The organism is Burkholderia alba, assembly GCF_034721475.1.
In the GTDB taxonomy this organism is placed as follows: domain Bacteria; phylum Pseudomonadota; class Gammaproteobacteria; order Burkholderiales; family Burkholderiaceae; genus Burkholderia; species Burkholderia alba.
On sequence record NZ_JAWJWL010000033.1, the window covers coordinates 1 to 55,984 of the forward strand.

A 55,984-nucleotide genomic window follows, 5' to 3' on the forward strand; every position below is an offset into this window, starting at 1 on the left:
CTGCGCGAAGGCGTGCGCTTAGTTCATGAGCGTGAGGTACAACGTTCGACGTCGGATGTCGCTACGCAGTCCGGCTTATGCGACGCCAATGCCGGGCGCGGAAATTTCGCTGAAACCTCGTCCGACCAGTTCGACCAATCACAAGCCAACGACTTCAAACGATAAAGGCTCATATGTTTGCGCGAGTTTCTCCGTACCCGGCGCTAACTCCCGTCTGCCGTGCGGCCGGTCACGCCGTTCCCGATGAGTCTCGCTGACCCGGGCGGTTGTCAAGAGCGTAGCGTACGCGCAGCCGGGAATGTACTTTTCCTCGCGTCTGATGAGCCTGGAAATCGTAGGGGTAGGACTAGATTTCGTCAATCAACGTTAAACAAGTGAGAGGTATTGTCATGTCATCAACAAAATTCCGAGTGATGTCAGCCAGAAAGTCCTCTTCGATCATTGCCAAATCACCGGTGATACGTCACATCAAGGCATCTGATCATTACCATCCGCTGCATTTCTCTCAGAAAATAGTCGATAATCACATTCTGAAAATCCAATTGATCGGCGAGGCCGTGCTGCTGGCGATCAAACGCAGCGAATTCGACGAATCCGTTTTTCGGTACATACTTGACAGTGGATTAACGCGCCCCACCGATCGTGCACTGTTTGATTTGGACTGAGGTCGATAGGGTCCTGAATGACAGGTTGACTTCATCTCGATTGATTGTAAGCGCGCAATTCAGCACACGTAATGAGGGGCGGCATGCAATCGACAGACGAGCATAGCCGCACCGCGGCGGTCGAGATCGACCGGCGATGTCGGTGGCGTGGAGTTCGGTGTGAGCGCCGAGCTAGCGATCGGCACTCGTTCAGCGCGTCAGCTCACGCTCGCCGCGGCTTGCCGCTTAGCGTAGTTGAACGGCAGCAGATCGCTGATGTCGGTGTCTGGTGCGCGTTGCGGCAATTCCGTCAGTACGTGGAGCAGATACGCATACGGTTCGACCCCGCAGGCGCGGCACGTCAGGACCAGGCTGTAGACCATCGCACTTGCTTTCGCGCCGGCAACGGTGTCGCAATGCAGCCACGACTTTCTTCCGGTACAGAACGGTCGGATGTCTCGCTCGATGACGTTGTTGTCGATGGGGGCGCGACCATCCATCACGTAGCGGCTCAGGTACAGCCATTGGTTTCGGCAGTAGCTGATCGCCTTGCCAAGCAGGCTTTCAGGCAGCACCTTCGGCGCCAGCTCGTCGAGCCATGCCTTGAAGGCATTGAGCAGCGGCACGCTGTGCTGCTGCCACAGCCGATACATGTAGTCGGACGCGCGTTTCGCCATCGGGCAGTTTGCCCTTGGCAAGAGCCTCGACCTGGTACAACGCTTGGAAGTACTCGAGCGCCTTGGCGACGCGCAGGCTGGGCTTGTTCTTTTGTCCCTTGAGGACGTCGGTAAACGCCCGTCGCGCGTGCGCCATGCATCCGAAGTGCGTCGCCTTCTGGAGCGTGCGCCACGCGGCATAGCCGTCGGACATCAACATACCGGCGTAATCGCCAAGGAACGCCTTCGGATATTCCTGACCGCGCCCTGGCTGGTACTCGAACAGCACGACCGGCTCAGCGCAATCCTCGGCGCTGCGGAAGCACCACATATAGCTTTTGCTCTGCGCGGCCTTGCCGGGTTCCTTGAACACCTGGACCGTCGTTTCGTCACCGTGGATCAGAGACTGCGACAGCAGCATTTTATGCAGCGCGTCGTACAGCCTGCCGTAGTGAAGCTCGCTGGGCCGGATGATCCAGTTCGCCAGCGTACCGCGACTGACTGGGACGTTCGAGCGTGCCAGCACATCCGCCATCCGATACAGCGGCGTGCCGTCGACGTACTTCCCGGTCGTGACGGTGGCAATCATCGACGCGCTTGCGTGGCTCCCCGGCAGTGGCTGTACTGGCATGGGCATGGGCGCAAGCACGATCGGCATGGGTTTCGCAATGCTGGCACGCGTATTTGAAGCGGGCGTTCTGGAGAACTGTGACCTTGACTGCGTAGTGCAGTTGCTCGCTGACGGTACCTTGAACATCTCTGCTTTCCTTCCTTTGGGTCGAGTTTATACGCGACCTGCTGGAAGGCGAAATTTCAGGGGAAGCTCAACTGATGGGGCAGCCGTTAAATTACTGCATCTAAATTTCTACTGATCTTGGCTATTAATGTCGTCTTGAATAGTCGGTCCGTTACAGTAACCGCCGATGGCATTGTCAGTCCCCGCAGCAGATTCCGAGATTCCACTTTCAGGAAAGACTTGCGGATGGTCAACAGGGAAGTAATTGCACATCACGACGACGTATATATCATGGGCAGGTTCCGTCATTGCAGGTTTCGCTGTCGATGATGCTGCCTGCGCTGTTACGACCTGAGCTCCCAACCAACAAAGAACCATAGTTGATACCACCAGACGATTAGTCATTTTTACCTCCCATCGCTTACCAATGCAGTTTACGGAATGCTCTGTACGATACTCTGCTCAGATTCATTGCCACTTTCGGCTGTGCCAACTTCCACTGTCCCGCCGACCGAATAGGCTCTGACTTCCGCGTTCGCGCCACCCTCTGGAGATCCATCATCCACAGCGGTTAAGCTTCCAGGCTCAACATGAAACGGATGTATCGTGCCTCCAGAGGTCTCGAAGTTCCCTACCATTTTCCCGTTGTCACCAACGCCCAGAACCTCACCGTGGATCGCGCCGGATGGCAAGGTTATCTCCGATGCGTTAGCACTAGATGGGTTCCATATTGCCGGCTCGCTGAAACCGGCCTGCGCACCCTGTCCAAGAAAATTTACTGCTACCAAACCACTATCGTTCACATACGCTCCGACTGATCTTTGTGCGGTTACGCCATTAATAGTCGCGAGCACCGAGGGGCCGGTACCACCCGTGCCCCACAGCACCACACGACGCGAATCATCACCATACAGACAGTTGCCCAAGATCTGACCGGTTAGATTGATCTGTTGTGCGACGCAATAACTTGCCCCACTTGGTACAGGAAGCGTGGTGTATGCCGACGACACATTCGTCCACAACACCGCGCTCGTTTTGCCATTCGCAGCAGGACAGGACCCTACCACCGAGGGCGTCCCCGCGTTGTTGATATAGATCGCAACACAATTGGTCTGCTGGGCGAGTAGCGGCACGGCCAAAGCGTTGGCAACCCCAAAACCTGCGGCCCAGTAAACCGGTGTGACATTCTTGTTGGCGTCAATGCTACTTCCAACCACCGTACCCTGTGCGCTAACACTGGTTACTTCTGTTCTGACGCCAGCCCCTACTCCGAGCAAGCCCCCCAGCGGCGTTAACTGTAAGGGAGAACCCGGAGAAATAGATGACCAGACGACACCTTGCTTCACAAGATTGGCATCCTGACACCAGCCTGCAACGGTCTCACGCCCTAACTGAGCGTTGTTAATCATCTGTGCGTGACAAGGTGCACCTCCCGGCGTGCTTGATAAAGGCGACAACTGTGTCGCGCTCCCCGAAAGCACCACATATGCAATCGATGCGTCGGCTACCTTGCAGTTTTCAACGACGGTACCGGCATCATTGACGTCTGCTGCCACGCATTGACTCGCTGCAGAGGGATTGTCGTCAGTCCACGCAGAAGCTGATTGCATTTCGCATGCCATGCCTATCACAGTTGCTACCCCTATCACCATCCCGCGAACTGAAACCATGTTTCACTCCGTATAAAAATTGAAGAGTAAGAGTCATGCTCATGGGGCTGCTTCACAACCACTCGACTCTTACTTACGCTACACCATACTAGACAATATTAGGCAACCAGCAATGTTTACAGTTCGCAATATTGCTAACGGCACTGTCAGACGAACCCATCGGATTCAGTGTGCAAGTGATCTCTTCAACTTGACCTGAGTAACCGCGTTGAATGTCAACCTGTGGAGCGGCCCCACGCATCTGAGGACACGAGGGCGTTGTCACCGACGTCCCCCCGCCCTTGAGTAGCGCAACGCTTTAGAGTCCAATCACGTAGTTAGGAGATTGGACATGAAGAAACGATTCACCGAAGAGCAGATCATTGGCTTCCTGCGCGAGGCGGAGGCAGGCTTGCCGGTCAAGGAGCTGTGCCGTCAGCATGGATTTTCCGAAGCAAGCTACTACCTGTGGCGAAGCAAGTTCGGCGGGATGAGCGTGTCCGACGCAAAACGGTTGAAGGTCGACCGCTTTGATGTCTCTTTTGCCACAGGGGGCGCTTCGATGTGAAGCTATTTGCGCCAAGCAAAGCCGTGGGATTCGTAAAAGTCGGTGCCCCGGTTGAATTGCGGTACGAGGCGTTTCCCTACCAGAAATTCGGCGAATACAAAGGCACGGTTTCGCAGATCGCACACACCGCGCTAGGCCCAGAGCAGTTGCAAGCGTTCACGCAAGCGAGTGACCCTGACCGATCCGAGAGTTTCTACCAGATCACCGTCGCACTCGATTCGCAAACCGTCAGCGCGTATGGAGAGCCGGTCCCATTGCAAGACGGCATGCGTGTCGAAGGAGACATATTGCTCGACACACGCAAGCTATACGAGTGGGTTCTTGAGCCCCTTTATACGCTGACGCGGCGATCTTGAATAAAGCGATTTGCTTGTCGGTATACCTAGGGTTTCTCGCGCCACCCTTCATTCCAAAGTCAGCCATGTCTCGTCAACTTCAGTTCGGCTTTCGCCGTAGGCTCGATGTGCAACTGCAAACCGAGGCGGCGGAATGCGGGTTGGCATGCATGAGCATGATCGCGAGCTTTCACGGATACCGACAGCAATTCCGCGCAGGACATCGGTTCGTCAGCTCTAGCCTGACGAGCCTCGAGACTTCGCCGGCGCCACTGCGCAACCATATTGGCGTTCAAGCCATAAGATCGAGCAACCTCAGCGATTGAGCGATTCGGGTCGTTCGCTTCGGTCGCCACGCTCTCCCGAAATTCCTGCGTGTAATTCCTTGATCCCGGTTGCTGGCCTTTGGCCTTCGGTTCCATTAATCTGATTCCCATCAAAATTTGATGGGAATCAGATTGCCGCACCCATCCATTCAGCGAAAGACGGTACTGATCGCGCGCTTACTCGCAAGCAGCTCGCGACGCAGTTCGAAACTTGGCGACTTTTCACTGGCATGACCCAAGATCCGTCTTTCGCAGCCTGAGCGACCGGCTGAACACTACGGCTTTATCCCGCCTGCGCCAACGTGACAATGCCCACGCGAGATGTGCCAGCGGTGCTTACTACAATGACGAATCGAAACCCATCCACCACATACGGGTACGGCTTACTTCCCTTCCGATGCAGAAAACATTGGATTGCCATTGACGGACGTCGAGGCCGGAACCTCTTCCTGCAGCACGTCCCAATGCTCCATCACCTTGCCGTTCTTCACACGGAAAATATCCACGCCAACCATCGGTTTCGGCCCCCAGCCAACGTAACGCCCGTGGACCATCACGAGATCACCTTCGGCCACGACCATGCCCGGCTGGTATGAGAAATCCTTGGGTAGTTTCGGGATCAGCGCTTTGATTGCATCTGGGCCATTCGGAATAGTCGGATTGTGCTGGACGTAATTTGGATCGAAAATTTTGTCAACCACACCGGGATCCCGGTCGATGAATGCACTCGTCAACGCTTGCAGTGCAATCTGCTTGTTGGATTCCATGGAACGCTCCGTAGATTTTGGTTAGTGAACGTCCGGCATGTTCGATTGTTGGGCAAACGACATGACCGGTGTGGAGAAGATGCTAGCGAACAGCGCGGCGATAAGCGGTTTCATGACGACATTCCGGTGGATCACGTGGAAGAGACGATCTTGATGCCTCGCAGAGATTTGGCGACCGTCGCTCCACCCCAGAGCGAACCGGGATTGGCTCTATCACCGTAAAGCGTCATCATCCGGTCGAACAGTTCGCGTACGGTCGTCGTCTCGCTGTTGATGCGGATGAAATCCCGGAAGTAGGCGCGCGTCTCGCCGACAATTCCCGGATGATCTTCGAGCCCAGAACGTTTGTGGCCGGCCACCACGAAGCGCGGTTTCAACGCTTCGATCTTGTCCAGCGCGGCAATCCAGTCAGGCCAGGATTCAGGAGTACCTTCTGCCATGAAGGGGTGGACGCCGTTGTAAGCCACATCGCCGGCCACGACCAAGCCGATAGACGGGACGTGCAGGCTCGTGGACAACGCTGTGTCAGTATAGCCCGTGTCAATTGCGATTAGTTCATGGCCTTCCAGTTCAAACATATTGCCGGCGAGCGGTTCGGCCGCTTCACGTACTTTAGGCACCTGTCCGGGAAAGCGTGAAATCCAGAACTCGTCGACGAAGGGCGAACTCATTTCCGGATCATGTGCTGCACCACCGCCGGCCTTGCAATAGCCCGTGCGTGCGGGAATCGAGCCTTGATCATGTGCCGAAAAAATGATCGCCGTGGCCGTGAGTCAGGTAGATCGTGGTCAGGTTCTTTCCGCTGGAAACGATCCAATCGATCAGCGACTGTGTAGCGTCGACGGTAAGAGGCGTATCAATTAATACGGCATCTCGCTCACCGTAGACGAGCGTCGAGGAATTTGGAACGTAGGCAAGAGATTCATGCCCTGGAGGCAATTGACGGTTGAGGCCCGGCCGTGTGGTGACAAAAACTGACCACCGAGCGCGAACGGGCGCCACCGGCCGGACACGCGTGCTACGGGCGGGCCCACGAAGGCGTCGACAGGCGACATCAGGAACGCCTTGTAAGCATCGCAGTCTTCGACCGCCAATGACGACAGCGCGGATCCGCGGATGGTCACGGCCCAGAGCAGCAGGCGCTCCAGCTCACGCGTATACGCCCGCAGCGTGGAAGCCTGGTCGTCATAGCGCGCCAGATACGCACGCTGCGCATCGAGATCGTGCGCAGCGCGCAGATAGGACAGCGCCGACGCCCGGTTGGTCCCGCGCGCGCCGGACAGAGCATGTGGGAGTGCCAAGCGTTCGAGTGGCGCCAACTGCTGGCCGCCGTCGGCCGGGACCAGTTCGACCGGCTCGGACGTCGCCGTCACGAGCGCGTCGCTCGCCTCAACGTCGGCGGCAATCGTTGCGCCGAGTGACGGCGCGTGCGCACGCAGCCACGCCACCAGCACGCGCGCGCGACCCGCGCCGATACGGGGCACACGACGCCACCAGCGGCCGCCGCGACGATTGCAGAACGCGACCAGCTCACCGAGCGTGGCGATCCCCTCCCCCGTCAACCGCAGCGCGATCGCGGACCGGAACCAGAGGCTCACCAGGTGTCGAAGAACGAAATAACTGCGAATATGAACGAATAATCTGTGAACGGCCAATTGTGCTCACATTGAGCTGTGGCGTGGCTTCGCGGTAGATTTGGCCAGCTTGATCGCCGGTTGCGTTACTACAACATACTCCCGGGTTTGAACGTAAATTCCGCGAATACGTTGCTATTTGAACGTATAAACTGCGAATACCCTACCCACGATAAGGCCGCCTCCTCTATTCAGTACGTGAAAACTGCACGGCACTACACGACAAAGGCTCATTCGCAGTTATTTCGTTCTTCGACACGAGCCGCGTCCGGCCGTCGAGCGTCGCGGGCGCGGCGAGCCCGAACATCGCCGCCGCGTCGTCACCGAGCAGGCTGGGCGCGATATAGCCCTCGATCTTCCCGTACCTTGCAACCTTCCGTCCTCGCTGCGTCGGCCCCAGTCGGTACATTTCGTCGAATCAGACGATGGTGCGCCCGGCATCGCGCTGCAATATTAGCGTCACTATGATGACCTTCAACCATGATCAGGTTCACCGTCAGCAATGCTCGTGCAAGGGCTTCATTCCCGTTGGGCAGGGCGATTTGCTTAACGCAGCGCAAGCGGGCCCGCTACCGGCGGGCGGCGGCGTCGCCCGACACGAAGCCTTCGGGCCATTGGCGACATGAAAATCCAGGCGGCTATTGCGCGACGCGAGACCAACCGCTTCTCGATCGAGGACTGCACGCTCGAGGCCGAGCCGCGTCGACGTGAAGTCCGGTTACAGATGCTTGCCTGCGGCATCTGCCATACAGATCTGGCTGCACGCGACCAGCATCTACGTACGCCGCTGCCGGCGGTTCTTGGGCATGAGGGGGTTGGCGTAATCGAGGCGATCGGGCCCGAGGCCGCGGACTTCCATGTCGGACAACGCGTGCTGGTGAGCTTCGGCGCCTGCGGCGATTGCCCGTCCTGCGCCGCCCGTGCACCGGCGTACTGCCGACACCTGGCGCGATTCTGCCTGCAGGGACGTCGGCTCGACGGCAGTTCTCCAGTCAGTCAGCATGGCGATCCGTTGACCGGCCACTTCTTCGGCCAGTCCAGCTTCGCGACACACGCAATTGCGTCGGTCACGAATCTGGTTCCGCTCGACCCGGACCTGCCGCCAGCGCTGATGGTGCCGCTGGCCTGCGGCGTGCAAACCGGCATGAGCGCAATGATCGATGTGCTGGCACCCGATGCCGATTCCGCTGTCGCCGTATTCGGCTGCGGAACCGTGGGTCTTGCCGCTGTCATGGCGGCACGCATAGCAAGTTGCCGCCGCATCTTGGCAGTGGATCTGCACGAAAACAGGCTGACGTTGGCTCGAGAACTTGGCGCCACTGTTGCAGTATGCGGTATCGAGGCTGCCACGGAACCGGTAGCCGCCTGGACCGGACTGAGCCATGCGCTGGACACCACCGGACACCCGGCATTGATCGAGCATGCCTTCCTGCACCTGCTGCAGCCGCGCGGACAACTGGTCTGCGCCGGTGTCGGCCGGCCGGAGGCAACACTGAACTTCAATCACAATGCATTGATGCTCAGCGGCCGTACGCTGCGCGGCACGATCGAAGGCGATGCGGATCCGCGCAGCTTCGTGCCGCGTATGCTGGACTGGTTCCGTCAGGGGCAGATGCCGCTGCGGCGACTGGTAAGAACCTACCCGTTTGACGCGATCAACGAAGCGGTGGCCGACATGGAAGCCGGCCGCGTCGTCAAGCCGGTGCTGGTATTTTCCCCCTCCGAAGGACTACTGGACATGAACGAATGAACGCGCAACTGGAACAGATGCTGGCGCGCGGTCGCAGCGAGCGCATTGCACCGCAAGACCTTGCCGAGTGGTTCGCCGGCCTGGCGCCGGCCGACTGCGACTTCATGCAGGGCGGCTGGACTGGCGGCGTGTTCAACACCGGCCATCCCGGCGAAACTCTATTGACCCAACTATGCTGGTGCGGCAAGGACTTCAACAGCACGGAGGATGTCGCCCCCATTATTTGTCGCGACGACCAGGGCCGTAGAGTCGTTAACGATGCGATGGGTGCTGCGCGACTGCGCATGATTCTGGCCCCTGGTGAAACCCTACCCACCGCGGCAATGGTCTACGACAAACACGCCATCATCGACCACTTCAAACGCCTGGACGACCACACGGTATTGGGCGTGATGGACAGCAAGGGCGATGCTTTTCCTCTGTATTTCTATTTGCAGCGGTGGCACGGCGAATGATGCGCTGCCGCGCAGCAGGCGCGGCGTGGAGCATCCGTCTATTTCCACGGGACTGCAGATCATGCATGCAGCGTGGATTGTCGTGGCTCGGTGACGCGAGCACGGCAGGCCGAAATCGACGACTTTTGCCTGCGAGGAGCGGCATGTCATGACGTGCCCTGTGGACGGCATCGATGGCACAGATCACCGGCGGTAGCGACAAACGATCCGAGCATATCGGCTTCGATTTCATTGGCCCTGGTGCCTGCTCAAACCATGCCGACCAGCGAAGGCTGGCGGCTAACATCCCGCGCGGAGACGAAATCTGCCCGTCGGAGGGCGCCTCGACCTCATGCCCGACGCTCCACGCCCAGCTCGATTCATCGCGTGCTTCGATCCGGGTTTTAAATTTCGTCGCTTCGGACGATATCGACCCAGACACGGAATAGCTAACGTGAGGGGGCCGAAGACAGATAGTGGAGACGTGCAATGAACGTAAGAACAAAGCAAGGGCTGGCCGCCAGCACAGGTGTGTTCGTCGCCTTGATGTCTTTGTTTCATGCCGCGGCGGCGCAGCAGTTACTCGATCAGGCGCCGATCAGGTCTCCGCTAGCGGCCGGGTGCAACGGCCAGTCTGATTCGGCGTTGCTGCCGACCGATCCGCGTACCCTGGTCGTACCGGGAGTCAATAGCAATCCGAACGCCGCTGTGCAATTTAATGCCTTTTTTGTCGATTTGCATAATCCGCCATCTCCCTATCTCACGGTCTTGCCGCCTCGACCGATAACGTGCGGCGCATGGCGGGCCAGTGTCGCGCGCGGTCAGAACGACCTACAAACGCGTCAGTATTTCCAGCCGCTGAGCCTGGCGTCAACCTACGCCACCATCTACAAAGTGTGGGGCTATGCGCAGCGTCCGGCGGATTTCGACGATCAAGTCGCCAAGCGATATGGATTTTATCCGGCTCCGTTCCGCAATCCGTATCCGATGCCTGGCGAGGATCCCAATGCGACGAACGGTGGCAGCGGCCAGTTGCCGCTCGGATTGATTCAAGGAAAGGACGATAACGGCAAGTGGACGGGCATGATTGCTGCTTCGTGTTCGGCTTGCCATGATTCGCGCCTGGGTTCGGCGAACGAATCCGCATTCACCTATGGTCATTCCAATAGCGCGAATGACGCCGGGCTCCTTGCTTCCGATCTGTTTCGTTCGAACATTCTCACCTCGCCCGGCGTGTTGCTGCCGATCCCGTGGAGCGTCGGACGCGGTTCGAGCGATGCAATCGGCCTCATCACGCTGCTACCGGCCTTGTTCGATATGGACAACCTGATGCTGGCGCCGAACGCGCTCGAGTACAAGGCCAACTCCCCGGCGGGCGGGATGACAAAGGCGCCAAACTGGTGGACCCGTGTTTTCAAGACGCGGCAGTTCTGGGATGGCGCGCTGACTTCCGACAACGTCCATTCCGAGATGGCATTCGGCGTTGCCAACATTGCGCGCACCGCTACACAGCGACGGGCATTGGAACCCGAGTTCGAAGATATCAATAACTTCCTGCTGTCGTTATCGCCGCCTCCGTATCCGCAGCCGATCGATACGACGCTTGCAAGTCAAGGCGCCGTGATCTTCCACGAACGCGATCTTTGGGCCAATGCGGCCAACGCCGACATTCCCAAGCCGGCAGGCAACGGCTCTTGTGCTAGTTGTCATGGCGTGTATTCGCCGAAATATGTGAACGATCCCAAATACCTCCCTGATCCGCGCCTGAAAGGCGTGGCAGGTGTCGTCACGCCGATCGAAACGATTCAAACCGATCCGCAAAGAATGCAATTGATGGCCAGCGACTTCCAGCGTCGTGCATGGGCATCGTCATGGTGGGCATACAACGAACTTAGCCCCAACTGGCGTACGTACTACGGCGACAATCTGTTGAATCCCGTGGACCTTACAGCAAGCGAGCTACGTCGCATCCCCCGCGCCGCCTATGACAACGGAATTGCCCCGACCTACTCTCCAATCGGACCGAACGAATGGGCGAAGCCGATCGGTTATGTTGCGCCTCCGCTATACGGCGCTTGGGCAAATGCGCCTTATTTCCATAACGGAAGCGTACCCAATCTCTGGGGAGTGCTGAAGCCGAGCGATCGCCCGAACGGCTGGAAGCGTATTTACAGCGCCGCCGGCATCGGAGGAAAGAATCAGGGTTACGACTACAGTTACGCGTCCTACGACTTCCAGAATCTCGGGTGGCGCTACACGGCCGTTAATTGCACCAATAATCAGACGGCCATTCCGTATGTCCCGTGTGACGGTCAGGCAACGCCAGATCAACTGTTCTCGACCTGGAACAACGTCGCAGCGAAGTATTTAAACTTGGCTTTCCAGACGCCGCCGCCTATTACCGATCAGCAGATCCAGTCGCGCATGATCTATAACAGCAATTTGTATGGAAATAGCAATGCCGGCCATACATTCACGCAGTCGCTGACCGATACAGAACGCCGGGCATTGATCGAGTATCTGAAAACTCTGTAATGGAATTCAGCGCTCCAGTCGATCCCCGTTGCCGGCAACCACGACGGAAGCGATCACGCAGGAGGCAGCATGTCGACTCTCGACTGCCCGGCCACCATGCGCCGCTCGTGACTCGCTCTCACCTTGATGCGTAAGTACCCCATGCAGAGCCGCCCGATCGCCCTCGATTGACCGCTGCCAATATGTCCATTCAACCGTATAGCGACGATCCTCGCCCCACGACGGTCCCACCCCGGTTGACCGCCATCGGGCTCGCCTGCCGACGGGGCAGCAAACTCCTCTTCAAGGATCTCCATTTCCAGGTGGGAGCGGGAGAAATCCTGTGGGTGCGTGGATACAATGGCAGCGGCAAAACCAGCCTGCTCAGGCTGGCGACCGGCTTGTCGGCCCCGGATGCCGGGCAGATAAGCTGGGGGGGCATACCGGTACGGCAGGCCGACGGCTTTCGCCAGCAGCTCACCTACGTCGCTCACGCCAACGCGTTGAAGGAAGACCTCACGGTGAGCGAGACGCTCGAATTCCTGCTGCGCATCCACGGTCGGCCTGGCGGCGACTTGCCGATACAAGCTGCACTGGAAGCGTGGGAGCTGCAAAGCCACCGTCGCACGACGGTACGCACTCTTTCACAGGGCCAGCGGCGCCGTGTCGCGCTGGCCCGTCTCGCGGACGACGACAGACCTTCGCTGTGGATCCTCGACGAACCCTTTGATGCGCTCGATGCCGACGGCGTCGCGCGGCTCCATGCCCTGTTGAACCGACATGCGAACCGCGGCGGCACCACGCTGCTGACCAGCCATCAAATCTTGGATATCGAAGCGCTGCGGCCGAAGGAAGTCAACCTCGATCGATATTGCTGAGATGCGCATCGCCTTCTTCGCCATTTACCTGCGCGATCTGCGGCTGGCCTTGCGCCGGCGCATCGAGGCCCTGCTGCCCATGGCCTTCGTCGTCATCGCAGTCAGCCTGTTCCCGCTGGGCGTCGGGCCCGAGCCGCGGATGCTGCGCGAGATGGCACCCGGCGTGGTCTGGGTCTGTGCGCTGCTGGCCACCATGCTATCGATCGGCAGCCTGTATGCCGGAGATTTCGCCGACGGCTCGCTAGAGCAGATGCTGCTGTCCGGCCACAGCGGCGTCGTGATCGCCTGCGCCAAGGCCGCCGTGCACTGGACGTTGACCGGGTTGCCGCTGGTCGTAGCCGCGCCGCTGATCGGCCTGATGCTCGGCATGAGCCTGTCGTCCCAGCTCGTGCTGGGTACGACGCTGCTGCTGGGTACGCCGATGCTGAGCCTGCTCGGCTCGGTGGGCGCCGCCCTCACGCTTGGCCTGCGCAGTGCCGGCGTGCTGATCATCCTGCTGGTGCTGCCGCTTTCCATCCCGGCGCTGATCTTCGGCACCGGCGCGGTCAGTGCCGCCGAGGCGGGACAATCGCCGGGCGGGCATTATTCCATCCTCGGCGCCCTGCTGATCTTCACCGCGCTGACGGCGCCGCCCGCCACGGCGGCGGCCCTGCGCATCTCGCTGGAATGAGGGGCCTGCCGATGACCCGCTGGTTCACGTTCGCGGCGCCTTCGCGCTTCTACTGGCTGACAGGCCTACTCACGCCCTGGCTGTGGGCCGCGGCAGCGCTGCTCGCGGCGGCCGGGCTGTACGCCGGCTTCTTCGTCGCACCCACCGATGCACAGCAAGGCGAGGCCTACCGCATCATCTTCATTCATGTGCCCGCGGCCTGGATGTCGATGGTGATCTATCTGGCGATGGCCGGCTGGGCCGTCATCGGCTGGATTTTCAACGCGCGCATGGCCTCGATGTTGGCGCGCGCGCTGGCGCCGACCGGCACCCTGTTCACGTTCATCGCTCTGTGGACCGGCTCGTTCTGGGGCAAGCCGGCCTGGGGGACGTGGTGGGTGTGGGACGCCCGGCTGACATCGGAGCTGATCCTGCTCTTCCTCTTCTTCGGCTACATCGCGCTCGTCGAAGCGATCGACGACGTGCGGCGCGCCGATAAGGCCGGCGCGCTGCTGGCGATCGTCGGCACGGCGAACGTCCCAGTCATCTATTTCTCGGTGCGCTGGTGGAACACGTTGCACCAGGGCGCCACCATTACCATGACAGCCACGTCCAGGATGGCCGCCGCCATGCTCGTCGCCTTGTTGCTAATGACCTTCGCGTTCTGGGCGTACGCGTTTGCGGTGGTATTCACACGCGCCAGGGCAATCGTGCTGGAGCGCGAATCGCACACCGAATGGGTGCGCGAGCTGACGTCGCCGCCCTCTTCGAATCCCGGCACGGAGCGAGCCGCATGAACTGGCACGGCGCGGCCGAATTCCTGGCCATGGGTGGCTACGGCCTCTATGTGTGGGGGGCTTACGCGGTGACCGCGTCGACCATGCTGCTGGAGCTCTGGACGGCAACGCACCGGCAACGCCGCGCGCTACTGGACGCGACGCGCGCGCGGGCGGAGTGGCGACAATGAAGCCGCGCCACCTGCGGCTGGCTGTCGCGCTGGGTATCGTCGTGGCGGCTGGCGTCGCCACCGCGTTGGTGCTCAATGCGTTTCGCAGCAATCTGGTGTTCTTCTACTCGCCGTCCCAGGTGTTCGCCAGGGAGGCGCCGGCAGGCCGCACCTTCAGGCTGGGCGGCCTGGTGAAGGACGGCAGCGTGCGGCGCGACGGCCTGACGGCGAACTTCCTGGTGACGGACACCGTGCGAACCATACCGGTGCGCTATCAGGGCATCCTCCCGGACCTCTTCAAGGAAGGCAAGGGCGTGGTGGCCCAGGGACAGATCGGTGAGGACGGCATTTTCGTCGCCCGCGAAGTGCTGGCCAAGCACGACGAGAACTACATGCCGCCCGAAGCCGCCGACGCGCTGAAGCGGGCGCGCCAACTGAACGACAAGAACGCCGCCGCGGTGATCAAGGAGGCAGGCAAGCCATGATTCCCGAACTGGGTCGGATCGCGCTGCTGCTAGCGCTCGCCGTGGCGCTGATTCTCGGCAGTCTGCCGCTGATGGGGGCGACGCGCGCAAGAATCGATTGGATGTCGTTGGCACGCCCCGCGGCGCAAACGCATTTCGTACTGGTCGGCATCGCGTTCCTGTGCCTGACGAGTTGCTTCGTGCGCAACGATTTCTCGGTGCTCTACGTGGCCTCCAATTCTAACAGCGCCCTGCCGCTGGCCTATCGGATCGCCGGCGTCTGGGGCGGCCACGAGGGCTCGCTGCTGCTGTGGCTGATGATGCTCAGCGTTTGGATGCTGGCGGTCGCCCAACTGAGCCGCCATCTGCCGCGCCCGGTCGTGGCGCGCATCCTCGCGGTGATGGGGCTGATCAGCGTGGGTTTTCTGCTGTTCATGATCACCGCGTCGAATCCATTCGAACGCCTGTTGTCCGTGCCGCCGGACGGCAACGACCTGAACCCGCTGCTGCAGGACCCGGGCATGGTGGCCCATCCGCCCATGCTCTACATGGGCTATGTCGGCTTCTCGGTGCCCTTTGCCTTTGCGCTCGCGGCACTGCTGGGCGGCAACCTGGACGCCGCGTGGGCACGCTGGTCCCGTCCCTGGACCACGGCGGCCTGGGCCTGTCTCACCATCGGCATCATGCTGGGCAGCATATGGGCTTACTACGTGCTGGGCTGGGGCGGCTGGTGGTTCTGGGATCCGGTGGAGAACGCGTCCTTCATGCCCTGGCTGGCCGGCACGGCGCTGATCCATTCGCTGGCCGTGACCGAGAAGCGCGGTGCCTTCAAGTCCTGGACCGTCCTGCTGGCGATCATCACCTTTTCGCTGTCGCTGCTCGGCACCTTCCTCGTGCGCTCGGGCGTGCTGTCCTCGATGCACGCCTTCGCGACCGATCCGCGCCGCGGCCTCTTCATCCTGACGTTCCTCGCCGTGGTGATCGGCGGCTCGCTGGCCCTCTATGCATGGCGCGCGCCCAGGGTCGGGCTGGGCGCACGCTTCGGCCTCGTGTCGCGCGAGACCATGCTGCTGGGCAACAACGTGCTGTTGGTCGTGGCGACGTTGTCGGTGCTGCTGGGCACGCTCTACCCGCTGCTGCTCGATGCGTTGGGCATGGGCAAGCTCTCGGTCGGGCCGCCCTATTTCGACACCGTCTTCGTACCGCTGATGACGCCGGTGATCTTCCTGCTCGGCGTTGGTCCGCTGGCGCGCTGGAAAGAGGCCGAGGTGCCCGACCTCGCCAGGCGCCTGCGCTGGGCGGCGGCGGTAGCCGTGACCGCCGCCGTGGCGACCGGCTGGCTGGCCGGCCGCCTCTCGCCGAGCGGGACGCTGGGCTCCCTGATGGCCTACTGGATCGTGGCTTCCGTCGCCGTCGATCTGTGGGAGCGCGTGCGCCCCGCCGGCGGCGGCGAGAAGCGGTTCGCGGCGCGCCTGCGTCGGCTGCCGCGCGCCACGGCCGGCATGATGATCGCCCACCTCGGCGTCGCCGCCTTCGCCTTCGGTGTGAGCATGGTCAAGACCGGCGAACTCGAGCGAGACGTGAGGATGGCGGTCGGCGACACCACCGAGCTGGCCGGCTACATCTTCACGTTTCGCGGCGTCAGCGAGATGCAGGGGCCAAACTACGACGGCGTGCAGGGCCGGCTCGATGTCACGCGCAGCGGTCGTCCGGTGACGCAACTGCGGCCCGAGAAGCGCATCTATCGCGTACAGCGCACCCCCATGACCGAGGCGGCGATCGATCCCGGCCCGACGCGCGATCTCTATGTCTCGCTCGGCGAGCCGATCGAGGGCAACGACACCTGGATCGTGCGCATCTACGTTAAGCCTTTCGTCGACTGGATCTGGGGCGGCTGCCTGCTGATGGCGATCGGCGGTGGCCTGGCCGCCAGCGACCGGCGCTACCGCATCGGCGCGAACGCTGCTAGGTCGCGAACGATCGGCGCGACGCCGGAAGCCGAAGCATGAAACGCCTGCGCTTCGTTCTTCCGTTCGTCGTGTTCGCGATCCTCGCGGGGTTTCTGTGGCGCGGCCTGCAGCTGGACCCTCGCGAGGTGCCGTCGCCGCTGCTCGACAAGCCCGCGCCGGCCTTTTCGCTGACGCGGCTGGACGATCCGTCCGTCACGATCCGGCGCGACGACATGCTGGGCCGGGTCTGGATGCTTAACGTGTGGGCCTCGTGGTGCGTCGCCTGCCGCGAGGAGCACCCCACGCTGGTGGCCTTCTCGCTCACCGGGGCCGTCCCCATCATCGGACTGAACTACAAGGACACCCGCGCCGGTGGCCTCGACTGGCTGAGCCGGTTCGGCAATCCCTACGAGGCCTTGGCCTTCGACCAGGATGGGCGCGTGGGTATCGATTTCGGTGTCTACGGGGTACCGGAGACCTTCATCATCGACAAGCAGGGTGTGATTCGCTTCAAACAGACCGGCCCGCTCACGCCGCGGATCATCGACGAGCGCGTGCTGCCTTTGTTGAGGAAGCTCAATGGCTAGGTTCCTTACCGCGCTGCTGCTGGGTCTGCTGGGTCTGCTGCCCCTCGCTTCCGATGCCCGGAACGCCGCCCCGGCTGCCGACGACCCGGTCCTCGAGGCGCACATGCTGCGCATCGCCGGCGAGCTCCGTTGCCTGGTCTGCCAGAACCAGACGCTCGCCGACTCGCATGCCGATCTCGCGGAAGACCTGCGAAACGAGGTGCGCGCCATGCTGCGCGAGGGTAAAAGCGATGAGCAGATCGTTCGCTACATGACGGATCGCTACGGCGACTTCGTGCGCTACCGCCCGCCGCTCAAGACCACGACCGTGCTGCTGTGGTTCGGTCCCGCCGCGCTGCTGCTGATCGGCGTCGCAAGCCTACTCCTGGTGTTGCATCGGCGCGCCGGCATGAGCGACGATCGCTTCGAAGCCGACATCCCCGACCCGGGAGACACAGCTCAGGAACTCAAGCCATGACAGCCTACTTCTACCTGATTGCCGCGACGATGTGCGTGCTGGCGGCCGCGCTGCTGATGCGGCCATGGTGGTGGCCCTTCGGCCGCGACAGCTCCGACGGACCGGCGCGGGTAGCGCGATCCGCGACCTCGCCCGCGCGGCCCTCGCCGGCCCTGGTCGCCGCGCTGGTGCTAACAATCTTCGTCATCGCGGGCGGCGGCTACGCCTGGACCGGCTCGCCGGCCGGCCTCACCCTCGGCCCGCGCGGCGCGTCGCTGCAGCCCTCGGGAAGCGATGACGCGCCACGCCCCGCGATACCGCCGGACCCGGTCCTGATCGACCAGCTCGCCGAGCGCATGAAGAGCCGGCCCGACGACGCCGACGGCTGGAGAATGCTCGCTCGCGCGTATCTGGCGGTGGGCAGGTATCCTCAAGCCGTGGAGGCCTTCAGACAGGCAACCAGGCTGCGGCCCGACGACGCCGCGACGCTGACCGACTACGCGGAAACCCTGGCAATCATGAACGGCCGCAGCCTGGAAGGTGAACCGGCCACGCTCATCGCACATGCGCTCGAGATCGATCCGGACCACCCCAAGGCGCTCGCGCTGGCCGGAGTCGTGGCCTACAACCGCGGGGACTACAAGCGCACGGTGCAGTACTGGGACCGGTTGCTGGAAGTGGCGCCGGCCGACAGCCCGTTGTCACGGAAAATACGCGACGCCGTCGCACGGGTTCGGCAACTCGCCGACCGGCCCGGGTAAATTCACCCGGATCCCCGGATCAATCCGCCGCCCGCCGCACCGCGATCAGAGGATGCGGAGAGAGACAGGAATACACGCAGGTCGACGCTCGATGGCTCGCGCGTTGATCCGCATGCGGTCGACGGCGGGCCGGACGTCATTCCGACCGGGTCTTGAAATCTGGTTCGCGCTTCTCGATGAATGCGCGCACGCCTTCGGCAAACTCGGGCCGATCGATTAACTCGCGCTGCCGCTCGGCTTCGTAGTCCAGTTGCTCGGCGAGGCTGCACCGATCCGCAGCATCCAGCGCATGCCGTACTTCCAGTACGGCATGCGCTGGCTGCGCGGCCAGACGGCGCGCCACCGTCAGCGCCTCGACAAGTAGCGCCGCGTCGTCGACACACGCCCACACCAGGCCCCAGCGCTCCGCCCGCTCGGCTGACAGGCGATTTCCCGACAGCATGAAGCCCGCGGCGCGCGCCCGGCCCACCAGCCGGCTCATGAACCAAGTGGCGCCCAGGTCGGGAACGATGCCCAGCCTCGGCAGGGACGGCAGGTAGAAATAGGCCGAACTCGCGGCAATCACCACATCGGCCGCGAGCGCGAGGCCCACGCCGCCGCCCACCGCGGCGCCGTTGAGCGCGCACACCACCGGTATCGGCAATTCGCGCAGTTCCTGTACCAGGCGGTTCGACTGCTCGCGCATGATGTCGGCAGTCCGCTGGCCCAGGGTGCGGCCATCGCTGTCGCCAGGCACGCCACCGTAGGTAGCGCGCATACCGGAAAGGTCGGCGCCAGCGCAGAATGCCTTGCCCTCGCCGGTCAGCAGCAGCGCGCGCGCGCTGCGGTCGGCGCGCAGCGAGGCCAGGCATTCGCGGAGCTCGGTCTGCATCGTCACCGTCAGCGGATTCATGCGCACGGCGTTGGCGATGTGGACGACGGCCACGTCGCCGTCGCGTTCAACGCGGATCTCCTTCATCGTCATGCTCTCCTTCGAAGACACGCCGTCAGAGGCGCTCAACGATGGTCACGTTAGCCAGCCCGCCGCCCTCGCACATGGTCTGCAATCCGTAGCGTGCGCCGCGCTGCTGCAGAGCATGGATCAGTGTCGTCATCAGCTTGGTGCCAGATGCACCCAGGGGATGGCCCAGCGCGATGGCGCCGCCGTTGACGTTCAGCCGCTGCGGGTCGGCGCCCAGCGCCTTCAGCCAGGCCAGCGGCACCGACGCGAAAGCCTCGTTGACCTCATACAGATCGATGTCGTCGATAGAGAGGCCCGCCCTCGCGAGCGCACGCTGCGTCGCCGGCAACGGCGCTTCCAGCATAACCACCGGGTCGTGGCCCAGCACGGTCATGTGATGCACGCGCGCCAGCGGTTCGATGCCCAGCGCCGCGAGTCCGCGTGCGTTGACCACCATCACGCCGGACGCGCCGTCGCAGATCTGCGACGCGCTCGCCGCGGTGACGCGCCCGCCCTCGGCAATCAGCTTCACGCTCGCGATGCCCTCGCGCGTGACGTCGAAACGAACGCCCTCGTCCACCACATGCAGTTCGCCCAGATCGCCGGCTTCGGCGCTGCATGCGGCCACCGGCACGATCTCTTCCTCGAAGCGGCCCGTCCGCATCGCGTCGATGGCGCGCAAGTGGCTCTGGTACGCGTATTCGTCGAGATCCTCGCGCGAGATGCCGTAGTTCGTCGCGATCGTCTCGGCGCCCGTGAACTGGCTGAACTCCACGCCGGGATAGCGCAGCCGCATCCCGGGGCTGACATAGAAACCCAGGCCGTTCTTGGCCGGCAAGGTCGTCGGCAGGCCCATCGGTACGCGCGACATGCTCTCCACGCCCGCGGCGATGACGCAATCCATCGCGCCCGACATCACCGCTTGCGCGGCGAAGTGCAGCGCCTGCTGGGACGACCCGCACTGCCGGTCCACCGTGGTGGCGGGCACCGACTCGGGCAACCGGGAAGCCAGCACCGCATTGCGCGCCACGTTGGCGGCCTGCTCGCCGGCCTGGCCGACGCAGCCCATGATCACGTCGTCGATCAGCGTGGGATCCGCGCCGCTACGGGCCACCAGCGCGTCGAGCACTTGCGCGGCCAGGTCGGCCGGATGCCAGCCCGAGAGGCGGCCCCCGCGGCGGCCGCCAGCCGTGCGGGCGGCCGCCACGATGAAAGCTTCAGTCATGTTGGTTCCTTGTCGAGAAGGGAAAGTCGGCGATGCGACGCGGCATTTAGCGCGGCGCCATGCGGATGGCTCCGTCGAGCCGCACGCTCTCGCCGTTGAAATAGCCGTTGGTGATCATCAGTTCGGCTAGCGCCGCGTATTCGGCCGGATTGCCAAGCCGCTTCGGGAACGGCACCGAATCGGCCAGCGCCGCCTTCACGTTCGCGGGAGCGCCTTGCAGCAGCGGCGTGTCGAAAATGCCCGGCAGGATGGTATTGATCCGCACGCCCTCGTTCATCAGGTCTCGTGCTATGGGCAGCGTCATGCCGACGATGGCGGCCTTGGAGGCCGAATAGGCGGCCTGCCCCATCTGGCCATCCTCGGCCGCCACCGACGCGGTGTTGACGATCACGCCGCGTTCGCCGTCGGCGAGCGGCTCCAGCATGAGCATGCCGGCTGCTGACCTGGCGATGCAGCGAAAGGTGCCGACGAGGTTGATCTGGATGATCTTGTCGAAGGCCGGCAGCGGAAAATGCCGGATCTCGCCGCTCTCCCTGTCGCGGCTGGCGGTCTTGATGGCGTTGCCGGTACCGGCGCAATTGATCAGCACGCGCTCCTGGCCGATGGCCGCGCGCGATCTCGTGAAGGCGGCGTCGACCTCGGTGTCGCTGGTCACGTCGACCTTGCAGAACACGCCGCCGAGTTCGCGCGTCAGCGCCTCGCCCGACTCGACGTTGAGATCGAACAGCGCGACCTTCACGCCGTGCGCCGCGAGGCGGCGCGCCGTGGCGGCCCCCAGGCCGGACGCGCCGCCGGTGACGACGGCGCTGACGGAGGAATCGAGTTTCATCGCGGAAATCCTTATGATCGTGGAACGTCGCGCTCAGGCGGCGTCGTAGTAGCGCAAGCCCTGCGCGGCCATCTCGCGCATGCGCGGGGTCGGCTCGTAGGCGGGGCCGAGACTCGCGTACCGGCCGCACAGCGACACCACGCGCTCCAGGCCCAGCCAATCGGCATACTTGAGCGCGCCGCCCAGGTAGGCCGGGAAGCCGATCCCCAGCAGCAGCGCCATGTCGAGCTCGGCGGGCGTGGCCACCACGCCCTCCTCGAGCGCATGCGCGGCTTCCACGATCATCGGCAGCATCATGCGTTCGACGATCTCTTCATCGGAGAAGCGACGCGCGCCCTGCGGCTGCAGGCTGGCGACGAGCGCATGCGCGTCGGGCGCAACGCTCCTGCCGGGCTTGCCGGCGGCGTCGGGCTCGTGGCGATAGAAGCCCAGCCCGGTCTTCTGGCCGTAGCGCCCATGCTCAACCATCAGCTTCACCGCATTGCGCGCCACCGGCAGCATGCGGCCGGGATAGCCGGCGGCGATCACGTCGCCCACATGGGCGCCTACGTCCATGCCCACCACGTCCTGCAGATAGGCGGGCCCCATCGGCCAGCCGAAGGCCTCCATCACGCGGTCGACCTCGGCGAAGTCCGCGCCGTCGCTCACCAGCTGCAGGAACGCGCTGACATACGGCGCAATGATGCGGTTGACCAGAAAGCCCGGGCAATCCCTCACGACGATCGGCGTCTTGCCCATCGCCAGTGCATGGCCCACGGCGGCGGATACGGCTGCATCGCCGGTCACGCTACCCTTGATCACCTCGACCAGCGGCATCGCCGGCACGGGGTTGAAGAAATGCATGCCGACGAAGTTCCCGGGGCGCGCCAGCGCCTGTGCGATGTCGTCGATGCGCAGGCTGGAGGTGTTGGAGGCGATGACCGTACAATCGCGCACGGCGCCCTCGAGCGCCGCCAGCACGCGGCGCTTCACGTCGAGGTTCTCGACCACGGCCTCGATCACCACGTCCACCGCGTCGAAACCGTCGTCGTCGAGTTGCGGGTGGATCGCGGCGAGCCGCGCATCGGCCTGCTCCTGCGTCAGCCGGCCGGTCTTCACCTGCCTGGCCAGTTGTCTGGCCGCCTCGTTCATGCCCAGTTCGAGCTGGGCGGGCACGATGTCCTTGAGACGCACCGGCGTGCCGCGCAACGCGCTGGTGTACGCAATGCCGCCGCCCATGATGCCAGCGCCCAGCACGGCGGCCTGCTGCACCGGACTCACGTGCCTCGCATGCCTTCTGAACAGCTTCTTCAGCGCCTGATCGTTCAGAAAGGCCTGCACCAGCGCACCGGCCGCCTGAGTCCCGGCCACCGCGCCGAAGGCCTCCGCCTCGAGCTTCAGCGCATCGGCGCGCGAGCACGACGCCGCTCGCCCCATCATCCGCACCGCCATCACGGCGGCCGGCTGGTGCTTGGGGCTGCGGCGCGCGACGTCGGCCAGGGCCGCCTCGAACAGCGCGTCTAGCTCGCCTCGAGGCTGCGGCAGCGGCTGGCGCTTGCGCTCCTGCCGCACGCGCCAGTCCCGCTCGCCGGCCGCCGCGCCGCGCAACAGCCCCAGCGCGGTGTCGCGCAAGGCCGCGGGTTCGCAGATCTCGTCCACGACGCCCTGCTCCAGGGCCGCGGCGGCACGCGACGGCTTGCCGCCGGCGACCCAGTCGATCGCCGTCGCCGCGCCCGCCACGCGCGACAGCCGCACCGTCCCGCCAAAGCCGGGAAACAAGCCGAGATTGACCTCGGGAACGCCGACCTGGGCGGCCGTGGACATGACGCGGTACGCGGCGGCGAGCGCCAGCTCCAGGCCGCCGCCGAGCGCGAAACCGTTGATCGCCACCACGCTGGGGAACGGCAGATCCTCGAAGGCGACGAAGATCTGGTTCTTGGCCAGCACGTCGCGAGCCATGTCTTCGGCGCTTTTCCTGAACATCTCGCCGAACTCGGTGATGTCGGCGCCGACGATGAACGCGTCCTTCGCGCTCGTGACCAGCACGCCGCGCACATCCGACGCCGCGGCCAGGACCCCGGTGGCCTGGCGGAATTCGTCGACCGTGCGGCCATCGAGCTTGTTGATGGCATCGCCGGCGCGATCGAAGCACAGCTCGACGAACCCTTCGTCGAGTCGCTTCAACTGAATATTTTCACCTTGGAACAAGAGGATTCCTCCGCGTGAAGTGACAGGTAGCCAGTCTAGAAAGGCCGCCGCCGGCGAGCCATCGTCGCAAGCGACGAAAAAAGCCGCCGTTGCTCAGACCGCCATCAGCGACGTCAGCCGCAGCCGCTCCCGGCACTCGGCCGCCATGCGCTGCAGCAGCTCGGCGCAGCTCGGCACGTCGTCGATCAATCCGATGCATTGGCCGGCGGTGATGACCCCGTCGTCGATCTCGCCGCTTTGCAGCGCGGCGCGGCCGCGCGCACCCAGCACCAGCGGCCGGATCTCCTCGAACTCGCAGCCGCCCGGCCTGCTCTCGATGGCGCGCACCTCGTCGGCGATTGCGTTGCGAAACACGCGCGCGGTGTTCTTCAGCGTGCGGAAAATGAGCGCCGTGTCGCGCTCGCTGCCGCGCACCATCGCTTGCTTGATGTTGTCGTGGATGGGTGCCTCCCGCGTCACGCAGAAGCGCGTTCCCATGTTCACGCCCTCGGCGCCCAGCGCCAGCGCGGCGGCCATGCCGCGGCCGTCGGCGATGCCGCCGGAGGCGACGATCGGGATGCTCAACGCGCGCGCCGCCGCCGGGATAAGCACCAGGCCGCCGACGTCGTCCTCGCCAGGATGGCCCGCGCACTCCAGCCCGTCGATGGAGACGATGTCCACGCCATTGCGCTCGGCGGACTGCGCATGGCGCACCGTGGTGCACTTGTGCACGATCGTCACGCCATGCGCCTTGAAGCGGCCGATGAATTCCCTGGGACTGTTGCCCGCGGTCTCGACGATCCTGACGCCGCTTTCGATGATGACGTCCACATATTCCGCATAGGGCGGCGGCTTCACCGACGGCAGGATCGTGAGGTTGACGCCGAAGGGCCGGTCCGTCAGCAAGCGGGTGCGCTCGATCTCGCGGCGCAGGTCGTCGGGAGTGGGCTGCGTCAGTGCGGTGAGAATGCCCAGGCCACCGGCGCTGGATACGGCCGCGGCCAGCTCGGCCACGCCCACCCACATCATCCCGCCCTGAATGATGGGGTACTCGATACCGAGCAGTTCGGTCACACGGGTCTTCATAGCGGGCTTCCTGGTGGTCGGCCGCGCCCTGGTTCGCACGCGGCGGGATCGGTGACAAGACGGCCGAAGAGCTTGGCTTCGAGCGCCAATGCGCGGTCGATGGGCAGTTGCGTGCCCTCGTATACCGCCGACAGCAACGCCAGCGGCGCCGGCGCGCGATCCCGCGTATCGCGACGCACGCGCGCCAGGCCGAGCCCGAAGCTGGCGGCCGCATGCGGTGCAAGCGCGCCGGCGCCGCCCGGCACGCGGTAGCCCTTCACATCCCACGGCTGCTGCGCACCGGGATGGGCGAGCACCCAACGACGCGCGGTGTCCATCAGCCGCTCGGGGGCCACCACCGTATCCACCAGGCCCAACGACAGCGCCTCGGCGGGCGCCACGGCGCGCCCCGTCAGCATCAACGGCAGCGCGCGCTCGATGCCGATGCGGCGAGGCAGGCGCTGCGTGCCGCCGCTGCACGGAATCAGCCCCACCCGCACATCGGGCAACCCGACCACGCAGCGCGGGTCGTCGGCCAGCACGCGGTAGTGGCACGCCAGGCCGAGCTCGAAGCCGGCGCCCAGTGCCGGGCCGTCGATCGCCGCGGCCACCGGCTTGCCGCAACGCTCGAGCAGGCGGAAAGCGGCATGCACCGGCGCCACGCGTGCCGCCGCCTGCGCCGCCGTGAGTCCGGCATCGCGGCCGGCCGGCAGATCGCGGATGCGTGCGCCGGCCATGAAGCCGCGGCCCGACAGGATCACGGCGCCGACGACGTCCTTGTGCGCGGCCAGTTCCTCCACCGCCGCGGCGAGATCGGTCGCCAGGCCCGCGATCCAGCGGTCCGCCTCGTGGCCCGCGGCGTGCAGCGTGATCTCGGCCACACCATCGACGCCCGTTTCGACACTGAGATTCTCTCGCATGCCCGCCTCACGCTCTTTCGATCACGATGGCCGTCGCCTGCCCCGCGGCCGCGCACAGCGTAACCAGCGCCATCGTCAGGTTCCGGCGCTCGAGTTCGTCGAGCGCGGTGCCCAGCAGGATCGCGCCCGTGGCGCCCAGCGGATGGCCCAGCGCGATGGCGCCGCCGTTGACGTTGACCCGTCCGGGGTCGACGTCGAAATGCCGCATGTAGGCCAGCGGCACCACCGCGAAGGCCTCGTTGACCTCGAACAGGTCGATGTCGCGCACCGTCATGCCGGCGGACCGCAGGATTTTCTCGGTGGCAGGCATCGGGCCGCCCAGGCTCAGCAGCGGCTCGGAAGCGCAGCTCGCGCTGCCGACGATGCGGGCGCGCGGCGCCATGCCGTAGCGGGTGCCGAACGCGCGGTTGCCGAGCAGCATCGCGCAGGCGCCGTCGACGATGCCGCTCGAATTGCCACTGGTATGTACATGCTCGAAGGCGGCGAGCCGCGCATGGCGCTGCAGCACGATCGCATCGAAACCCTCGGCCCCGATCGCCGCGAAGGCCGGCTTGAGCTTGGCCAGATCGGCGGCCGTGGTGCCCGGACGGATGGCTTCGTCGTGCTCCAGCAGCAGCTCGCCGATCACGTCGCGCACCGGCCGCAGCGAGCGCGCGAAGCGGCCCTCGGCCTGCGCCACGGCCGCGCGGCGCTGGCTCTCCGCCGCATAGGCGTCGAGCGCCTCGCGCGCGTGGCCACCCAGTGCCGCCATCAGGTCGGCCGCCACGCCGTTGGGAATATAAGGGTAGCGCCGCCCGAGCTCGGGGTCGGTATAGGCGGCGCCGCCGTCGCTGCCGATCGCCACGCGCGACATCGATTCCACGCCGCCGCCGATCACCGCGTCGGCCTGGCCAGCCGCGACCAGCGCATGGCCGAATTTCAGCGTATCCAGCGCCGACGTGCAGAAACGGTTGAGCTGATAGCCCGCCACGCCGTCGCCATAGCCCGCGGCGAGCAGCGCGTAGCGCGTGAGATCGGCGCCCTGCTCACCCACCGGCATCACGATGCCGAGGCCGACATCGTCGATGGCCGCCGGGTCGAAGCCGTTGCGCTCGCGCAGGCCGGCCAGCACGCCGGCCGCCAGTCGCACGGGCGTCACCTCGTGCAGCGCGCCATCGGGCCGGCCCTTGCCGCGCGGCGTGCGAACATGGTCGTAGATATACACGTCGTTCATGCACTGCAGTCTAGGAATGCCCGGAGCCGGCGCACATCGTCGGAAGCGACGGAAATCACCGATGGACAGACCGCTGACCACAGGCTGTAGAATGCGTCAATCGACGTTTTGCCTTTCTTCCACCACGCGATCGGGACGTGCAATCGCGTGGCGCCCGGCTTGGCTGTCGGCGATGACCGATCCAAGCGCCATATCGATACCTGCGACCCGATGCCTGCGACTACCGGCCCGCTCAGTACGGCACTCGCGGCCAAGCTCGACCCGCCGGGCCTCTTGCCGACCCAGGTGCCGCGCTCGGCGGTATGCGAGCGCATCTGCCATGCCGGCGCGGCCAAACTGGTGCTGGTGCGCGCACCGGCCGGATTCGGCAAGACAACCGCGATGCTGCAGAGCCGCGCGCGCTTCGAAGCCGACGGCGTCGGCACGGCCTGGCTCACGCTGGACCGCGCCGACAACGATGCGCCGCGCTTTCTCGCCGGCCTGAACGAGGCAGCAGCGCGCATCGCCTGCGATGACGGCTTCGATACCGCCGACCACGCGGGCACGGCGGCCCAAGCGATGGAAGCGCTGGCGCGCCACCCCACGCCCTTCGTACTGTTTCTCGACGATTTCGAATTCGTGCAGGAGCCCTCCGTGCTAGGCCTGGTACGCGAGATCATCGACCGTCTGCCGCGCCTTGGACTGCTGGTGATCGGCTCGCGTGCGCTCCCCGACCTGAGGCTGGGCCGGCTGCGCGCGCGGCCAGCTCGTCGAGGTGGATGCCGAGCACCTGCGTTTCAGCCTCGCGGAAGCCGCCAAGTTTTTTCGCTTGCGCGGCATACCGCTGGCGCCGCCGCCGCTGGCGCAACTGCACGGCAAGACCGAGGGCTGGGTCGCGGCGCTGTGGCTGGCGTCCGTGGCGCTCGAGCGTTACGGCCCCGACGGCGCGTATGACGAATTCATTCAGCGCTTTTCCGGTTCGCACCGCGCCATCGCCGATTACCTGGCCGAAGACGTGCTCGCGCATCAAAGCGCCGAAGTGCGCGAGTTCCTGTTGCGCACCAGCATCCTGTGGCAATTGAGCGCGCCGCTGTGCGAGGCGCTCAACCCTCGCATGGACTGCGCGCACATCCTCGGCAAGCTGGAAGCCGCCAATGTCTTTCTCATGCCGGGACAGGATTCGGCGGGCGGCGCGGAGCCGGCCTGGCGTTACCACCGTCTGTTCGCGGACTTCCTGCGCGCCCAGTTGAAGCGGCAGCATCCGGACGAATTCGTGCGGCTGCACCTGGTGGCCTCGAGCTGGTACGAGACCGCCGGCCGCCCGGTACCGGCCATCGACCACGCCATCGAAGGAGGTGACTTCCCGCACGCGCTGGGCCTGCTGGCCCGATACGCCGAAGGCTTTCTCGCGCAAGGCCGCCTGCGCTTGATGGCGCGCTGGTTCGCGGCCGTGCCGGAAGCGGCGCTGCACGCGCACCCGCTGCTGCAGATCATGGCGGCGTGGGTGACCTGCTTCACGCAGGGCGCCGGGGAGGCGATGGCGCGGCTGGAACACTCCGGGGTCCAAGACAGCCACGACGAGGGAATACAGGCCCACCTCAGCGCATTGCGCCCGCTCCTGCTGGCGATGATGGACCGCTACGAGGACGCCGATGCCACCGGCCGCGACGGCCTGCGCCGGCTGCCCAGTTGCAAACCCTTCGCCGACAGCGTGCTCATCAACACGATGGCCAGCGTGGTCTCGGTGATGGGCGAGAGCCCCGAAGCCCACCGGCTGCTCGACGCCGCTCGCGCCGGCCGCGGCACCAGCGACTTCGTGCGCACCTACACCGAGGCGATGGAGGGCCTGCTCGACCTGCAGGAAGGCCGGCTGCGCCAGGCCACCGCGCGCTTCCGCATGGTGCTGCTCGGCCAGGCGGACGGCAACGGCTATCGACACCATAGCGGCAACGCCTGGGCAGGCGTACTGTATGCGTCGGTCATCTACGAGATGAACCGGCTCGACGAGGCCGAGCACTGGCTCAACATCTACCTGCCGCTGGCGCGCGATGTCAGCCTCCCCGACCACATGATCGCCAGCCACGCGATACGCGCGCGGATCGCTTTCCTGCGCGGCGACATCGACGCGGCCGTGCGCGTGCTGACCGAGCTGGAATATCTCGGCCACCATCGCCACCTGCCGCGTGTGGTCTGCAGTGCCAAGCTCGAACGCGCGCACATGCTGATGCTGCAAGGCAACGCCCAGGCGTCGCGCGAGGAGCTCGAGCGCGCCAACGACAGCGCGCTATGGGCACGCGTGTCGCGCCAGCGGCTACCTGCGCACGAAACGGACGACATGATCATGGGCAGCCTGCGCTGGGACATTCTCTTCGGCGATGCGCACGCCGCGTTGCCGCGCATCGCGCATGAGCTGGCCCGCGCCGAAGCCGCCACGCGGCGGCGCCGCGTGTTCAAGCTGCGGGTGCTGCAAGCGCTGGCCCTGCAACGCAGCGGCGATCCGTCCGGCGCGCGGCGGGAGATGGCCGAATTGCTGCAGCAGACCTACCCCGAGGGCTTCATGCGGCTCATCCTCGACGAGGGCGAGCCCGTCAGCCTGCTGCTGCACCGCCTGCATGCCCATCGCATCGATACCGGCGCGCCCCTCTTCGACGACTACCTGCAAGGCCTGCTCGCCGCTGCCGGCCCCATGCCGCTGCTCGACGCCGAAATCCTTGCGACCGCGGCGCCGGTCGACCCGCTGGCCGAGCCGCTGACACGCAAGGAGATCCGGGTGCTGCAGTTGCTGGCGGAGGGCTACTCCAACAACGCGATGGCCGAGAAGCTGTTCGTCTCCGACAGCACCGTGCGCACGCATCTGCGCAACATCAACACGAAGCTCGGCGCGAAGAGCCGGACGCAGGCGGTGGCGATCGCAAGGAAGCGGCTGGTGATCCAGTGAGATTCGGCGCGCGCCCAGCTCATCGGGCCGCCCGGATCAGATCCACCGCCTTCTCGGCAATCGCGATTACGGGAGCGTTGGTATTGCCGCCCACCAGCGTCGGCATGATCGACGCATCGACCACTCGCAGCCCTTGCAGGCCATGCACGCACAGCGTCGCATCGACCACCGCTGCCGGGTCGCGCCCCATGCGACAGGTGCCGACCGGGTGATAGACCGAGTCCACGCGCTCGCGCAGCACCGCACGAATCTGCTCGTCGCTCTCGACGCCCGCGGTAAAGAGATCGCCGCTACGCCATTGCGCCAGCGCCGGCGCGTCCATCAGCCGGCGTGTCAGCTTGAAGCCGGCAACCAGCGCGTCGAGGTCGTCGGGATGCGACAGGAAATTGGGATCGATGTCGGGCGGCTGCGACGGATCGGCATTGCGCAACCTCACGCGCCCGCGGCTGGCGGGCCGCAGCAGGCAGACATGGCACGAATAGCCGTGCGACGCATGCAGCTTGCGGCCGTGATCGTCGCCGATGCTCACGAGGAAATGCAGCTGCACATCGGGTGCCGGCAAATCGGGGGCGGTCTTGAGAAAGCCGCCGGCCTCGGCATAGTTGCTGGTGATCGGACCGTAACGCTCGCGGCGGTAGCGGGCCACGCCGCGCACCGTGCGCAGCAGGCCGCTGGGCATGAGGCTCACCAGGTGAGGGTGGCGTCGCGCACGGTAACTGAAGACGAAGTCCGGATGATCCTGCAGGTTCTCGCCGACGCCGGGCAAATCGTGCAGCACCGGAATGCCCAGGGCCTGCAGCGACGCACCGGGGCCGATCCCGGACAACATCAGCAGTTGCGGCGACTGGAAAGTGCCCGCGCAAAGCAGCACCTCGCGCCGCGCCCGCAGGATGTACCGCCGGTCGCCCTGCACGCACTCCACCCCCACGGCGCGCTTGCCGTCGAACAGAATGCGCAGCACCTGCACGCCGCTGCGCACATCCAGGTTGCCGCGCACGCCGAGGTGAGGCTGCAGGTAGGCGCGTGCGGCGCTGCAACGCTCGCCGTTTCTTTGCGTCACCTGGAAGGGGCCGACGCCCTCCTGCTCGGCGCCGTTGAAATCCTCGTTGAGCGACAGGCCGCATTGCGCGGCGGCTTCGAGGAAGTACCGCGGGAAGGGGTTGTCGGTACGCAGCCCCGCCACATTGAGTGGACCGCCCTGGCCGTGAAACGCGTCGTCGAATTGCTCGTTGTGTTCGCTGCGCCGGAAATACGGCAGCAACGCGTCGTAGGACCAGCCGGGGTTGCCCAGCGAAGCCCAATGGTCGTAGTCCCAGCGATGGCCGCGGATATAGACCATGCCGTTGATCGCCGAGCTGCCGCCGAGCGCCTTGCCGCGCGGCTGGTAACCGCGCCGCCCGTCCAGCCCGGGCTGCGGCTGCGTCTCGAACGCGTAGTTGCAAAGCCGGGTCGGCAGCATCGCCACCAGGGCCGCCGGCGTGTTGACGACCCAGTTGTCGCCGCGGCCGCCGGCCTCCAGCAGGGCCACGTCGACGGTGGCGTCTTCGCTCAGGCGCCCCGCCAGCACACAGCCTGCGGAGCCGCCGCCCACCACGACGTAATCGAACGAATCCGCGTCCATCCCCTGCCCTCCCAATGCCGGTTCAGCCGGTGTGCCGACGGCTACAGCCCGCGCGCGATCACTTCCTTCATGATCTCGCTGGTGCCGCCGTAGATGCGCTGCACCCGCGCATCGGCATACATGCGGGCGATAAGGTATTCGTTCATGTAACCGTAGCCGCCGAACAGTTGCAGGCATTCGTCGACGAGCCTGCCCTGCATCTCGGAGGCCCACAGCTTGGCCATCGAGGCCGTGACCGTGTCCAGCGTGCCCGCCACCAGTTGCTCGACACAGCGATCGACGAAGGTTTGGCCGACCTTGAGCTGGGTGGCGAGCTCGGCGAGCTTGAAGCGCGTGTTCTGCCACTCGGCGATCGGCTTGCCGAAGGCCTTGCGCTCGCGCGTGTACTGCAGCGTCGCCTCGAACGCGCCCTCGGCGCCGGCCAGCGCGAGCACCGCGATGGCGAGCCGTTCGTACGGCAGGTCGCTCATCAACTGGAAGAAGCCTTGCCCCTCCTGGCCGCCCAGCAGGTTGGAGACCGGCACCCGCACATCGTCAAAGAACAGCTCCGAGGTGTCCTGCGCCTTGAGGCCGATCTTGTCGAGCACGCGGCCGACGCGGTAGCCCTCGGAGTCCCGCGTCTCGACGATCAGGATGGACGTGCCGCGCGCGCCCTGGGTCGGATTGGTCTTGGCCACCACCAGCACCACGCCGGCGAGCAGCCCGTTGGTGATGAAGGTCTTGGAGCCGTTGACGACGTACGCGTCGCCGCGCCGCTCCGCGCGGGTACGCACCGCCTGCAGGTCGGAGCCGGTGCCGGGCTCGGTCATCGCGATGGCGCCGACCAGTTCGCCGCTGACCACGCGCGGCAGCAGGCGCCGCTTCTGTTCGTCGGTGCCGTGGTTGAGCAGGTAGTGCGCGACGATGCTGTGCACCACGCTGCCCATGCCGGTAAGGCCGCGGCGCGCCGCCTCTTCGCAGAACACCGCTTCATGGCGGAAGTCGCCGCCGGCGCCGCCCCACTGCTCGGGAATATCGGCGCACAGGAAGCCGAGCTCGCCGGCCTTGCGCCATAGCGCGTGCCCGACATTGCCACGATGACGCGCGGCCTCGTCGATGGGGATCATCTCGGTCTCGACGAAGCGAGCCACCGAGTCACGATAAAGGTCGATATCCTCATCGGCCCAGGAACGACGGAAGTCCACTGTCTCGCCCTCAGTTGATGCGTCGGTCGTGGCCGGCCCAGAACGGCTCGCGCAGGATGAATTTCTGCAGCTTGCCGGCCGGCGACAACGGCAGCTCGTTGCGGAACTCGATGCTGCGCGGGCATTTGTAGCCCGCAACGAGACCGCGGCAATGCGTGATCACGCCGAGCTCGTCGAGCGCGGTCCCGGGACGCAGCACGATCACCGCATGTACGCGCTCGCCCCACTGGTCGTCGGGCACGCCAATTACCGCGCACATCGAGACCTGCGGCAGTTGCGCGATCGCATTCTCGACCTCGGCCGAATACACGTTCTCGCCGCCGGTGACGATCATGTCCTTCAGGCGATCGACCACGTAAAGGTAGCCCTCGGCGTCGCGGTAGCCGCCGTCTCCGGTATGCATCCAGCCGTCCCGCAGCACAGCCGCGGTCTCCTCGGGCTTGTTCCAGTAGCCCTGCATCACCATCGGCCCGCGCGCGCAAATCTCGCCCACCGCGCCGGGCGGCAGCTCGCGACCCGCGTCATCCACGATGCGCACCTCGGCGATCGGGACCGGCCGGCCGGCGGAACGCAGGCGCTTAGCCTGATCGAGGCCGGGCCGGTGATCGGTGGGAAGCAGCACCGAGATGGTGGGCGCCAGTTCCGTCATTCCGTACACCTGGCAGAACTCGACCCGCGGGAGCGCTTGCATGGCCTGCGCCAGCAGCGTGGCGTCGATGGGCGCCGCGCCGTAGAACATCATCCGCAGGCTGCCCAGATCGAATTCCGCGAAGCGCGCGTGCTCGACGAGCCGCTTGATCATCGTCGGCACCAGGAACGTCTCGGTGACACCCTCGCCGTGAATGGACCGCAGGACGGCCACCTCGTCGAACACCGGCACCACCACCTGCGTCATCAAGCGCTGCATCATCTGCAGCGAAAGCCCGCAGCCGGCCACATGGAAGAACGGCGCCACCACCAGGCCCACTTTCTCGCCTTCCGGCCGCGGCACCGCCGCCACCGCGCTCAGCGCGTTGACGTACAGGTTCGCGTGCGACAGCATCACGCCCTTGGGCGTGCCGGTGGTGCCGCCGGTGTACATCACCGCCGCGAGATCGTCGCCGCCGCGCCATGCGTCGTCCATCGCGTCCGACTCGGCCATGATCTGTTCGTATCCCACCATGCCGGCGGGCACCTCGTCGTCGCCGCAGTACACCAGCGTCCGCAGCGACCCGGACAACTCGCGCAGCGCGCCGGCCTGCGCCGAGAAGCACGCGTCGACCAGCAGAATCCGCGTGTCGCAGTCGTCCAGCGAATAAGCCACCTCCCTGGCGCTCCATCGGATGTTGACCGGATTGATGACGCCGCCGCCCCACCATACGCCGTACAGGTACTCGACATATCGGACGGAGTTGAGGCTCAGCATGCCCACGCGGTCGCCCGGCCGCATGCCGAGCTTGCGCAACGCGGCAGCCAGCCGCGCCGCGCGCTCGGCGAACTGGCGAAAGGTGGCGCGCCGCGCGCCGCAAACCACGGCGGTCGCATCCGGGCGCTCTCGCAACGCCTTGTGCAGGGATTGGGTGAGATGCATCTTCGTCGTCTCCTGGTCTCGCCTACTTTGCTTTTTTCGGTCCTTCGCACCGCCGGTCAAGCCACGCGGCGAGCATGGCCTTGCCAGTGCGGCTCGCGCAGCTTGTGCTTCATGATCTTGCCCGCCCCGGAGATCGGCAGGTCCTCGACAAACGCGATGCTCCGCGGACATTTGTAGCCGGCGATGAGCGCACGGCAGTGCTCCCGCAAGTCAGCGGCGTCGACCATCGCACCCGGCTTCCTGACGATCACCGCATGCACGGCCTCGCCCCACTCGGCGCTCGGGATGCCGATCACCGCCGCGGCCGCCACCGCGGGATGTAGCGACAGCGCGTTCTCCACCTCGACGCAGTACACGTTCTCGCCGCCGCTGACGATCATATCCTTGAAGCGGTCGACGATAACGATGAAGCCCCGCTCGTCCATCCACGCCGCATCGCCGGTGTGCAGCCAGCCTCCTCGCAGCGTCTGTGCGGTGAGCTCGGGCTGGCTCCAGTAGCCCTGCATCACGCAGGGGCTGCGCACGACGATCTCGCCGATCTGGCCGGGCGGCACCTCGCGGCCGTGAGGGTCGACGATCAGCACATCCACACCGGCCAGCGGCTGCCCGGCTGTGGTCAGCTTGCCCAGCTTGCGGCCTTCGGGCGTGTGATAGCGGCTGGTGAGATAGCTCACGCCGGCCGACAACTCGGTCATGCCGTACCCCTGCACGAACTCGGCCCCGGGGAACAGCGCGAACGCGCGGTCGAGCAGGGCTTCCGAGATCGGCGAGGCGCCGTAGCCCACCCAGCGCACGCTGGTCAGATCCGCGACGCGCGCGCCGGGGTGGTCGACCAATACTTGCAGCATCGCCGGCACCAGCATCAGGTGGCTGATGCCCTGCGCATCCACGGCCTGCAACACGCCATCCGGCGTGAAGGCAGGCAGGAATGCCTGGCGGCAGGCGCCCATCAGGCCGCGCAGTGCGAACGACAGCCCGGCCAGATGGAACAGGGGCGCGCTGTGCAGCAACGACTCGCGGCCGGCGAGCGGTGCGGCCAGCAGCGAAATGAACGAATTCGTGACCAGCGCCTCGTGGCTCAGCATCACGCCCTTGGGCCGTCCGGTGGTCCCGCCGGTGTAGAACACACCCGCGAGATCGTCGCCATTGCGCAGCGCGTCGTCCGCGGGATGCGCGTCGGACAGGAGATCATCCAGCCGCAACGCGCGTTCCGGCACGTTCCGCCCATCGATATGCACCAGCGTTCGCAGCGAGCGCGACAGACCGAGGAGCGTCGCGCACGACGGCGCGAATGCATCGTCGACAAACAGCGTGCGGGTGTCGCAATCGTCCAGCGAGTCGACGATTTCGGCCACACCCCAGCGCGTATTCACCGGGTTCGCCACCGCGCCGGCCCACCAGATCGCGAGCAGGAGCTCGAAGTAGCGATCGCTATTGGCGGCCAGCAGTCCGACGCGATCGCCGCTTCGCACGCCGAGCGCATGCAGCACGCCGGCCAGACACGCAACGCGCGCGTGGAGTTGCCGATACGTCTGGCGTCGTGCCGCGAAGCACGTGGCTTCACTGTCCGGATGCTGCTGCAGCGCGCAGTGCAGCGCCTGGGTGAGGTGCAGCCTCATGCCGGCGCCGCCTCCGTCGCCCGACTCAGGCACCCCGCGCGCGGAACAGCCGCATCGACGACCTGCCCGTTGCCGGCGCGCGGCGGGCGGCTCGGCGCCCCGTCAATGCCGGTCATTTCTACCACGGTCAACCTTTCGAGCGGGCCCGCCATTGCTGTACCTCCTCCCACGGCGCGATGCCGTATCGTGTTCCGATCTTGCGCCGTTGCAAGAGTCGGCAACATCGTCGAAAGCGACGAAATCCGGCCGGGCCGCCGCGATCGGCTCCCCCGCGAACCGCTCGCCTTGCATCCGGCCCGCTGGCGTACCCGCGCCAGATCGCTCACCTCGATTCCGGTCCGGATCGCCTGAAGCGGATCGGCTGCTTTCGCGCCCTGCTTCACTCAACCCTTGAGCATCATCTTGATCAGGGCGACGGAACGCGGACCATACGGCGGCGAAAGCAGACGGCGCGCATTCAGCCGCGGCTGCACCAGAATCGGTTTCATCTTCGAGAAGGTCACGAAGCCGTTGTAGCCGTGATAGGCCCCCATGCCGCTCTGCCCGACTCCGCCGAACGGCAGCGACCCGCAAGCCGTATGCATCAGCGTCTCGTTCACCGACACGCCGCCCGAAATCGTCTCGCGCAAGACACGATCGACGACACGCCGCGATTCCTCGAACAGGTACAGTGCGAGCGGATGCGGACGCGCATTGACATAGGCAATCGCGTCGTCCAGCTCGTCATACGGAACGAGCGGCAGCAGCGGCCCGAATATTTCCTCCTGCATCACGGCCGCGTATTCCGGCGCTTGAGTCACCACCGTGGGCGTGAAGCGGCGCGGCACCCGGGTGTTCGCGCCGTCCGCCAGTGGATGAAGCCGCGCGCCGGCCGCCTTCGCGTCGCTGGCAAGTGTCTGAAGGCGTGCGAAATGGCGGTCGGAAATGATCGAGGCAAAATCAGGATTGCTTGCGAAATCCGGATACAGCCTGGCAACGACGGCGGCCGCCCGCTCAACGAATGCCTGCTCCTTGCCGCGCCGCACCAGTACGTAGTCCGGCGCGATGCAGGTCTGGCCGGCATTGAGCAGCTTGCCGGTCACGATCGAATCGACGGCCGCGTCGAAGCGCGCGCCGGGGCCGATGATCGCGGGCGACTTGCCACCGAGTTCGAGCGTGACGGGCGTGAGGTTGTCGGCCGCCGCATGCATGACATGCCGACCCACGCTCGTCGAACCGGTAAAGACCAGATGATCGAACGGCAGACTCGAGAACATCGCCCCGATATTCGCGTCGCCGTTTACCACGGCCACATGATCGTGCGCGAACGTCCTCGCGATCAGCGTCTCGAACAGGGCCGAGAAGCGCGGCGTCAATTCGGGCAGCTTGAGCATCGCCCGATTGCCGGCCGCGAGTGCGCCGATGAGCGGCGTCACGCCCAGCAGCAACGGATAGTTCCACGGCACGACGATGCCGACCACACCGAGCGGCTGCGGCATCAGCCGCGCGCGGGCCGGGAGCATCCACTTGTTCATCGGGCGCCTGCGCGTCTTCATCCACCGCGCGCCGTGCCTGAGCGCGTCGTTGATCTCTTCCTTCGACAGCCAGAACTCCGCTATCTGGATTTCCTGCTTCGCACGATGGCCGAAGTCCGCATGGATGGCTTCGGTGATCGTATCCTGGTTGTCGAGCAACATCTTGCGCAACGCGCGCAGGTGCCCGGCGCGCTCGGACCATTCCGGATAGGGCGCCCGCCGGTGAGCGGTCTGTTGCGCCCGCAACAGGGAGCCGAGCGCGGCGGCCTGGGGCTGATCGTTCTTCATGTCGACTCCTCGATAAATCCGCGACTGCCGGTCAGGCGGGCCTGTCCGATCGACGCACGGGACACGGGCCGTCGCGGGCGAATCCGGCGCACGGCGATACGGTCGGGCGGGGGCAGCGTGCCCGCCCGGCGCCGCCGGCCGCCGCGCGGATCGAGCCGATCGGCACGGCCAGGACCCGACACGTGCCGCCGCGCCGCGACAGACGCCGTCGGCGCGTACCCGTGCCGACCTGCCGCGATCAGTCCAGCGCCGCCACCAACGCCGGCACCTCGGTGTTCAGGTCGCCCACCAGACCGTAATCCGCCACCTGGAATATCGGCGCGTCCGGATCCTTGTTGATCGCCACGATCACCCTGGAATCCTTCATACCGGCCAGGTGCTGGATCGCGCCCGAGATACCCACGGCGATGTACAGCTGCGGCGCGACGATCTTGCCGGTCTGGCCGACCTGATAGTCGTTCGGCACGAAGCCGGCGTCCACGGCGGCACGCGAGGCGCCCAGCGCGGCATTCAGCCTGTCGGCGAGCGGCGTCAGCACCCGGGTGTAGTTCTCGCCCGAACCCAGGCCACGGCCGCCCGACACGACGACACTGGCGGCGGTCAGCTCCGGGCGGTCGTTTCGGGTCACTTCACGCGAGACGAACCGCGAGATGCCAGCATCGGCCACCGGCGTCAGGTTCTCGGTCGCGGCCAAACCGCCGACGGCCGCCGCCTGCTCGAACGCCGTGCCGCGCACGGTGATCACCTTCACGGTGTCGACCGATTGCACCGTGGCGATCACGTTGCCGGCGTAGATCGGGCGCTCGAAGGTATCCGGACTGCAGACCCGGGTAATGTCGGAGATTTGCGCGACATCCAGCCCGGCGGCCACGCGCGGCAGGATGTTCTTGCCATAGGCGGTCGCCGGCGCCAGGACGTGGCTGTAGTCGCGGGCGATGGTCAATACCTGCGCGGCGACAGGCTCGGCCAGGCCATCGGAAAACAACGGCGCGTCGGCCACCCGGACCCGGGTGACGCCCGCGATCCGCGCGGCGGCTTGCGCGGCCTTGCCGCAGCCCGTGCCGACCACCAGCACGTGGACATCGCCGCTGCACCGCAGCGCGGCCGTGACGGTGTTCAGGGTCGCGACCCTGATGGATTGGTTGACGTGCTCAGCAATAACGAGTGCGGTCATCTTGATCTGCCGGTTCGGTGTGTCGGAAAGAGGTACGGGGCGCGGACGATCGGACAGCTGCTTACAGCACTCCGGCTTCCGTCCTGAGCCTGGCCGCAAGCGTGGCCGCGTCGGCCACCATCACGCCGGCGCCGCGCGTGGGCGGCTCGGCCACCCCGAGCGTTTTCAGACGCGGCGTCACGTCCACGCCGAGGTCTTCCGGCCGGATCGTGTCCAGCGGCTTCTTCTTGGCCTTCATGATGTTCGGCAATGTCACGTAACGCGGCTCGTTCAGGCGCAGGTCGGTCGTAATCACCGCCGGCAGCCGGATCGACAGCGTCTCCAGGCCGCCGTCCACTTCGCGCGTCACCGACGCGCGGCCGTCGGCGATCCGCACCCGGGACGCGAACGTGGCTTGCGGCAGGCCGGCCAGGGCGGCCAGCATCTGGCCGGTCTGGTTGGCGTCGTCGTCGATCGCCTGCTTGCCGACGATGATCAGCTGTGGCCGCTCCTTGTCGATCAGCGCCTTGAGCAGCTTAGCCACGGCGAGCGGCTGCAGCGCTTCGCCGGTCTCGACCAGCACGCTGCGATCTGCGCCGATGGCCATGGCCGTGCGCAACGTTTCCTGGCACTGCGCAACGCCGCACGAAACGGCGATCACCTCGGTCGCGACGCCCGCTTCCCTCAGGCGGACCGCCTCTTCCACGGCGATCTCGTCGAACGGGTTCATGCTCATCTTCACATTGGTCAGATCGACACCGCTGCCGTCCGACCGCACGCGCACCTTCACGTTGAAGTCGACCACGCGCTTGACCGCGACAAGTACTTTCATGTTCATTCCGATAAGAAACTCGAACAACCCAACCGACCCGGCAAGCGCGCCCACGACCTCAGCGCGCGCCATCCCTCGTCAGCGTCGCGGCGGACGCTTCATGCGGCCGGCGCCCCAGCCCCATCAACGCCGCCAGCGCCGGGATCAGCACCACCGCCCCCACCATGTTCCACAGGAACATGAAAGTCAGGAGCAGCCCCATGTCGGCCTGGAACTTGATGGCCGAGAAAATCCATGTCAGCACACCGACCGCCAGCGTGATGCCGGTAAAGGCGACCGCGAGACCGGTTGTCTTCATCGTCTCGAAGTAGGCTTCCCGCAACGACAGGCCCTGCTCCAGCAGTTGCCCGAGCCGGTTGTACAGGTAGATGCCGTAGTCCACGCCAATGCCCACGCCCAACGCGATGACCGGCAGCGTGGCCACCTTCACCCCGAGGCCCATCAGCGTCATCACGGCCTCGCACAGGATCGACGTGACGACAAGCGGGATCAGCAGGCACAACATCACGCGCACCGAGCGGAACTCCAGCAGCAGCAGCGCCGCGACGATGCCGTACACCAGCAGCAGCATGGGTCGCCAGGCCCGCTCGACCACCGCGTTGGTCGCCGCCTCGATGCCCGCATTGCCGGCCGCCAGCAGGATCTCGGCGCGGATGCCGGGATGCTCCGCCTTGAACGACTCGACCGTCTGCACCACCGCCTTCAGCGTGGCCGCCTTATGGTCGTTGAGGTAGACGATGACGGGCAGCATCGAGCAGTCGTTGTTGTGAAACGCGGCCGGAATGCCCTTGTGCGCGGCATTCGAGACGTAGCGGTTGCGCGTGACCGTGGCCCACTTCAGGTTGCCGCCGTAGGTGCCGGCGATGATCTGCTTCATCCAGTCGAACAGCGACAGCGTGCCCTGCACCCCGGGCGTTTCCTCCAGCGCCCACTGCAGCCGCGACACAACCGCGGCCGTCGGATAGGCGCCGCACTCCTCGGGCGGCGTCGTGACCATCACGACGAACACATCGGCGCTGGTCGCGTAGTGGCGCGTGAAGAATGCGACGTCGCGGTTGTAGACGGAATTCGGCCGAAGCTCCGGCGCCCCCGGATCGAGATCGCCGATCTGCAGCTGCCGGCTTAGCACGAAGCCGCCCCCCGCCACGACGGCGGCGAGCCCCACCACCAGCCATGCGCGCCGCGGCTGCGCCAGCGCCGCGATTGCATGCGCCAGCCGATGCGGTCCTTGCTCGCGGCGCAACGCGGCACGCAGGCCGGCGCGCGACATGCCGGCATACGACATGGCCACGGGCAGCAGGAACATCTTGGTGAAGATGATCACCGCCACGCCGATGCTGGCGCTGACGGCCAGTTCCTGGATCACGCCGATGTCGATCGTCAGCAACGTGGAAAATCCCACCACGTCGCACAGCAGCGCCACGGTCCCCGGAATGAACAGCAGGCAGAAGGTGGCGCGGGCCGCCGCCACCTTGCCGGCGCCCCGCACGGTTTCGCGTGCGAAGGTGTTGATGTTCTGCACCGCGTGCGACACGCCGATCGCGAAGGTGAGAAAAGGCACGAGGATCGAGTACGGATCGAGGCCGAATCCGAGCGCGTGCACCACGCCGAGATGCCACCCCACCGCCAGCAGGCAGCAGGCGATGGTCGCCAGCGTGCTGCGCCAGCAGCGCGAGTAGGCCCACAGCAGCACGGTGGTCAGCACCACCGTGACGATGAAGAACAGGCCGATCGACGCAGCGCCCTGGATCAACTGGCCGATCAGTTCGGCGAAGCCGACGATATGTACGCGGATGCCCTTGCGCTCGTACTTGGCCCGCAGTTGCTTCTCGAGCCGCTGCGAAAAGAGCGCGTAATCCAGCTTCTGCCCGGTGTCCGGATCGTTTTCGAGCAGTGGCGCGACGATCACGCTGGACTTGCCGTCATTGGCCACCAGGCTGCCGACCAACCCGGCCTTGGCGACGTTTTCGCGCACGACCGCCGCATAGCCGGCGCCCAGGCTGCCATAGTCGGCCGGAACGACCTTGCCCGAACGCAGTCCGTCCTCCGCCGCTTCGAACCAGAGCGTGTTCGGCGTCCACAGCGAACGCAGGTTGCCACGATCGATACCGGGGATGTAAAACACCTCGTCGGTGATCTGGCGCACGACTTCGAGATAGTCGGCGTTGTAGATGTCGCCGTCGGTCGTCTCCACGGCGATGCGGATAGTATTGCCCAGCGGCCTGAGTTCATTCTCGAAGCGCAGGCTGTTCAGGATGAACGGGTGCCGGGACGGCACCATCTTGCGAAAGCTGGCGTCGGGCCGCAGCAGCGTGGCCTGCCACAGCAGCAGCACCGACATCAGCGCAAAGCACGCCAGCCACAGCGGCCGGTGGCCGAACAGCACTCGCGCGGCCAGCGCCTCGACGCGCGCGGCCCAGCCGACAGAGATAGCGTTGTGCGGCGCCGTCATGGCCTGGCTCCCTGCAACGCCAGCGGGTGGATGCCGATCCCGCCCAACCCCACCGTCGCCACGGACGGAGGCTGCGCACCGAACAGCGTGAAGCTGCTGAGGCGCCGCGCCGACAGGCGCGCGCCGACGGGGTGGAACGATCCGGCATGATCGGAACTGGTCAGCAACTGCCCCTCCTCGTCGATCAACAGCGGAGCCTGATCGCGACCCAGCGCGCCCGCGACGATGCTCTTGTCGGTTCCGCTACGCACCGCCGTCCAGGTCCGGCCGCCGTCGACCGAGCGGTACGCATGGCCCTTGAAGCCGTAGGCCAGCAGCACGGCGTCGGGCAGCGCCAGCACGCCGTACAGGTAACCCTTGTAGCCGGTCTCGCCGCGCGACCAGGTGCGGCCTCGATCGTTCGAGCGGAACACGACGCCGGCTTCCGCGGCGATCAACACGCCGCCGTCGGGAATCAGCGTAATGCCGTTAAGGTGCAGGCCCTCGCCGTTGTCGAGCCGGTCGCCGATGTAGTTCCAGTGTTGTCCGCCATCCGCGGTCTCGAACAACTGGCCGAACGCGCCGACGGCGAAGCCGCTCGCGGCATCGAAAAACCGCACGCCCAGCAGCGGTCGCGACGGCCCCCCCGCAATCGACTGCTCGGCGGCCGCGACGGCGTCTTCGGCCTGCTCACGCCGCTTCGCGTCGGCGCCCGGCGCGGCACGCAGCCGCTCGAGCGCCGCGCGGGCGGCGACCCGCATCTGCGCGTCGCCCTGCCTGCCGTCGAACTGGCGTCGCCAGGTGGCGCCGCCATCCTGCGTGGAGAGGATCACGCCGTCATGCCCGACCGCCCAGCCGTCGCGCTCGTCGGCAAACGCGACCGCCGTGAGCATCACTGAACTCGGCGACGGCGACTGCACCCAACTGGCGCCCCCGTCGTCGGAACGCACGATGAGACCCATATCGCCGACGGCCACCAACCGCTTGCCGGCCCGGGTCACGTCGACGAGCAGCTTGCGCGCGCCGTTGCGGGTGACGGGAGCCGCCGTGCCCAGCAGATCGAGCGGCGCCTCTGCCTGCCCGAACGCCCACGCGCCACCGGCCAGCGCCAGCGCCGCGGCCAGAGCGGTCCGGACGACGCGCCGCGCGACGCAGTTCCGGGACATGCGTTTCGGATTCCGCACGGCCATCTCAGTTGCCGATGCGGCGCAGCGCGTCGGGCGTGAAGGCCGAGGGTTTCAGTGCTACGTTGAACTGGATCGGCTTCTCTTCGTTCGTGAGGTTGCTGGTGACATAGCGGCGTGCCTGGAGGTCGTACTCCGCGATCCCGGCGACGAAGTAAGCCGGCGCGTCGTAGTACTGCACACCATGCACCTCCATTACGCGCCACAGCTCGCCGCGGCCGTCGTACAGGTCGGCATGCGCGATCTGCCAGCTATCCTCGTCGACGTAGTACACGCGCTTGCCGTAGACGTGGCTCTTGCCTTTCTTCAGCGTCGCCTCGACGACCCACACCCGGTGCAATTCGTAGCGCAGCAGATCCGGGTTGATGTTGGTGGGCTTGACGATGTCCTTGTATTTGAGGCTCTTGTCGGTGAGTTTGCTGTCGTTGTACGAAACGATCATTTCGCGCTTACCGACCAGTTTCCAGTCGAAGCGATCGGGCGAGCCGTTGAAGCCGTCATAATCATCCACCGTCGACAGGCCGTCGACACCGGTACGGGGGGTGTCGTAGGCCACTTCCGGCGCCCGCAGCACGCGGCGCGAACCGGGGTTGTAAAGCCAGGCGGCGCGCGGCTGCTTCACCTGGTCGATGAAGTCGTGCGCGAGCAGTGCCTCGCCGGCGATCGACGACGGCGCTTCCCACGTGGTAAGGAAATAGAACAGCACGTTCGGCACATCCTTCATGCCGTTGCCGAAGATGGTTTCCTCGTGGCGTCTGACCGGCGTGAAGCTGCCATTGGCCTCCACCGGAAATTCCGTCGTGTAACGAATCTGCGTGCGGCCGCGATAGCGAAAGGCGTGGTTCCAGATCACCTCCACTCCGGTGGCCGGTACCGGGAAAGGTACGGTGCTGCGTTCCACGCCGATGACCGAATTGCCTTCGTTGGCGATGCTGATCGCGCCGGCCTCGGCCTTAACCGCGTTGTAGACGCTTTCCGGATAGGCCGCCGAACGCCGCGTCGGGTAGACCGTGATCCGGTAGCCCGGATAGCGCTTGAGCAAGGCAAGCTGGCCGGCCGCAAGCTTGTCCTTGTACTGATCGGCGTTCGCGGCGGTGATCGTGTACAGCGGTTTGTCGGCGGCAAAAGGATCGGTCAGTCCCTTGGCCGGGTCGAACCCGGCCGGTGCCTTGACTACGCCGCCGTCCCATGCGGGAATCGTGCCGTCCTTGTTGCCGGCGCGCTCCGCGCCCACGGGAGTCAGGTCCTTGCCGAGGCGAGCGAGCTGATCGTCCGGCGTCTTGGCGACGGCGATCTGCGCGGCCAGTGCTAGCAGCACGACACCGAGCAGACGAACGGGAGGAGTGACGAGATGCATGGATGCTGTCTCCGAAGTGGAATGCTCAGAAGCTGGCCGTCAACACGGCCGCGACGAAATCGCGATCGTGGAAGCTGTCGAATCGCGCATGGGGGTTGAAGTGCGTGTAGCTCAAGTCCAGCGTGTATGCCTTTTTCAACTCGAACTTCACGCCCGGGGTGATCGCATAGCGCCCCTGGCTGAAGACGCCGTCGGCCGACCAGCCCTTCACATCCTGCGAGAAGAACAGGTGCGGCTTGACCACCACGTTCGGGATCAGGTTCGGGTACTCGAGTTCGATCATGGCGCGCACGCCCCACGCGTTACTCGTGAAATAGCCATCCTGCGTGCAGTTGTTGGCGTTGGTCGCCGCCGCCGGGCAAGCCCCGCCGAAGCTGGCGTGTTGCGCAGCCCCGAACTCGAAACCGCGCCCATAGCGCAGGCCCGTGTAGGGATCGCCGATGCCGTTCCAATGCTGGTAGGCCGCTTCCGCGACAAAGGTGCCGCCCGCGGCGCCGAGCACGCGGGACAGCAGCTTCGTCGCCGAAATCTGGATCTGCGACTTGTTCTTGCGCACGTAGCCGGGCATGTCCCGCGCATCGGCGCCTCCGAACAGGCTGGCCGACGGCCCGACGCCGGTCGCGAGGCCGAGGAAGGAATCGACCGGGCTCAACTGCACGGGAAAGCCCTTGGTGTAGGACGCCTCGGCGCTGGTCGACCAGCCGCCCAGTACGGTGGATGCGCTCAACCCAAATACCTTGATGTTGCTGGCCGAGTAGTCCCAATAGATCGACGTGTCCTGCGCCGTCAGACCGGTAGCCGCTGACGGCAGACCGTAGGCCGAACCGGCCGGATGCGGAACGGCAGTGCCGCGCACAGCCGACAGGTTGGGCACCTTGGGCGCATAGTTGACGAAGTAGGCGCCGAACTCCGTATCGATTGCATCGACCATATCCTTGAAGGCGATGCCGAACTGACCGCTATTGGCCGGCGTCCTGTCGGGCGCTCTCGAGAACTGGAAATTCGGCATGCCGCTCCAGCCCTGCCGCGACGTGCCGTCGCCGCCCACGAGGATGGAGTCGGGCGTGCAATTCAGCGCCGTGGCCGACGACCAGTAGGTCCCGCAGCCGTCGATGGCCGTGCGTCGCCATTCGAACTGATAGAACGCCTCGATCGACTTGCCGCCGCCCAGCCCGAGGTTGGCCGAGATCTGCGGAACCGGCAGGATCGCCTCCTTCAGCAGCGTGCCGGGCTGGCGCAGCGCTGTGACGTCCAGCACCTGATACTGGTTGACGCCCGGAATAAACAGGCTCTCACCGAAGTTGACCACATGCTGCCCCACCCGCACCTTCAACTGGGTCGACTCGCCCAGGTCGAAGCTGCTGTACGCATAGGCGTCCAGCAACTCGACACCCTTGAACTTGGACAGGTTCGTATCGAAGTGGCTGTCGTCGAGCCTCGTATCTGGCACGAAGCCATTGCTGGGCGCCCCGAAGGACAAGCTCTGCCTGCTGTAGCGCACGTTATCCCATGCCTTGGCGCGCAGCACCACGCCCGTGCCGTTCTTGTGCACATCGATATCGCCCACCACCCGCAGCAGATCCGCGATGTTGTCGCCCTTGCTGAAGTTCTTGTCGGTCGAATGCGTCGCGGCGGACGCCTTGCCGCCGTCGCCGATACCGATCAGTTCCGGATCGGGGCTCTTGGTACGCCAACCCGCGGTGAATGACGCGTCAAGCGACCACACCGCCTCGATACCGTTGCCAAGGTCGATGGTGCCCGCATGCGCGGCATGCGTCCCTCCCCAGACGAGGCAGACGAGCGCCGACCAGTGCGAAAATGACGCGACCGGGAGTCTTGCCGCGCAGCGCGGCACCCGCGGTGCGGTGGCCTTCCTCATGCCCATTTTGTCTCCTTCCTCGATTCCTTCGATGCTCTGCGCGACACCTCCGATAGGATGGCGGCATGGCTCTTTCGGCACGTTTCCGCCACGACGGGTGTCAGGTAAATGTACGAAGCAAGTGCGGTGTGCAACATCGTCACTTCCGACGATTTAAGGCGAGACGGCAGACGAGATTCGTCGTTTCCGACGGCGCGCGGCCGCGGCGGGTTCTTCAGAATGTCATGTCATGAACACGCCATCCGCACGACTGCCGGATCAGACCGACCCACCCCCGGCCGCGGCGGTGCAGCTCGCACGCGACGGTATTTGCGAGCGCATTGCACGTGCCGCGCCGGTGAAGCTAATCCTCGTCTGCGCGCCAGCGGGATATGGCAAGACCAGTGCGATGACGCAGGTGTGCACGCGGTTCGAAGCCGAGGGCATCGACACCGCGTGGCTCACGCTCGACGCCGCCGATAACGATGCGTCGCGCATCGTTGCGCGCCTTGCGGCAGCGATGGAGAAGATCACTCGCGACGACGTATCGCATGCCGCGCCCACCGAGCTGCTGCGCCGCCTGACAACGCACGATGCGCCTTATGCGATCTTTCTGGACGACTTCGAGCGCATCCAGGAGCCCGCCGTGTTGGGGCTGGTGCACGAACTGCTCGAGCAACTGCCGCGCGAAGGCCGCCTCGTCATCGGCGCACGCACCCAGCCCGACCTGGGCCTTTCCCGTCTGCGGGCGCGCGGCCAGTTGCTGGACATCGACATCGAGGATCTACGTCTGTCGCTGCCCGACACCGAGCGCTACTTCGCGCTACTTCCGCAACTGCAGCTCACCGCGCAAGCAGTGCAGCAACTGCACCGCAAGACCGAGGGTTGGGTGGCCGCGTTATCACTGGCCGCGACGGCATTGCGACGGCAGCCGCGCGACAATGCGTTCATCGAGGGCTTCTCGGGCTCGCATCATTCGATTACCCGCTACCTCGCCGAGGCCGTGTTCTCGCAGCAGAACGAGGCCACGCGCCAGTTCCTGCTGCGCACGAGCATCCTGCGCAAGCTCGAGATTTCGTTGTGCAACGAGCTGGTGCCGGGCTGCGACAGCCGTCTCATGCTCGAAGGCCTGGAGACCCACAACCTGTTCGTCACGCCGCTGCCCGGCCGGGAAAGCGAGCAGCAAGCCTGGCGCTATCACAGCCTGTTCAACGACTTCCTGCGCACACGTCTGGCCGAGGAAGAACCGGAGCGGGTCGCCAGGCTGCATCTGGCGGCCTCCGGCTGGTACGAAACCAGAGGCTGCATGGTCGCCGCCCTCGATCACGCGATCGAGGGCGGCGACCTGCTGCACGCCGCCTCGCTGCTGGTCCGCCACGTCGAATTCTTCATCGAGCACGGACGTTTGCGCCTGCTCGCCCGCTGGCTCGCCGCGCTGCCCAGCCAACTCGTCGCCGGCGAACCCCTGTTGCGAGTCGCCGCCATCTGGGCCGACTGCTTCACCCGCGGCCCCTCGCAGGCACTGGCCCGGCTCGAGGCCAGCGCCTGCGAGCACAGCGACCTGCCGGCGGTGCGAAGCCATGCGGCGGCGCTTCGGCCATTGCTGCTGGCCATGATGGATCGCTTCGACGAAGCACTCGCGGCGGGGCGACAGAGTATCGAGCGGTGGCCAGGCGAGCGCGGCTTTGCCGCGACCGTGCGCACCAATACCTTGGCCTGCGTCCGCGCGCTGGTCGATGAGCCGGCGCAGTCGCACCGCATGCTCGACGTGGCACGCCAGGCCTCGCAGGACGACCGGCTGACGACGCGCTTCACGGAGTCGATGCAGGGCATTCTCGATCTGCAGGAAGGTCGCGTCCGCCAGGCCGCCGCGCGCTTTCGCATCGCCGCCGGCGAAGCCTATGGCGCGGGCCGCCATTATGCTCACGGCAACGCCTGGGCCGGCGTGCTGTACGCCGGCACCGTCTACGAAAGCGGCCAGCTCGACCAGGCACTGCACCTGCTCAACGTCTACAACCCGCTGGTGCGCGACATAGCACTACCGGATCACATCATTATCAGCCGCGCGCTGCGCTCACGCATCGCCTTCCAGCAAGGAGATGTCGATGGCGCGCAGGCGGCGCTCGCCGAACTCGAATACCTGGGCCACCACCGCGAACTGCCGCGCGTAGTGGCTACCGCGCGATTGGAGCGCGCGCGCATGTTGTCGATGCAGGGCCACGGGCTGGCCGCCCTGGAAGCGCTGGGCCGCGCCGACAGCCCCGGCCTGTGGGAACGCGTGCGTACCCTGCGCCTGCCGTGGCACGATATCGACGACCTGGCGATCGGCCGGCTGCGCTGGGAAATAGCTTTCGGCAAGGCAACCGCCGCATTGCCGCAGCTGGCCGCCGAGGCCGCCGCCGCCGCGCAGTCGGGACGACGCCGGCGCGTACTCAAACTGCGCGTGCTGCAAGCGTTGGCGCGGTATCGCAGCGGCGACATTACCGGCGCGCTGCAAACCGGGCAGATCGCATTGCGCGAGGCGTGCGGCAACGGCTTCGTGCGGCTGATACTCGACGAAGGCGCGGCACTGGCGCCGCTGCTGCAACGCCAGTATCGGGACCTGCAGGAACAGCCGGGGCGCGGGGATCCGATTCTCGGCGACTACCTGCTGCGGCTGCTGCACGGCCTGGGGGCGTCCGCCTCGCAGCACGAAACCCGCGAGACCGACGGCGACCGGGCCGGCGGCAGCCTCACACGGCAGGAGGTGCGCATCCTGCAGTTGCTGGCCGATGGTTATTCGAACGGAGCGATGGTCGAGAAGCTGTGCATTTCCGACAGCACGGTGCGCACGCATCTGCGCAGCATCAATCTCAAGCTCGGCGCGCACAGCCGCATACAGGCGATAGCGGCAGCCAGACGGCTGGCGGTGATCCGTTGACCGGAGGCCGCCGGAGCGGGACGACATCGCCTGCTGTCGACCGCCGCCGCGGCGTGATGCCCGGCCCGTTCACGCGGATCCCGCGCCCCTTGTCACGAAGCGGTCGCCGTCGACGCGCATCGCGGCCCGCGACGTCGAAGGTCAGCGCTCAAGCTGATGCGTGAGGCTGTCGACGCGCCTCAGGTGATGGTCGAGCGAACCGAATAGCTGCTCGATCTGGGTAGCACGACGGAAGTAGTGCCCAACCGCCAGTTCCTCGGTCATGCCCATACCGCCATGAATCTGCACCCCACCTTGTCCAACGACGCGGCACGCACGGTTCGCGCTGACCTTGGCCGACGACACGGCACGCATGCGTTCGGCGGGCGGTGCGTCCAGCGCCGCAACCGAGGCGGCCGTCAGCGCGCGAACCTGCTCCAGCGCCATGTACATGTCGGCCATGCGATGCTGCAGCACCTGGAAGCGCGCGATCGGCACGCCGAACTGACTGCGCTGCTTCGCATAATCCACCGTGTCATCGAGCAACCGGGACAGCACTCCGCACGCTTCGGCGCACACGGCGAGCGTCGCCTCGTCCAACACCTGTTCGAGCAGCGGCAGCGCTGCGCCCGGCTCGCCCAGCAACTGGTCGGCCCGCACCGGCACGTCGTCGAACGCCAGCTCGCTGGCGCGGCCGCCATCAAGCATGCGGTAGTCGCGCCGGCTGATACCCGGCGTGTCGGCAGGCAGACACACCAGCGAGATGCCCAACGGATCGTATGGAGCCCCCACGCAGCGCCCGGTGATCAGCAGCTCGCCGGCCCACGGCGCGCCATGCACGACGGCCTTGCGTCCATTGAGCAGCCAGCCGTCGCCGGCCGGCTGCAATCGCGTCCGCACGTCCGTGAGGTCGTGGCGCGCGTGCGGTTCGGCAGCGGCGAAGGCCAGCACGGCGTCGCCGTCGATCACGCGGCCCAGCAAATCGCGCGCCGGCGCACCCGGCACACGCCTGAGCAGGCCACCGCCGATCACGATAGTGGAGAGATAAGGCTCGGCGGCCAGGTAACGGCCCAACGTTTCCATGACGACGAGGTTGTCGCGCACGTCTCCGCCCAAACCGCCCTGCTCCTCGCCGAACGAGATGCCGAACAGGCCCAGATCTCGCGCAAACGCACGCCACAGCGGTGGCTGATCTTCGGCGGCGGCGAGCGTGCGGGTACGCAGCTCGATGTCGTACTGCTCCGCCAGGAAGCGCGCGAGACTATCGCGCAACATGACCTGGGTCTCGGTCAGCACGAAGGCGGTGTTGTCGTGGTTCATGGCGTGCGGATCCTCAAACGTTCTCAATAGTCCAGCAGGTACGCCGCGATCAGGTTGCGCTGTACTTCATTGGTCCCGGCGTAAACGGAAGCCGCGCGGTCGTTCAGATAGGACGACATGCTGAACACCGACTCCTCGGGAATGGCCAGCGCCCCCCCCCCCCCGCGTCGCACAGCTCCATCGGCACGCGCGCGCCAGCGTAATGCGCGGCGATCTCCACGCCGAGCTCCGTGATACGCTGACGCGTTTCGGTTCCCAGCACCTTGCCAATCGACGGGCGGATACCCGGCGGCTCGCCGCGCGCGTGCGCCTGCAGCGCCCACATCTCCAGCGCCTGCACCGCATCGATGCGGCACTCGACATCGGCCAGCTTGAGTTCGATATCGCTTCGTTCCCTGCTGCCGGGCGGCTGCTGCGCGAAAGCCTGCTGCACGGCATGGCGAAGGCGGCGCAATCGTGCCCGCAGCGATGGCGCCCAGGCACCGCCGCGCTCGTGCTGCAGCAGGAACTTGGCGATGTTCCAGCCGAGGTTCTCCTCGCCGATCAAACCCCAGGCCGGCACGCGCACGTCATCGAAGAACACCTGATTGAGTTCGTGGTCGCCGGAGATGCTGATGATGGGCCGCACCATGATGCCGGGCTGCTGGAGGTCGAAGCACAGGAAGCTGATGCCTTGCTGCGGCTTGGGCATCTGCGCCGTACGCACCAGGCAGAACATCCTGTTGGCGTATTGCGCGTGCGTGGTCCAGATCTTGGTCCCGTTGATCACGTACTCGTCGCCGTCGCGTACCGCCTTGCATCGCAGTGAGGCCAGGTCGGAGCCGGACTGCGGCTCGGAGTAACCCTGGGCCCAATAATCGTCGCCCGAGCGAATGCCTGGCAGCCAGTCTTGCTGCTGCCGCGCGCTGCCATAGGCAATGATCACTGGCCCGACCATCTGCGTGCCCATGGGCGCGAGCGGCGGCGCGCCGGCCTCGGCCAGTTCGCTGGCAAAGATGTAGTGCTGCAGCGGCGTCCAGCCGGTGCCGCCATGCTCTACCGGCCACTGAGGCACGCTCCAGCCGCGTTGCGCGAGGATGCGGTGCCAGCGTATGCCTTCGGGATAATCCGCGAAGATTCCCGAGCAGCGACGCCCGGCTACACGTAAATCATCGGTGAGCGCACCGGCCAGGAAACTACGCACTTGATCGCGAAAAGTTGCATCCGCTTCGTTCAGCACCATATACCTCACCTCTCGCTAGTGTTTGGCAGTGTGGTCGAGGATAGCCGCGCCTCAAATCGTCAAATTCGACGATTTTCCTTTCCTCGGCAATGTCAACTTGAAGCGTATGGCAGTTAGGTCAGGGCATCGAACTTCGCTCGCCAGGCATACAGGCTATGCGTCGTAATGCCTAAAGGCTGGGCCACATCGGCTATCGAATAGCCTCGCTCGGTGACTTGCTTTACTGCTTCAATCCTGACTCATCGATGTACCGCTTGCCGCTCATACTGACCTCCTCGGTTGCCATAAATTATGGCTCGAAGATATCTACGGAAGGCTGGCTGGCCCACCCGTGGGTTAAGACTCGGTGAAAATCAACACTCTCGTGCTTCGGTCCGATTCGGCAACATTTTGCGCTCTTGCGCCATCTGCTGCGTGCTTCTCTCTATCGAAGACAACTCGCGACACAGTTCGAAACTTGGCAGCCTATCACCGAGATCGCCCCCAATCCGTCCGCTGTTTGCTGACCGATTTCCCTTCTGCCCACGCTCTGTCGCTTGGGCAACAACGTGACAATGCCGGCGAACGTGCCGTCGCGATGTACAGCCTTGATCGGCACGGCACGTCTGAACGGCCTCGATCCCGAGGCGTATCTCGCCTACGTTCTTGATCGCATCGCCGACCACCCGGCCAACTGCATCGACGAGCTGCTGTCGTGGCGCGTGGCGCCGTCGCTGCCGTCTACTGGTCGCGTCGAGCCCATCCGATAGCGTTGCGGATCTCCGCTGTCAAAAACCTGCACTACGGTACTGCTCGGGCGCTTACGGATTTATGCAACAACGCCACTTGGAACCCACACCTCAAACATGGTTATCAAAAAAAGTTTGACGCTCAATTTCTGCCGACCTATCTTGCCGAAAAGGATACGTAATTAAATTTAAAGTAATTGGTAATATTCATGCATCGAGGGAAATAATCAAAGTTGGTTCCGCTATTTGTGGCGAAATGAGAATGAATGCGAAGGCTTGCGACGTATAACCTCACGTCCGGGCACAACTTCCGCATGTAGTTAAGAGTCGCTAACAAAACTGTTCTACGAACCTCGAACGGATGACGGCAGCAGATGACGGCGCAACCTAACGTGAGTAACGCGACATGAGTATCGAGACCTCTCTCGAAGCGGATACGCAGTTTGCTAAAACCAGCAAGCCATGCATGGGTGCATTCGACAACCCAGTGATGGCGGCCGAGCTTTTCGCTGCTCTCGATACCACGGCGGGCGATGCGCGCGATGGTGCCCCGCCGTGTCAACGACTCCCGGCAATGCGCATAGTCATACCCCTTGTCCGCATACACTTTGTCCGGGTGTTGCCGTGGCCGTCCGGGCATACCCGGTACTGGTGGTATCGCATCGAGCACTGCCTCGAGTATTTTCGAGTCGTGCCGGTTGGCACCTGTGACCACGAGTGCCAACGGAATGCCCTGACGGTCCACCGCGATATGGCATTTGCTACCGATCTTGCTCCGGTCAGTCGGGGTCGGCCCGGTCTGCTCACCCCCCGGGGCTGGCCACGCTCGCGCCATCGATACTCACACAACTCCAGTCAATTGCATCGTATCCGCGCCGGCGCGCAAGTAACGCCATGCAGGCGCGCCTACACACCATTGTTTTGCCAGTCCCGCAGTCGACGCCAGCACGTCATGCCGCTGCCGAACCCAAGCTCCTGCGGCAAGTCTTCCCATGGGATGTCGGTGTGCAGCACGAACAATATTCCGTTCAATGCAGTCCGGTCATCTACCCGAGGGCGCCCGCCTTTCGGCGAAGGCGCTCGCTCTGGCAGCAACGGTTAAAGCGTTTCCCACAACTTCTCACTGATTTTCTGTCTTGTCATCCGACATCAAACGTTTACCCCTCGCTTTCGGATGACAGGTCTTGTTAGTGAGTCTTGGCACAGATCTAGAAAATTGCGAGTTGCCTTACTACTTTTATTTAGACAACCTAACTATTTTTAATTTTGCGAGATGCTCGGATATTCGTTCGAAGCAATGGCGCGTACCGAGGTTGAAAAGGCCCTCATGATAATGAGGCCCCGAGCAATATGCCGATCGAGTGCCACAGTTCGACCAGCATAAAGTAGCAACTGCAGTTGCAAAGCGTGACGCCGGGTCGGGCATAAGCCGCTGGCGCAATTTATCTTTCATCGGAAGGCCAATATGAAGATTACATATCGCATTGTTTGCGCATCGATCATCGCGACGGCCTGTGCCAGCACCTTCGCCGCTGTCATCGACAAGCAAGCCGCAGTTGATCGCGCGCTTGCACTGATTCAAACCAATCCGTCGACCTTTCAACTGGCGACGAATCGAACCGCACGTTTGGCACCATCGCTAGATCTCGGTATAACGAGCAGCGGCTCCATGGCTGCCGGTACGTCCACGGACCAGTTCAAGGCTCGCGATGTCATTGTGGATACGGACGGCACCGAGCATGTTCGATTCGATCGATTTTACGGCGGGCTCCCGGTCATCGGTGGAGACGTCGTCGTAAGTTCGAAGCAAGGTCAGTTGCAGCAGCCGAGCATGACGTTGGCTAGCCCGATCAACCTGACGAGTGCATCGGCCAAGCAAGGGGCGACGTCAGGTGCATCGGATATCGGTGCCGCCGGCGCGGAAAAAATCGCCATTGCCCAGTTCGCATCGAGCGTTGACCGGACCGACAGCCCCGTCAAAATCATCTTTGCTCGCAATACGTCTCCGGTTCTTGCCTATCAAGTGAAGGTGTATGGCCCGTCCACGAGCGATCATTCGTCCGGCATGCGTTACTCTATAGACGCACGCACCGGCCGCGTTCTGGAAACTGAAAGTCTGATACTGCAAAGTGCCGCCACTGGAGTCGGGAAGACGTATTTTTACGGCGACGTGGCGCTGACGACGGATCAACTGGCAGTCAGCAGTTATCGAATGCTGGATCCGAATCGCGGCAACGGTTCGGTGCATGATGGTGCCAATAACCAGGATTATGCCGTTGTGCGCCTGGCGGATGGCCTACCGATCTATACCAGTACTACCAACACCTGGGGAAACAACGCGACGAGCAATCGTCAGACGGTCGCCGCAGATATCGACTATGGTCTGGCGATCACTTGGGATTACTACAAAACCATCCATGGTAGATCCGGAGTCGCCGATGACGGAAAGGGCGTGAGAAGTTTTGCTCACGTGCTGTTCGGTACCGGAGCCGACAAAGGATCGAATGCTGAATGGTCGTCTGGGATCATGATGTATGGGGACGGTGGTCCCTACGTGGGTAACAAGCCAGTGGTGACGATTGATGTAGCTGGACATGAAATGACGCACGGCGTCACCGAAAATACCGCCAACCTGGCCTACACCAGCGCCGACTCCGGTGGCCTCAATGAATCGACTTCCGATATTTTTGGAACGTTGATCAAGTTCTATGCCAACAATCCCAAGGATCCTGGCAACTACGTCATTGGCGCGGCCTTGAAGTCGGGTGGCTTGCGAAAGATGTACAAGCAGGACTTGGATGGCTATTCGTCAAGCTGCTATCCGAGCGGCGGCTTCAATGTCAATCCGCACTATTCTTCCGGGGTCGGCAATCGTTTCTTCTATCTGCTTGCCGAAGGCGCGACGGTTCCCAGCACTGATCCGTCGCTGACCAAGAACCAACTCGTCTGTAACGGGGATACGACGCTCGCTGGAGTCGGACGCGATAAGGCAGGAAAAATCTGGTACCGAACACTGTCTCTCTATTTGACTTCGGGTTCCACGTATCCCGACGCCAGAGCAGCCTCCATTCGCGCAGCGGGCGATTTATATGGTCCCACTTCCGTTGAAGCACAAACCGTGGCAAAAACATGGGATGCGGTCAACGTCAAGTAGTCGGGGGACAATAACGGCACTGTCACGTTAGCGTAGGATGACGGGATGAAGACGACATCGCTCTATCGTGGACATCGATTTCCAGCAACCAT

At 64.8% G+C, this 55,984-nt stretch carries 44 protein-coding genes and 7 pseudogenes; 21 read left to right on the forward strand and 30 right to left on the reverse strand.

Annotated features, from left to right (window positions below; all coding sequences use genetic code 11):
* Positions 1 to 413: 413 nt before the first annotated feature.
* Positions 414 to 665 carry a hypothetical protein gene (locus RZR99_RS27390; RefSeq protein ID WP_323122913.1) on the forward strand — a complete coding sequence of 84 codons (252 nt, stop codon included), beginning with the start codon at positions 414 to 416 and terminating at the stop codon, positions 663 to 665.
* A gap of 197 nt (positions 666 to 862) precedes the next feature.
* Here RZR99_RS27390 and tnpC read toward each other — a convergent pair.
* The 3 genes and pseudogenes from tnpC to RZR99_RS27405 form a co-directional block, all read right to left on the reverse strand.
* A pseudogene (gene tnpC / locus RZR99_RS27395) lies at positions 863 to 2,043 on the reverse strand (IS66 family transposase); the annotation flags it as partial.
* Between the two features lie 122 nt (positions 2,044 to 2,165).
* The gene (locus tag RZR99_RS27400; RefSeq protein WP_323122914.1) at positions 2,166 to 2,441 is read right to left on the reverse strand and encodes a hypothetical protein; all 276 of its coding nucleotides are present in this window, start codon (positions 2,439 to 2,441) and stop codon (positions 2,166 to 2,168) included.
* Positions 2,442 to 2,470: 29 nt separating this feature from the next.
* Positions 2,471 to 3,706 carry a hypothetical protein gene (locus tag RZR99_RS27405; protein ID WP_323122915.1) on the reverse strand — a complete coding sequence of 412 codons (1,236 nt, stop codon included), beginning with the start codon at positions 3,704 to 3,706 and terminating at the stop codon, positions 2,471 to 2,473.
* Positions 3,707 to 4,037: 331 nt separating this feature from the next.
* Here RZR99_RS27405 and RZR99_RS27410 point away from each other — a divergent pair.
* Together RZR99_RS27410 and RZR99_RS27415 are read left to right on the forward strand one after the other, a co-directional pair.
* A pseudogene (locus tag RZR99_RS27410) lies at positions 4,038 to 4,205 on the forward strand (transposase); the annotation flags it as partial.
* 44 nt (positions 4,206 to 4,249) lie between these two features.
* Positions 4,250 to 4,609 (forward strand): HlyD family secretion protein, encoded by a 360-nt coding sequence (locus RZR99_RS27415; protein WP_323122916.1) that lies wholly within the window; start codon positions 4,250 to 4,252, stop codon positions 4,607 to 4,609.
* A 59-nt stretch (positions 4,610 to 4,668) separates the two neighbouring features.
* Here the strand turns inward: RZR99_RS27415 and RZR99_RS33390 are convergent, their stop codons facing one another.
* The 5 genes and pseudogenes from RZR99_RS33390 to RZR99_RS27430 all read right to left on the reverse strand — a co-directional run.
* Entirely contained in the window at positions 4,669 to 5,025 is a 357-nt protein-coding gene (locus RZR99_RS33390) for a transposase (protein WP_407655509.1), read from the reverse strand.
* A 272-nt stretch (positions 5,026 to 5,297) separates the two neighbouring features.
* Positions 5,298 to 5,681, reverse strand: a complete 384-nt coding sequence (locus RZR99_RS27420) for a nuclear transport factor 2 family protein (RefSeq protein ID WP_323122917.1) — start codon at positions 5,679 to 5,681, stop codon at positions 5,298 to 5,300.
* Positions 5,682 to 5,812: 131 nt separating this feature from the next.
* Complete coding sequence (locus tag RZR99_RS27425) at positions 5,813 to 6,352, reverse strand: MBL fold metallo-hydrolase (RefSeq protein ID WP_323122918.1); 540 nt, start codon at positions 6,350 to 6,352, stop codon at positions 5,813 to 5,815.
* Between the two features lie 67 nt (positions 6,353 to 6,419).
* The gene (locus RZR99_RS33395) at positions 6,420 to 6,683 is read right to left on the reverse strand and encodes an MBL fold metallo-hydrolase (RefSeq protein ID WP_407655510.1); all 264 of its coding nucleotides are present in this window, start codon (positions 6,681 to 6,683) and stop codon (positions 6,420 to 6,422) included.
* Positions 6,659 to 7,285, reverse strand: a pseudogene (locus RZR99_RS27430) (phage integrase family protein); the annotation flags it as partial. The pseudogene RZR99_RS27430 and the gene RZR99_RS33395, both read right to left, overlap by 25 nt.
* A 652-nt stretch (positions 7,286 to 7,937) precedes the next feature.
* Here RZR99_RS27430 and RZR99_RS27435 point away from each other — a divergent pair.
* The 13 genes from RZR99_RS27435 (at position 7,938) to RZR99_RS27495 (ending at position 18,683) form a co-directional block, all read left to right on the forward strand.
* Positions 7,938 to 9,065 (forward strand): NAD(P)-dependent alcohol dehydrogenase, encoded by a 1,128-nt coding sequence (locus RZR99_RS27435; RefSeq protein WP_323122919.1) that lies wholly within the window; start codon positions 7,938 to 7,940, stop codon positions 9,063 to 9,065.
* Complete coding sequence (locus RZR99_RS27440) at positions 9,062 to 9,520, forward strand: DUF4334 domain-containing protein (protein ID WP_323122920.1); 459 nt, start codon at positions 9,062 to 9,064, stop codon at positions 9,518 to 9,520. Before RZR99_RS27435 ends, RZR99_RS27440 begins: the two co-directional genes overlap by 4 nt.
* A gap of 173 nt (positions 9,521 to 9,693) precedes the next feature.
* Entirely contained in the window at positions 9,694 to 9,948 is a 255-nt protein-coding gene (locus tag RZR99_RS27445) for a hypothetical protein (protein ID WP_323122921.1), read from the forward strand.
* A gap of 40 nt (positions 9,949 to 9,988) precedes the next feature.
* Positions 9,989 to 12,034: a rubber dioxygenase RoxA gene (roxA, locus tag RZR99_RS27450; protein ID WP_323122922.1), complete on the forward strand. Its 2,046-nt coding sequence runs from the start codon at positions 9,989 to 9,991 to the stop codon at positions 12,032 to 12,034.
* A 167-nt stretch (positions 12,035 to 12,201) separates the two neighbouring features.
* Entirely contained in the window at positions 12,202 to 12,891 is a 690-nt protein-coding gene (gene ccmA, locus RZR99_RS27455) for a cytochrome c biogenesis heme-transporting ATPase CcmA (RefSeq protein WP_323122923.1), read from the forward strand.
* 1 nt (position 12,892) lies between these two features.
* Positions 12,893 to 13,561, forward strand: a complete 669-nt coding sequence (ccmB, locus tag RZR99_RS27460; RefSeq protein ID WP_323122924.1) for a heme exporter protein CcmB — start codon at positions 12,893 to 12,895, stop codon at positions 13,559 to 13,561.
* 11 nt (positions 13,562 to 13,572) lie between these two features.
* A complete protein-coding gene (gene ccmC / locus RZR99_RS27465) occupies positions 13,573 to 14,337 on the forward strand; it encodes a heme ABC transporter permease CcmC (protein ID WP_323122925.1) in 765 nt (254 codons plus the stop codon).
* On the forward strand, positions 14,334 to 14,507 hold the full coding sequence (ccmD, locus tag RZR99_RS27470) for a heme exporter protein CcmD (RefSeq protein ID WP_323122926.1): 174 nt from the start codon (positions 14,334 to 14,336) through the stop codon (positions 14,505 to 14,507). The genes ccmC and ccmD overlap by 4 nt, the downstream gene beginning before the upstream one ends.
* Positions 14,504 to 14,971, forward strand: a complete 468-nt coding sequence (gene ccmE, locus RZR99_RS27475; protein ID WP_323122927.1) for a cytochrome c maturation protein CcmE — start codon at positions 14,504 to 14,506, stop codon at positions 14,969 to 14,971. The genes ccmD and ccmE overlap by 4 nt, the downstream gene beginning before the upstream one ends.
* The gene (locus RZR99_RS27480) at positions 14,968 to 16,959 is read left to right on the forward strand and encodes a heme lyase CcmF/NrfE family subunit (protein ID WP_323122928.1); all 1,992 of its coding nucleotides are present in this window, start codon (positions 14,968 to 14,970) and stop codon (positions 16,957 to 16,959) included. The genes ccmE and RZR99_RS27480 overlap by 4 nt, the downstream gene beginning before the upstream one ends.
* Positions 16,956 to 17,486 (forward strand): DsbE family thiol:disulfide interchange protein, encoded by a 531-nt coding sequence (locus tag RZR99_RS27485; protein ID WP_323122929.1) that lies wholly within the window; start codon positions 16,956 to 16,958, stop codon positions 17,484 to 17,486. The genes RZR99_RS27480 and RZR99_RS27485 overlap by 4 nt, the downstream gene beginning before the upstream one ends.
* Positions 17,479 to 17,943: a cytochrome c-type biogenesis protein gene (locus RZR99_RS27490; RefSeq protein ID WP_323122930.1), complete on the forward strand. Its 465-nt coding sequence runs from the start codon at positions 17,479 to 17,481 to the stop codon at positions 17,941 to 17,943. The genes RZR99_RS27485 and RZR99_RS27490 overlap by 8 nt, the downstream gene beginning before the upstream one ends.
* Positions 17,940 to 18,683, forward strand: coding sequence for a tetratricopeptide repeat protein (locus tag RZR99_RS27495; protein WP_323122931.1), 744 nt, complete (start codon positions 17,940 to 17,942; stop codon positions 18,681 to 18,683). Before RZR99_RS27490 ends, RZR99_RS27495 begins: the two co-directional genes overlap by 4 nt.
* Before the next feature lie 136 nt (positions 18,684 to 18,819).
* Here RZR99_RS27495 and RZR99_RS27500 read toward each other — a convergent pair whose 3' ends face one another.
* The 7 genes from RZR99_RS27500 to RZR99_RS27530 all read right to left on the reverse strand — a co-directional run bounded on the left by RZR99_RS27500 (position 18,820) and on the right by RZR99_RS27530 (position 27,041).
* Positions 18,820 to 19,647: an enoyl-CoA hydratase-related protein gene (locus RZR99_RS27500; protein ID WP_323122932.1), complete on the reverse strand. Its 828-nt coding sequence runs from the start codon at positions 19,645 to 19,647 to the stop codon at positions 18,820 to 18,822.
* A gap of 22 nt (positions 19,648 to 19,669) precedes the next feature.
* The gene (locus tag RZR99_RS27505; protein ID WP_323122933.1) at positions 19,670 to 20,848 is read right to left on the reverse strand and encodes an acetyl-CoA C-acetyltransferase; all 1,179 of its coding nucleotides are present in this window, start codon (positions 20,846 to 20,848) and stop codon (positions 19,670 to 19,672) included.
* A 46-nt stretch (positions 20,849 to 20,894) separates the two neighbouring features.
* Entirely contained in the window at positions 20,895 to 21,677 is a 783-nt protein-coding gene (locus RZR99_RS27510) for an SDR family NAD(P)-dependent oxidoreductase (RefSeq protein WP_323122934.1), read from the reverse strand.
* 33 nt (positions 21,678 to 21,710) lie between these two features.
* Positions 21,711 to 23,864 (reverse strand): fatty acid oxidation complex subunit alpha FadB, encoded by a 2,154-nt coding sequence (gene fadB, locus RZR99_RS27515; RefSeq protein ID WP_323122935.1) that lies wholly within the window; start codon positions 23,862 to 23,864, stop codon positions 21,711 to 21,713.
* 93 nt (positions 23,865 to 23,957) lie between these two features.
* Positions 23,958 to 24,929: an NAD(P)H-dependent flavin oxidoreductase gene (locus tag RZR99_RS27520; protein ID WP_323122936.1), complete on the reverse strand. Its 972-nt coding sequence runs from the start codon at positions 24,927 to 24,929 to the stop codon at positions 23,958 to 23,960.
* On the reverse strand, positions 24,926 to 25,828 hold the full coding sequence (locus RZR99_RS27525; RefSeq protein WP_323122937.1) for an enoyl-CoA hydratase-related protein: 903 nt from the start codon (positions 25,826 to 25,828) through the stop codon (positions 24,926 to 24,928). Before RZR99_RS27525 ends, RZR99_RS27520 begins: the two co-directional genes overlap by 4 nt.
* Before the next feature lie 7 nt (positions 25,829 to 25,835).
* On the reverse strand, positions 25,836 to 27,041 hold the full coding sequence (locus tag RZR99_RS27530; protein WP_323122938.1) for an acetyl-CoA C-acetyltransferase: 1,206 nt from the start codon (positions 27,039 to 27,041) through the stop codon (positions 25,836 to 25,838).
* Between the two features lie 754 nt (positions 27,042 to 27,795).
* Between RZR99_RS27530 and RZR99_RS33580 the strand changes: the two genes are divergently transcribed.
* A complete protein-coding gene (locus RZR99_RS33580) occupies positions 27,796 to 29,958 on the forward strand; it encodes a LuxR C-terminal-related transcriptional regulator (RefSeq protein ID WP_456061835.1) in 2,163 nt (720 codons plus the stop codon).
* A 19-nt stretch (positions 29,959 to 29,977) separates the two neighbouring features.
* Here RZR99_RS33580 and RZR99_RS27545 read toward each other — a convergent pair whose 3' ends face one another.
* From RZR99_RS27545 to RZR99_RS27595, 11 genes are all read right to left on the reverse strand, one after another.
* Positions 29,978 to 31,579 carry a GMC family oxidoreductase gene (locus tag RZR99_RS27545; RefSeq protein WP_323122940.1) on the reverse strand — a complete coding sequence of 534 codons (1,602 nt, stop codon included), beginning with the start codon at positions 31,577 to 31,579 and terminating at the stop codon, positions 29,978 to 29,980.
* A 41-nt stretch (positions 31,580 to 31,620) separates the two neighbouring features.
* Entirely contained in the window at positions 31,621 to 32,763 is a 1,143-nt protein-coding gene (locus tag RZR99_RS27550; RefSeq protein WP_323122941.1) for an acyl-CoA dehydrogenase family protein, read from the reverse strand.
* A gap of 10 nt (positions 32,764 to 32,773) precedes the next feature.
* Positions 32,774 to 34,333 (reverse strand): long-chain-fatty-acid--CoA ligase, encoded by a 1,560-nt coding sequence (locus tag RZR99_RS27555; protein WP_323122942.1) that lies wholly within the window; start codon positions 34,331 to 34,333, stop codon positions 32,774 to 32,776.
* Between the two features lie 56 nt (positions 34,334 to 34,389).
* On the reverse strand, positions 34,390 to 35,952 hold the full coding sequence (locus RZR99_RS27560) for a long-chain-fatty-acid--CoA ligase (RefSeq protein WP_323122943.1): 1,563 nt from the start codon (positions 35,950 to 35,952) through the stop codon (positions 34,390 to 34,392).
* Between the two features lie 383 nt (positions 35,953 to 36,335).
* Entirely contained in the window at positions 36,336 to 37,754 is a 1,419-nt protein-coding gene (locus tag RZR99_RS27565; protein WP_323122944.1) for a coniferyl aldehyde dehydrogenase, read from the reverse strand.
* 238 nt (positions 37,755 to 37,992) lie between these two features.
* Entirely contained in the window at positions 37,993 to 38,928 is a 936-nt protein-coding gene (locus RZR99_RS27570) for an electron transfer flavoprotein subunit alpha/FixB family protein (RefSeq protein ID WP_323122945.1), read from the reverse strand.
* 61 nt (positions 38,929 to 38,989) lie between these two features.
* Positions 38,990 to 39,739: an electron transfer flavoprotein subunit beta/FixA family protein gene (locus RZR99_RS27575; protein WP_323122955.1), complete on the reverse strand. Its 750-nt coding sequence runs from the start codon at positions 39,737 to 39,739 to the stop codon at positions 38,990 to 38,992.
* Between the two features lie 58 nt (positions 39,740 to 39,797).
* A complete protein-coding gene (locus RZR99_RS27580; RefSeq protein ID WP_323122946.1) occupies positions 39,798 to 42,191 on the reverse strand; it encodes an efflux RND transporter permease subunit in 2,394 nt (797 codons plus the stop codon).
* Positions 42,188 to 43,360 carry a WD40/YVTN/BNR-like repeat-containing protein gene (locus RZR99_RS27585; protein WP_323122947.1) on the reverse strand — a complete coding sequence of 391 codons (1,173 nt, stop codon included), beginning with the start codon at positions 43,358 to 43,360 and terminating at the stop codon, positions 42,188 to 42,190. The genes RZR99_RS27580 and RZR99_RS27585 overlap by 4 nt, the downstream gene beginning before the upstream one ends.
* 1 nt (position 43,361) lies before the next feature.
* Positions 43,362 to 44,711, reverse strand: coding sequence for a DUF1329 domain-containing protein (locus RZR99_RS27590; RefSeq protein ID WP_323122948.1), 1,350 nt, complete (start codon positions 44,709 to 44,711; stop codon positions 43,362 to 43,364).
* 25 nt (positions 44,712 to 44,736) lie between these two features.
* Positions 44,737 to 46,590 carry a DUF1302 domain-containing protein gene (locus RZR99_RS27595; RefSeq protein WP_323122949.1) on the reverse strand — a complete coding sequence of 618 codons (1,854 nt, stop codon included), beginning with the start codon at positions 46,588 to 46,590 and terminating at the stop codon, positions 44,737 to 44,739.
* A gap of 229 nt (positions 46,591 to 46,819) precedes the next feature.
* On the opposite strand from RZR99_RS27595, the gene RZR99_RS27600 reads away from it, so the two are divergent.
* On the forward strand, positions 46,820 to 49,489 hold the full coding sequence (locus RZR99_RS27600; RefSeq protein ID WP_323122950.1) for a LuxR C-terminal-related transcriptional regulator: 2,670 nt from the start codon (positions 46,820 to 46,822) through the stop codon (positions 49,487 to 49,489).
* 141 nt (positions 49,490 to 49,630) lie between these two features.
* Here RZR99_RS27600 and RZR99_RS27605 read toward each other — a convergent pair whose 3' ends face one another.
* From RZR99_RS27605 to RZR99_RS27615, 3 genes and pseudogenes are all read right to left on the reverse strand, one after another.
* A complete protein-coding gene (locus RZR99_RS27605; protein WP_323122951.1) occupies positions 49,631 to 50,788 on the reverse strand; it encodes an acyl-CoA dehydrogenase family protein in 1,158 nt (385 codons plus the stop codon).
* A gap of 103 nt (positions 50,789 to 50,891) precedes the next feature.
* On the reverse strand, positions 50,892 to 52,010 hold the full coding sequence (locus tag RZR99_RS27610) for an acyl-CoA dehydrogenase family protein (RefSeq protein WP_323122952.1): 1,119 nt from the start codon (positions 52,008 to 52,010) through the stop codon (positions 50,892 to 50,894).
* 128 nt (positions 52,011 to 52,138) lie between these two features.
* Positions 52,139 to 52,275 (reverse strand): annotated as a pseudogene (locus RZR99_RS27615) (transposase); the annotation flags it as partial.
* A gap of 94 nt (positions 52,276 to 52,369) precedes the next feature.
* Between RZR99_RS27615 and RZR99_RS27620 the strand changes: the two are divergent.
* Together RZR99_RS27620 and RZR99_RS27625 are read left to right on the forward strand one after the other, a co-directional pair.
* Positions 52,370 to 52,516: pseudogene (locus RZR99_RS27620) on the forward strand (IS6 family transposase); the annotation flags it as partial.
* A 44-nt stretch (positions 52,517 to 52,560) separates the two neighbouring features.
* Positions 52,561 to 52,759: pseudogene (locus RZR99_RS27625) on the forward strand (transposase domain-containing protein); the annotation flags it as partial.
* A 343-nt stretch (positions 52,760 to 53,102) separates the two neighbouring features.
* Here the strand turns inward: RZR99_RS27625 and RZR99_RS27630 are convergent.
* Positions 53,103 to 53,833, reverse strand: a pseudogene (locus RZR99_RS27630) (IS5 family transposase); the annotation flags it as partial.
* Positions 53,834 to 54,203: 370 nt separating this feature from the next.
* On the opposite strand from RZR99_RS27630, the gene RZR99_RS27635 reads away from it, so the two are divergent.
* Positions 54,204 to 55,892: a M4 family metallopeptidase gene (locus RZR99_RS27635; protein WP_323122953.1), complete on the forward strand. Its 1,689-nt coding sequence runs from the start codon at positions 54,204 to 54,206 to the stop codon at positions 55,890 to 55,892.
* Positions 55,893 to 55,984 lie beyond the last annotated feature (92 nt).

Excerpts from the sequence above, each read along its gene's own strand:
- ccmB (WP_323122924.1), top strand. The coding sequence starts at position 12,893 with ATGCGCATCGCCTTCTTCGCCATTTACCTGCGCGATCTGCGGCTGGCC.
- RZR99_RS27605 (WP_323122951.1), bottom strand. The coding sequence starts at position 50,788 with ATGAACCACGACAACACCGCCTTCGTGCTGACCGAGACCCAGGTCATG.
- RZR99_RS27555 (WP_323122942.1), bottom strand. The coding sequence starts at position 34,333 with ATGCATCTCACCCAATCCCTGCACAAGGCGTTGCGAGAGCGCCCGGAT.
- RZR99_RS27525 (WP_323122937.1), bottom strand. The coding sequence starts at position 25,828 with ATGCGAGAGAATCTCAGTGTCGAAACGGGCGTCGATGGTGTGGCCGAG.
- RZR99_RS27500 (WP_323122932.1), bottom strand. The coding sequence starts at position 19,647 with ATGACGATGAAGGAGATCCGCGTTGAACGCGACGGCGACGTGGCCGTC.
- RZR99_RS27425 (WP_323122918.1), bottom strand. The coding sequence starts at position 6,352 with ATGAGTTCGCCCTTCGTCGACGAGTTCTGGATTTCACGCTTTCCCGGA.
- RZR99_RS27495 (WP_323122931.1), top strand. The coding sequence starts at position 17,940 with ATGACAGCCTACTTCTACCTGATTGCCGCGACGATGTGCGTGCTGGCG.
- RZR99_RS27405 (WP_323122915.1), bottom strand. The coding sequence starts at position 3,706 with ATGGTTTCAGTTCGCGGGATGGTGATAGGGGTAGCAACTGTGATAGGC.
- RZR99_RS27485 (WP_323122929.1), top strand. The coding sequence starts at position 16,956 with ATGAAACGCCTGCGCTTCGTTCTTCCGTTCGTCGTGTTCGCGATCCTC.
- RZR99_RS27595 (WP_323122949.1), bottom strand. The coding sequence starts at position 46,590 with ATGAGGAAGGCCACCGCACCGCGGGTGCCGCGCTGCGCGGCAAGACTC.
- RZR99_RS27600 (WP_323122950.1), top strand. The coding sequence starts at position 46,820 with ATGAACACGCCATCCGCACGACTGCCGGATCAGACCGACCCACCCCCG.
- RZR99_RS27435 (WP_323122919.1), top strand. The coding sequence starts at position 7,938 with ATGAAAATCCAGGCGGCTATTGCGCGACGCGAGACCAACCGCTTCTCG.
- RZR99_RS27520 (WP_323122936.1), bottom strand. The coding sequence starts at position 24,929 with ATGAAGACCCGTGTGACCGAACTGCTCGGTATCGAGTACCCCATCATT.
- RZR99_RS27400 (WP_323122914.1), bottom strand. The coding sequence starts at position 2,441 with ATGACTAATCGTCTGGTGGTATCAACTATGGTTCTTTGTTGGTTGGGA.
- RZR99_RS27420 (WP_323122917.1), bottom strand. The coding sequence starts at position 5,681 with ATGGAATCCAACAAGCAGATTGCACTGCAAGCGTTGACGAGTGCATTC.
- RZR99_RS27440 (WP_323122920.1), top strand. The coding sequence starts at position 9,062 with ATGAACGCGCAACTGGAACAGATGCTGGCGCGCGGTCGCAGCGAGCGC.
- RZR99_RS27610 (WP_323122952.1), bottom strand. The coding sequence starts at position 52,010 with ATGGTGCTGAACGAAGCGGATGCAACTTTTCGCGATCAAGTGCGTAGT.
- RZR99_RS27530 (WP_323122938.1), bottom strand. The coding sequence starts at position 27,041 with ATGAACGACGTGTATATCTACGACCATGTTCGCACGCCGCGCGGCAAG.
- ccmD (WP_323122926.1), top strand. The coding sequence starts at position 14,334 with ATGAACTGGCACGGCGCGGCCGAATTCCTGGCCATGGGTGGCTACGGC.
- RZR99_RS27480 (WP_323122928.1), top strand. The coding sequence starts at position 14,968 with ATGATTCCCGAACTGGGTCGGATCGCGCTGCTGCTAGCGCTCGCCGTG.
- RZR99_RS27575 (WP_323122955.1), bottom strand. The coding sequence starts at position 39,739 with ATGAAAGTACTTGTCGCGGTCAAGCGCGTGGTCGACTTCAACGTGAAG.
- RZR99_RS27505 (WP_323122933.1), bottom strand. The coding sequence starts at position 20,848 with ATGACTGAAGCTTTCATCGTGGCGGCCGCCCGCACGGCTGGCGGCCGC.
- RZR99_RS27635 (WP_323122953.1), top strand. The coding sequence starts at position 54,204 with ATGAAGATTACATATCGCATTGTTTGCGCATCGATCATCGCGACGGCC.
- RZR99_RS27585 (WP_323122947.1), bottom strand. The coding sequence starts at position 43,360 with ATGGCCGTGCGGAATCCGAAACGCATGTCCCGGAACTGCGTCGCGCGG.
- roxA (WP_323122922.1), top strand. The coding sequence starts at position 9,989 with ATGAACGTAAGAACAAAGCAAGGGCTGGCCGCCAGCACAGGTGTGTTC.
- RZR99_RS27590 (WP_323122948.1), bottom strand. The coding sequence starts at position 44,711 with ATGCATCTCGTCACTCCTCCCGTTCGTCTGCTCGGTGTCGTGCTGCTA.
- RZR99_RS27570 (WP_323122945.1), bottom strand. The coding sequence starts at position 38,928 with ATGACCGCACTCGTTATTGCTGAGCACGTCAACCAATCCATCAGGGTC.
- RZR99_RS27580 (WP_323122946.1), bottom strand. The coding sequence starts at position 42,191 with ATGACGGCGCCGCACAACGCTATCTCTGTCGGCTGGGCCGCGCGCGTC.
- RZR99_RS27510 (WP_323122934.1), bottom strand. The coding sequence starts at position 21,677 with ATGAAACTCGATTCCTCCGTCAGCGCCGTCGTCACCGGCGGCGCGTCC.
- RZR99_RS27390 (WP_323122913.1), top strand. The coding sequence starts at position 414 with ATGTCAGCCAGAAAGTCCTCTTCGATCATTGCCAAATCACCGGTGATA.
- RZR99_RS33390 (WP_407655509.1), bottom strand. The coding sequence starts at position 5,025 with ATGGGAATCAGATTAATGGAACCGAAGGCCAAAGGCCAGCAACCGGGA.
- RZR99_RS27560 (WP_323122943.1), bottom strand. The coding sequence starts at position 35,952 with ATGAGGCTGCACCTCACCCAGGCGCTGCACTGCGCGCTGCAGCAGCAT.
- RZR99_RS27445 (WP_323122921.1), top strand. The coding sequence starts at position 9,694 with ATGGCACAGATCACCGGCGGTAGCGACAAACGATCCGAGCATATCGGC.
- RZR99_RS27565 (WP_323122944.1), bottom strand. The coding sequence starts at position 37,754 with ATGAAGAACGATCAGCCCCAGGCCGCCGCGCTCGGCTCCCTGTTGCGG.
- RZR99_RS27545 (WP_323122940.1), bottom strand. The coding sequence starts at position 31,579 with ATGGACGCGGATTCGTTCGATTACGTCGTGGTGGGCGGCGGCTCCGCA.
- ccmC (WP_323122925.1), top strand. The coding sequence starts at position 13,573 with ATGACCCGCTGGTTCACGTTCGCGGCGCCTTCGCGCTTCTACTGGCTG.
- ccmE (WP_323122927.1), top strand. The coding sequence starts at position 14,504 with ATGAAGCCGCGCCACCTGCGGCTGGCTGTCGCGCTGGGTATCGTCGTG.
- RZR99_RS27490 (WP_323122930.1), top strand. The coding sequence starts at position 17,479 with ATGGCTAGGTTCCTTACCGCGCTGCTGCTGGGTCTGCTGGGTCTGCTG.